Annotated in this window: 53 protein-coding genes and 1 tRNA gene (1 of these 54 cut by a window edge); 41 read left to right on the top strand and 13 right to left on the bottom strand. The window is 67.1% G+C overall.

The window, feature by feature from the left end:
• From pilV to AC3WRR_RS24310, 14 genes are all read left to right on the top strand, one after another.
• A protein-coding gene (gene pilV / locus AC3WRR_RS24375) for a type IV pilus modification protein PilV (RefSeq protein ID WP_011615852.1) crosses the window boundary here: on the top strand, positions 1–436 show its 3' portion. Its footprint begins 194 nt before the window's first position; the window shows 436 of its 630 coding nt (coding positions 195–630); its start codon lies off the left edge, out of view; the stop codon is at positions 434–436.
• A 16-nt stretch (positions 437–452) separates the two neighbouring features.
• Positions 453–1,472: a PilW family protein gene (locus AC3WRR_RS24370; RefSeq protein ID WP_010813745.1), complete on the top strand. Its 1,020-nt coding sequence runs from the start codon at positions 453–455 to the stop codon at positions 1,470–1,472.
• On the top strand, positions 1,469–2,077 hold the full coding sequence (locus AC3WRR_RS24365; RefSeq protein WP_010813746.1) for a pilus assembly PilX family protein: 609 nt from the start codon (positions 1,469–1,471) through the stop codon (positions 2,075–2,077). The genes AC3WRR_RS24370 and AC3WRR_RS24365 overlap by 4 nt, the downstream gene beginning before the upstream one ends.
• 35 nt (positions 2,078–2,112) lie before the next feature.
• Positions 2,113–5,955, top strand: coding sequence for a pilus assembly protein (locus AC3WRR_RS24360; RefSeq protein WP_492298348.1), 3,843 nt, complete (start codon positions 2,113–2,115; stop codon positions 5,953–5,955).
• A complete protein-coding gene (locus AC3WRR_RS24355; RefSeq protein ID WP_011615855.1) occupies positions 5,952–6,407 on the top strand; it encodes a type IV pilin protein in 456 nt (151 codons plus the stop codon). Before AC3WRR_RS24360 ends, AC3WRR_RS24355 begins: the two co-directional genes overlap by 4 nt.
• On the top strand, positions 6,407–6,940 hold the full coding sequence (locus AC3WRR_RS24350; protein WP_492292836.1) for a GspH/FimT family pseudopilin: 534 nt from the start codon (positions 6,407–6,409) through the stop codon (positions 6,938–6,940). The genes AC3WRR_RS24355 and AC3WRR_RS24350 overlap by 1 nt, the downstream gene beginning before the upstream one ends.
• Positions 6,941–7,197: 257 nt before the next feature.
• On the top strand, positions 7,198–7,461 hold the full coding sequence (locus AC3WRR_RS24345; protein WP_492298346.1) for a hypothetical protein: 264 nt from the start codon (positions 7,198–7,200) through the stop codon (positions 7,459–7,461).
• A complete protein-coding gene (locus AC3WRR_RS24340) occupies positions 7,458–8,363 on the top strand; it encodes a PilW family protein (protein WP_010813751.1) in 906 nt (301 codons plus the stop codon). Before AC3WRR_RS24345 ends, AC3WRR_RS24340 begins: the two co-directional genes overlap by 4 nt.
• Positions 8,357–8,962, top strand: coding sequence for a pilus assembly protein (locus tag AC3WRR_RS24335; protein WP_492298344.1), 606 nt, complete (start codon positions 8,357–8,359; stop codon positions 8,960–8,962). The genes AC3WRR_RS24340 and AC3WRR_RS24335 overlap by 7 nt, the downstream gene beginning before the upstream one ends.
• A gap of 323 nt (positions 8,963–9,285) precedes the next feature.
• On the top strand, positions 9,286–10,809 hold the full coding sequence (locus tag AC3WRR_RS24330; RefSeq protein WP_492298342.1) for a pilus assembly protein: 1,524 nt from the start codon (positions 9,286–9,288) through the stop codon (positions 10,807–10,809).
• A complete protein-coding gene (locus AC3WRR_RS24325) occupies positions 10,806–11,264 on the top strand; it encodes a type IV pilin protein (RefSeq protein WP_010813754.1) in 459 nt (152 codons plus the stop codon). The genes AC3WRR_RS24330 and AC3WRR_RS24325 overlap by 4 nt, the downstream gene beginning before the upstream one ends.
• 7 nt (positions 11,265–11,271) lie before the next feature.
• Positions 11,272–11,820: a GspH/FimT family pseudopilin gene (locus tag AC3WRR_RS24320; RefSeq protein WP_010813755.1), complete on the top strand. Its 549-nt coding sequence runs from the start codon at positions 11,272–11,274 to the stop codon at positions 11,818–11,820.
• Positions 11,821–11,872: 52 nt separating this feature from the next.
• The gene (gene ribD, locus AC3WRR_RS24315; RefSeq protein ID WP_010813756.1) at positions 11,873–12,988 is read left to right on the top strand and encodes a bifunctional diaminohydroxyphosphoribosylaminopyrimidine deaminase/5-amino-6-(5-phosphoribosylamino)uracil reductase RibD; all 1,116 of its coding nucleotides are present in this window, start codon (positions 11,873–11,875) and stop codon (positions 12,986–12,988) included.
• A 60-nt stretch (positions 12,989–13,048) separates the two neighbouring features.
• Positions 13,049–13,669 (top strand): riboflavin synthase, encoded by a 621-nt coding sequence (locus AC3WRR_RS24310; protein WP_010813757.1) that lies wholly within the window; start codon positions 13,049–13,051, stop codon positions 13,667–13,669.
• 9 nt (positions 13,670–13,678) lie between these two features.
• On the opposite strand, the gene AC3WRR_RS24305 is transcribed toward AC3WRR_RS24310, so the two are convergent.
• Entirely contained in the window at positions 13,679–13,921 is a 243-nt protein-coding gene (locus tag AC3WRR_RS24305; protein WP_010813758.1) for a hypothetical protein, read from the bottom strand.
• Positions 13,922–14,389: 468 nt separating this feature from the next.
• Between AC3WRR_RS24305 and AC3WRR_RS24300 the strand changes: the two genes are divergently transcribed.
• The 7 genes from AC3WRR_RS24300 (at position 14,390) to AC3WRR_RS24270 (ending at position 19,351) form a co-directional block, all read left to right on the top strand.
• Entirely contained in the window at positions 14,390–14,686 is a 297-nt protein-coding gene (locus AC3WRR_RS24300; protein WP_010813759.1) for a hypothetical protein, read from the top strand.
• 13 nt (positions 14,687–14,699) lie between these two features.
• On the top strand, positions 14,700–15,293 hold the full coding sequence (locus AC3WRR_RS24295) for a hypothetical protein (protein ID WP_010813760.1): 594 nt from the start codon (positions 14,700–14,702) through the stop codon (positions 15,291–15,293).
• Positions 15,290–15,535: a hypothetical protein gene (locus AC3WRR_RS24290; RefSeq protein ID WP_010813761.1), complete on the top strand. Its 246-nt coding sequence runs from the start codon at positions 15,290–15,292 to the stop codon at positions 15,533–15,535. The genes AC3WRR_RS24295 and AC3WRR_RS24290 overlap by 4 nt, the downstream gene beginning before the upstream one ends.
• A 294-nt stretch (positions 15,536–15,829) precedes the next feature.
• Positions 15,830–16,939: a bifunctional 3,4-dihydroxy-2-butanone-4-phosphate synthase/GTP cyclohydrolase II gene (ribBA, locus tag AC3WRR_RS24285; protein WP_010813762.1), complete on the top strand. Its 1,110-nt coding sequence runs from the start codon at positions 15,830–15,832 to the stop codon at positions 16,937–16,939.
• 72 nt (positions 16,940–17,011) lie between these two features.
• Positions 17,012–17,512 carry a 6,7-dimethyl-8-ribityllumazine synthase gene (ribH, locus tag AC3WRR_RS24280; protein ID WP_010813763.1) on the top strand — a complete coding sequence of 167 codons (501 nt, stop codon included), beginning with the start codon at positions 17,012–17,014 and terminating at the stop codon, positions 17,510–17,512.
• The gene (nusB, locus tag AC3WRR_RS24275) at positions 17,505–18,023 is read left to right on the top strand and encodes a transcription antitermination factor NusB (protein ID WP_010813764.1); all 519 of its coding nucleotides are present in this window, start codon (positions 17,505–17,507) and stop codon (positions 18,021–18,023) included. Before ribH ends, nusB begins: the two co-directional genes overlap by 8 nt.
• Positions 18,024–18,169: 146 nt before the next feature.
• A complete protein-coding gene (locus tag AC3WRR_RS24270) occupies positions 18,170–19,351 on the top strand; it encodes a pyridoxal phosphate-dependent aminotransferase (protein WP_010813765.1) in 1,182 nt (393 codons plus the stop codon).
• A gap of 80 nt (positions 19,352–19,431) precedes the next feature.
• On the opposite strand, the gene AC3WRR_RS24265 is transcribed toward AC3WRR_RS24270, so the two are convergent.
• Complete coding sequence (locus AC3WRR_RS24265; RefSeq protein WP_011615864.1) at positions 19,432–20,490, bottom strand: lytic transglycosylase domain-containing protein; 1,059 nt, start codon at positions 20,488–20,490, stop codon at positions 19,432–19,434.
• A gap of 647 nt (positions 20,491–21,137) precedes the next feature.
• On the opposite strand from AC3WRR_RS24265, the gene ubiD reads away from it, so the two are divergent.
• Both ubiD and AC3WRR_RS24255 read left to right on the top strand, forming a co-directional pair.
• The gene (gene ubiD / locus AC3WRR_RS24260; RefSeq protein ID WP_011615865.1) at positions 21,138–22,667 is read left to right on the top strand and encodes a 4-hydroxy-3-polyprenylbenzoate decarboxylase; all 1,530 of its coding nucleotides are present in this window, start codon (positions 21,138–21,140) and stop codon (positions 22,665–22,667) included.
• A gap of 108 nt (positions 22,668–22,775) precedes the next feature.
• Positions 22,776–24,800, top strand: coding sequence for an acetoacetate--CoA ligase (locus AC3WRR_RS24255; RefSeq protein WP_492298338.1), 2,025 nt, complete (start codon positions 22,776–22,778; stop codon positions 24,798–24,800).
• A 21-nt stretch (positions 24,801–24,821) separates the two neighbouring features.
• Here AC3WRR_RS24255 and AC3WRR_RS24250 read toward each other — a convergent pair whose 3' ends face one another.
• Positions 24,822–25,475, bottom strand: coding sequence for a glutathione S-transferase family protein (locus AC3WRR_RS24250; RefSeq protein ID WP_010813769.1), 654 nt, complete (start codon positions 25,473–25,475; stop codon positions 24,822–24,824).
• 250 nt (positions 25,476–25,725) lie between these two features.
• Here AC3WRR_RS24250 and AC3WRR_RS24245 point away from each other — a divergent pair, with 250 nt between their 5' ends.
• Positions 25,726–26,940, top strand: coding sequence for a polyhydroxyalkanoate depolymerase (locus tag AC3WRR_RS24245; RefSeq protein ID WP_010813770.1), 1,215 nt, complete (start codon positions 25,726–25,728; stop codon positions 26,938–26,940).
• Positions 26,941–27,024: 84 nt separating this feature from the next.
• A complete protein-coding gene (locus AC3WRR_RS24240) occupies positions 27,025–27,927 on the top strand; it encodes an aldose epimerase family protein (RefSeq protein WP_492298337.1) in 903 nt (300 codons plus the stop codon).
• A gap of 15 nt (positions 27,928–27,942) precedes the next feature.
• On the opposite strand, the gene AC3WRR_RS24235 is transcribed toward AC3WRR_RS24240, so the two are convergent.
• The 3 genes from AC3WRR_RS24235 to AC3WRR_RS24225 form a co-directional block, all read right to left on the bottom strand.
• The gene (locus AC3WRR_RS24235; protein WP_010813772.1) at positions 27,943–28,320 is read right to left on the bottom strand and encodes a DUF5594 family protein; all 378 of its coding nucleotides are present in this window, start codon (positions 28,318–28,320) and stop codon (positions 27,943–27,945) included.
• Between the two features lie 86 nt (positions 28,321–28,406).
• Positions 28,407–29,519: a CoA transferase gene (locus AC3WRR_RS24230; protein ID WP_439668133.1), complete on the bottom strand. Its 1,113-nt coding sequence runs from the start codon at positions 29,517–29,519 to the stop codon at positions 28,407–28,409.
• Positions 29,520–29,527: 8 nt separating this feature from the next.
• Entirely contained in the window at positions 29,528–30,517 is a 990-nt protein-coding gene (locus AC3WRR_RS24225) for a tripartite tricarboxylate transporter substrate binding protein (protein ID WP_011615869.1), read from the bottom strand.
• A 90-nt stretch (positions 30,518–30,607) separates the two neighbouring features.
• Between AC3WRR_RS24225 and AC3WRR_RS24220 the strand changes: the two genes are divergently transcribed.
• The 4 genes from AC3WRR_RS24220 to trmB all read left to right on the top strand — a co-directional run bounded on the left by AC3WRR_RS24220 (position 30,608) and on the right by trmB (position 33,602).
• A complete protein-coding gene (locus tag AC3WRR_RS24220; RefSeq protein ID WP_492298335.1) occupies positions 30,608–31,606 on the top strand; it encodes a LysR family transcriptional regulator in 999 nt (332 codons plus the stop codon).
• 107 nt (positions 31,607–31,713) lie between these two features.
• A complete protein-coding gene (locus AC3WRR_RS24215) occupies positions 31,714–32,574 on the top strand; it encodes a transglutaminase-like domain-containing protein (protein ID WP_011615870.1) in 861 nt (286 codons plus the stop codon).
• Between the two features lie 98 nt (positions 32,575–32,672).
• Positions 32,673–32,747, top strand: a tRNA-Gly gene (locus tag AC3WRR_RS24210).
• A gap of 66 nt (positions 32,748–32,813) precedes the next feature.
• Entirely contained in the window at positions 32,814–33,602 is a 789-nt protein-coding gene (trmB, locus tag AC3WRR_RS24205) for a tRNA (guanosine(46)-N7)-methyltransferase TrmB (RefSeq protein WP_010813777.1), read from the top strand.
• Between the two features lie 69 nt (positions 33,603–33,671).
• Here trmB and AC3WRR_RS24200 read toward each other — a convergent pair whose 3' ends face one another.
• The 3 genes from AC3WRR_RS24200 to AC3WRR_RS24190 form a co-directional block, all read right to left on the bottom strand.
• Positions 33,672–34,553, bottom strand: a complete 882-nt coding sequence (locus AC3WRR_RS24200; protein WP_010813778.1) for an undecaprenyl-diphosphate phosphatase — start codon at positions 34,551–34,553, stop codon at positions 33,672–33,674.
• Between the two features lie 78 nt (positions 34,554–34,631).
• Positions 34,632–35,192 carry a DUF1439 domain-containing protein gene (locus tag AC3WRR_RS24195; protein WP_439668137.1) on the bottom strand — a complete coding sequence of 187 codons (561 nt, stop codon included), beginning with the start codon at positions 35,190–35,192 and terminating at the stop codon, positions 34,632–34,634.
• Positions 35,193–35,233: 41 nt separating this feature from the next.
• Positions 35,234–35,539 carry a hypothetical protein gene (locus AC3WRR_RS24190; protein WP_037023570.1) on the bottom strand — a complete coding sequence of 102 codons (306 nt, stop codon included), beginning with the start codon at positions 35,537–35,539 and terminating at the stop codon, positions 35,234–35,236.
• Between the two features lie 277 nt (positions 35,540–35,816).
• Between AC3WRR_RS24190 and AC3WRR_RS24185 the strand changes: the two genes are divergently transcribed.
• The 6 genes from AC3WRR_RS24185 to AC3WRR_RS24160 all read left to right on the top strand — a co-directional run bounded on the left by AC3WRR_RS24185 (position 35,817) and on the right by AC3WRR_RS24160 (position 43,701).
• Entirely contained in the window at positions 35,817–36,632 is an 816-nt protein-coding gene (locus tag AC3WRR_RS24185; protein ID WP_492298332.1) for a TetR/AcrR family transcriptional regulator, read from the top strand.
• 2 nt (positions 36,633–36,634) lie between these two features.
• A complete protein-coding gene (locus tag AC3WRR_RS24180; RefSeq protein WP_492298330.1) occupies positions 36,635–37,747 on the top strand; it encodes an efflux RND transporter periplasmic adaptor subunit in 1,113 nt (370 codons plus the stop codon).
• 11 nt (positions 37,748–37,758) lie between these two features.
• Positions 37,759–41,004, top strand: coding sequence for an efflux RND transporter permease subunit (locus AC3WRR_RS24175; protein ID WP_492298328.1), 3,246 nt, complete (start codon positions 37,759–37,761; stop codon positions 41,002–41,004).
• Between the two features lie 113 nt (positions 41,005–41,117).
• Positions 41,118–41,771: a protein-L-isoaspartate O-methyltransferase family protein gene (locus tag AC3WRR_RS24170; protein WP_010813784.1), complete on the top strand. Its 654-nt coding sequence runs from the start codon at positions 41,118–41,120 to the stop codon at positions 41,769–41,771.
• A gap of 13 nt (positions 41,772–41,784) precedes the next feature.
• Positions 41,785–42,108 carry a rhodanese-like domain-containing protein gene (locus tag AC3WRR_RS24165; RefSeq protein WP_011615877.1) on the top strand — a complete coding sequence of 108 codons (324 nt, stop codon included), beginning with the start codon at positions 41,785–41,787 and terminating at the stop codon, positions 42,106–42,108.
• Positions 42,109–42,183: 75 nt separating this feature from the next.
• Positions 42,184–43,701, top strand: coding sequence for a TolC family outer membrane protein (locus AC3WRR_RS24160; protein WP_454751191.1), 1,518 nt, complete (start codon positions 42,184–42,186; stop codon positions 43,699–43,701).
• Positions 43,702–43,768: 67 nt separating this feature from the next.
• Here the strand turns inward: AC3WRR_RS24160 and AC3WRR_RS24155 are convergent, their stop codons facing one another.
• Positions 43,769–44,593 carry an META and DUF4377 domain-containing protein gene (locus tag AC3WRR_RS24155; protein WP_492298326.1) on the bottom strand — a complete coding sequence of 275 codons (825 nt, stop codon included), beginning with the start codon at positions 44,591–44,593 and terminating at the stop codon, positions 43,769–43,771.
• A gap of 357 nt (positions 44,594–44,950) precedes the next feature.
• Here AC3WRR_RS24155 and AC3WRR_RS24150 point away from each other — a divergent pair, with 357 nt between their 5' ends.
• Both AC3WRR_RS24150 and AC3WRR_RS24145 read left to right on the top strand, forming a co-directional pair.
• Positions 44,951–46,240, top strand: a complete 1,290-nt coding sequence (locus AC3WRR_RS24150; protein ID WP_058696702.1) for an O-antigen ligase family protein — start codon at positions 44,951–44,953, stop codon at positions 46,238–46,240.
• Complete coding sequence (locus tag AC3WRR_RS24145; RefSeq protein ID WP_492298324.1) at positions 46,237–47,328, top strand: glycosyltransferase family 4 protein; 1,092 nt, start codon at positions 46,237–46,239, stop codon at positions 47,326–47,328. Before AC3WRR_RS24150 ends, AC3WRR_RS24145 begins: the two co-directional genes overlap by 4 nt.
• A gap of 8 nt (positions 47,329–47,336) precedes the next feature.
• On the opposite strand, the gene waaA is transcribed toward AC3WRR_RS24145, so the two are convergent.
• Genes waaA through AC3WRR_RS24130 form a run of 3 tightly spaced genes read right to left on the bottom strand, consistent with a single transcriptional unit; the run spans position 47,337 to position 51,098 of the window.
• The gene (waaA, locus tag AC3WRR_RS24140; RefSeq protein WP_492298323.1) at positions 47,337–48,626 is read right to left on the bottom strand and encodes a lipid IV(A) 3-deoxy-D-manno-octulosonic acid transferase; all 1,290 of its coding nucleotides are present in this window, start codon (positions 48,624–48,626) and stop codon (positions 47,337–47,339) included.
• Positions 48,626–49,732 carry a lipopolysaccharide heptosyltransferase I gene (waaC, locus tag AC3WRR_RS24135; protein ID WP_492298321.1) on the bottom strand — a complete coding sequence of 369 codons (1,107 nt, stop codon included), beginning with the start codon at positions 49,730–49,732 and terminating at the stop codon, positions 48,626–48,628. Before waaC ends, waaA begins: the two co-directional genes overlap by 1 nt.
• A complete protein-coding gene (locus AC3WRR_RS24130) occupies positions 49,713–51,098 on the bottom strand; it encodes a phosphomannomutase/phosphoglucomutase (protein ID WP_492298319.1) in 1,386 nt (461 codons plus the stop codon). Before AC3WRR_RS24130 ends, waaC begins: the two co-directional genes overlap by 20 nt.
• Before the next feature lie 274 nt (positions 51,099–51,372).
• Here AC3WRR_RS24130 and AC3WRR_RS24125 point away from each other — a divergent pair, with 274 nt between their 5' ends.
• Genes AC3WRR_RS24125 through AC3WRR_RS24110 form a run of 4 tightly spaced genes read left to right on the top strand, consistent with a single transcriptional unit; the run spans position 51,373 to position 56,253 of the window.
• On the top strand, positions 51,373–52,548 hold the full coding sequence (locus tag AC3WRR_RS24125) for a glycosyltransferase family 4 protein (RefSeq protein ID WP_492298317.1): 1,176 nt from the start codon (positions 51,373–51,375) through the stop codon (positions 52,546–52,548).
• Positions 52,545–53,870 carry a sugar transferase gene (locus AC3WRR_RS24120; RefSeq protein ID WP_058696738.1) on the top strand — a complete coding sequence of 442 codons (1,326 nt, stop codon included), beginning with the start codon at positions 52,545–52,547 and terminating at the stop codon, positions 53,868–53,870. The genes AC3WRR_RS24125 and AC3WRR_RS24120 overlap by 4 nt, the downstream gene beginning before the upstream one ends.
• Positions 53,870–55,003 (top strand): glycosyltransferase, encoded by a 1,134-nt coding sequence (locus AC3WRR_RS24115; protein WP_492298315.1) that lies wholly within the window; start codon positions 53,870–53,872, stop codon positions 55,001–55,003. The genes AC3WRR_RS24120 and AC3WRR_RS24115 overlap by 1 nt, the downstream gene beginning before the upstream one ends.
• A complete protein-coding gene (locus AC3WRR_RS24110; RefSeq protein ID WP_492298314.1) occupies positions 55,003–56,253 on the top strand; it encodes an oligosaccharide flippase family protein in 1,251 nt (416 codons plus the stop codon). The genes AC3WRR_RS24115 and AC3WRR_RS24110 overlap by 1 nt, the downstream gene beginning before the upstream one ends.
• Positions 56,254–56,350 lie beyond the last annotated feature (97 nt).

The raw sequence follows: 56,350 nt of genomic DNA, 5'->3' as shown, positions 1-56,350 counted from the left end.
GGCCGTCTCGCAAACCGGCGCGGCGGCGGAAGCCATCATCCCGAACCGCTACTTCATCGACACTGCCACCGGGCAGCCGCCCGCGCTCACGGCAGCAAACAGCCCGTACGCGATCGCCTGCCCGGGCACGGCGGCCGGGTGCGCGCAGCAACTGGCGGATTTCGATGTCGCCGAGTTCTGGGAGCGTGTCAGCACAGGCCTGCCTGGCGGACGCGCCGTGATTTGCCGGGACATGGTCGCCTACGACCAGGCCACCGGCTTCTCATGGGGATGCACGCCATCGGCCACTGGCCGCGCGGACGACGCACCGATTGTCATCAAGATCGGCTGGATCTCCCGGCTTGCCGCCAGAACCGTCGCGGCACGGGTCGACATGTCCGACATGGGCACGCGCCCCCAGGTGGTCATCGTGGCCACGCAGGGCACGGTTAACTGACATGCGGAACGCCAGGATGTATCTCAACGCCGGCCGGCATCGTCAACTGGGGCTGTCGCTGGTGGAGCTGATGGTGGCGATGACGCTGAGCCTGCTCCTGATCATGGCTGCCGCGGCGCTCTACCTGACCGGACGAGCCAACTACAACAGCATCGATGACACCACTGCGCTGGATGAGAAAGGCCGTTTTGCGGTGGATACCGTGGTTCGGATCGTGCGCCAGGCCGCGTGGAGCAACTATGCGGGCAACAGCGCCGCGGCCTCTCCCGGCGCCAGCGGGCCTCCCGCGCCCAGCCCCGGAGGCGTCATGCTCACCACCACGAGCCTGTCGCCGACCATCAGCGGCCTCGACAGCTGCGGCGCCCCCGCGCAAGATCTCGGCAATCCGGCGCAAAACCTCGCGTGTCCGGCCCAAGCGGGTGCCGTGAACAAGAGCGATGTGCTGCAGGTCCGCTTCTTCGGCTCCGGCACGCAGCAGGACCGCACCGTCCCGGACAACAGCATGATCGACTGCTCCGGCAATGGCGTCGCCGAGCCGCAGGCCTGGGAAGACGCAGACCTAGCGCGCGGCATGGCGGTCTTCTATGTCAGCAACGATGCCGGCGGCATGCCTCAGCTGATGTGCGGCTATCGTCCACGGGACGCCGCCAACAAGGAAATCCTCACGGCCGGCACGGCGTACCAGGCTGTTTCGCTGATCTCAGGCGTTGAAGTCTTCCAGGTGCTTTACGGCATGGATACGAATTTCGACCAGACCCCGGACCGCTTCCTGTCGGCCACCGAGGTGCTGGCCCTGCCCACCACCTGGCAGAACGTCGTCGCCATCAAGATTGCCATGGTGCTGATGGGCGATACCGCCAGCGCATCGCCTCAGGATCCGCCAACCTTGCGCCTGTTCGGGCGCCTGTTCCCGGGCTCGCCGGGCAACGACACATCCTTCACGCCGGCCACGCAACTGCAGCGCATGCGACGCCTGTACACCGTCACCGTACAGCTCCGGAACATGGCCACCTGCACCACGTGCTCGCCGACATGAACGCCCGCACCGCGCACCCCAACCCGCGTGGCATCGCGCTGATCACCGCCCTGGTGATGCTGCTGATCATCAGCGTCATCGCCATCGCCGGTGCCCGGCTGGCCATTGGCAGCAAGCGCATGGCATCGAACCAGCGCGACCGGGACCTGGCTCAGCAAGCGGCCGAGGCAGCCTTGCTGGATGCGGAAATCGACATCCAGGGTGTTTCCGCCCCAACCAGCCGGTCGGCCATCTTCTCCGGCACCACGATGAATGTGCTGCCGTTCGTGGCGGGTTGCAATACGGGCGTGACAGGCGCCTCACCCTTCCAGGGATTGTGCGACCCAGTGCTCGACGGCACGCCGAACTGGCTTGCCGTTGACTTCAGCCAGACGGGCGCCAACGCACGCACCACCGCCTACGGCACCTTCACCGGCCGCAGGTTCCCGACCGCGACAGGCGGGCTGCTGCCTGCCGCCCTGCCGCGCTACATCATCGAGCCGATCAGCGACATGTCGCCAGGCGCGAGCGAGGGCGCATACATCTTCCGCGTCACGGCCGTCGGCTTTGGCGCTAACCCGGCGACCCGGGTCATGTTGCAGTCGTACTACCGGAAGGGGGAATGAATGGCAACGTCCATGCCTGTCGCGGAGCACGGCAAATGAGCCGGATCCGGAAATTCATTTTCGCGGCAATGGCTGCGCTTCTCAGCCTGCCCGCCGGCCCGCTGCTTGCCGCAACGGAACAGAGCAGCCTCGCGACCGTCAAGCTCGCGCAGGCGCCGCTGTACGGCCGCAACCAGAATATCCATCCCAACCTGCTGCTGACGCTCTCGGTGGAGTTCCCCACGGTGGGGGCAGCCTATCGCTCCGGCACGTATTCGCCGACCACGGAATACATTGGCTACTTCAATCCGCGCAAGTGCTACAACTACAGCGGAAGCGCCAGCAATGGCTATTTTGTCATTGCCGGCGACGCCAACACGGCCGATCACACATGCACGGGCCAGTTCAGCGGCAACTTCATGAACTGGGCCACGGCCTCGGCCATCGATATGCTGCGCTACGCGCTGACCGGGGGCGACCGCGTCGTCGACTCCGCCACACAGACCATCCTGCAACGTGCCGTGCTGCAGGAGAGTTTTTTCAACAGCAACTCCTACTTCCCCCGCAAGACCTACGACAAGGCGTCCTCGGTCACGCCTTTCAGCAGCAGGACCTTGTACATCACCTCATGTGGCAACAAGGTGTTCTTTGGGGACAGCACCGAGTCCGGCGCCAGCTGCTCGAGCCCCGGCAAGTACAGGAACCAGGGCACCTACCTGGTACGGGTGCAAGTCTGCGATGCAAGCGAAGCCAGGTCCCGCACCGATCTCTGCAAGCTGTATCGCACCGGGTACAAGCCGGTTGGCGAAATGCAGCGCAATGCAGACAAGGTCCGCTTTGGCGCGTTTGGCTACCTGAACGACAGCGCCAATACCCGTTATGGCGGTGTCTTGCGGGCGCCCCTGAAGTATGTGGGGCCGAACACCGTCGACAGCAATTTCAACCAAGCCAGCAACCTGCGCCGGGAATGGGATGACGACGGCGTATTCATCCAGAACCCCGAGAGCGCGTCAGAGAACATCAGCGGCGTCATCAATTACCTGAATCAGTTCGGGCGTTCCGGCGCCTACAAGTCATTGGATCCGGTCGGCGAACTCTACTACGAGAGCATCCGCTACCTGCAAGGCCGGCAACCAACGCCCGAAGCCATCGACAACGCCAGCGCCTACAAGGATGGATTTCCGGTCTACACACAATGGACAGACCCCATCCTTGCCAGTTGCCAGAAGAACTACGTCCTTGCCATTGCCGATATCAATACGCACTGGGACCGCTACATTCCCGGCAACACCAGGACGACTTACCTCTCCGGTGGCAAGCCGGTCTCTGCCAACGACTCGGCCCGGCCGGCGGACGCGATATCGAAATACAGCAAGTACAGCTTCGATGTCACGACCTGGACGCAGGCGGTGGCCGATCTCGAGAGTTCGGGAACATCCGGCAACAGCCGCCCCGACACCTCGCTCGCCAACCTGGCTGGCGCCGACACCGGCTCCAGCGGCCACGGCACCTACTATATGGCCGGCGTCGCGTATTGGGCCCATACCTACGGCTTCCGCCCCGATATGCCGGAATTGCGCGTCACCACGTTCAGCATCGACGTCAATGAGAACGGGAACGGCAGCGTCGGCGACGAACAGCGCCGCAGCCAGATGTACCTGGCGGCAAAATACGGCGGCTTTGACGACCAGAATGGTGATGGCAATCCGTTCCGCACCAAGGGGGCCAGCGGCGCCAACGTCACCAGCAATGCCGAATGGGAATCGTCGGGCGGATCCGACGTCCCCGCCAACTGGTTCCTGGCCGGGCAGCCGGCCGCCATGATCGCTTCCATCAAGAAGGTCTTCGCGCAAATCGTCAACGCGGCCGGCACATTGTCTGGCGTGGCACTGACCTCTTCCCAGGTGGCGAGCGACACCCTCTTGTTCACTCCCGGATTCGACCAGCGATGGAACGGGCGCCTTTCGGCACTGGCGGTGACCAATGATCCCGACACCGGCGTTCAGATCTCCAGTACCGAAACCTGGGAGGCCGGCAAGGTGCTGACTGCCCGCACCGCTGCCCGCAATCTGCTGACCTGGGTCCCGTCGGGCACGGCCGACAATGCAGGAACCGGCGCGGGTGCGGGCGCCACCTTCGAATGGAAATCCCTCAACGCCGCGCAGAAGGCCGCACTGAAGCTCGCGCCGACAGAGACTGACACCGTGGCCCAGAGCCGGCTCAGCTATCTGCGTGGCGAGCGCAGCCAGGAGCAATCCACCGGCAGCACGGGGACCATGCGCTTGCGCGACTCACTGCTGGGCGACATCGTCAACTCGGGCCCCGTCTACATGGCGGCCCCGTCCAGCACCATCGCCGAAAGCGACTACACCGCCTTCTACAAGGCCCACAGCCAGCGTACCGCCGCAGTTTACATCGGCGCCAACGATGGCATGCTCCACGCCTTCAATGCGGCCAATGGCTCTGAACTGTTTGCCTACGTGCCAAACGCAGTGTTCGCCAACCTGGCCCAGCTGACCTCGCCGAGCTATATCCATCGGCCGTACGTGGACACCACGCCTGCCGTGGCGGAAGCCCGGGTCGGCAACGCCTGGCAGACCGTGCTGGTCTCTGGCATGGGTGGCGGCGCGCAAGGCCTCTTTGCGCTGAATGTCAGCGATCCCGCCAGCGTCGGATCCGGCAATGTCTTGTGGGAGTTCACGGACAAGGATGATGCCGACATGGGCAACGTCATGTCGCCGCCCCAGATCGTCAAGCTGTTTGCCGGCAAGGACTCCGACAACAAGCCTGTGTACAGGTGGTTTGCCATGACGGGCAACGGCCTGAATGCCAACGATGCGGATGGCGCGAGCAATCCGGCCGCGCCTTCGGTGCTGTTCATCGTGGCACTGGACAAGCCGGCCGGGACGCCGTGGCAACTGGGCGTCAATTACTGGAAGATCTCGATGGCGGCGGACGTCACCGCCGGCATTGCCAACGGGCTGAGCTCGCCGGCGCTGGTGCGGCTTACCGACGGGCAGACCGTCGCCGCCTACGCCGGCGACCTCCAGGGCCGCCTCTGGAAGTTCATCCTGAATGGCGGCCCATCCACCTGGAACGCTGCCGGGGCCCTGCCCTACTACGGCGGCGGCAACTACGGCCGGCCGCTGTTCCAGGCCCGCGATGCCAGCGGAAAGCCGCAACCGATCACGGTCCAGCCCAAATGGGTCTACGCGCCCGGCGGCTACATGGTGGTGTTTGGCACCGGGAAGTACCTGGAGCCTGCCGACACCATCACCACCGGCACGCTGACCCGGAACGCCATGTACGGCATCTACGATGCGGGAGGCTCCCAGTCGATCGCAGACCGCAGCATGCTGAACCCGGTCACCCTGACCCGTAACAGCAAGGGCGCTTACGAATATTCGTCACGCAGCTATAGCCTCGGCTCAAAGACTGGGCAGAAGGCGGGGTGGTACTTTGATTTCCCGGGCAACGGAGAACGCCAGGTCACCGCACTCGTGCCAGCCTACGGAAAGATCTGGTTCAACTCGCTGATGACCGGCGATGATCTTTGCGGCGCCTCCAGCAACAGCGGCCGCTATCAGATCAATGCGCTGACCGGCATGCCCGCCACGGGGACATCGACCGGCGATCTCTCCACCTTCGGCATCCTGGGTGCGCCAGTGCTGATCCAGACCAAGACCACGGTCGATCCACAACGCAATGCCGTCGGCCAGATCACTACGCTGAAGTTCATCGACGTGTTCTCGTTCGGCGCATCGGGGGGCGGCCGCAGCGCAAGCGCGTCGTTGTCCAGCAGGCCGCTTGTGTCCGGCAACACAGCCACCGACGGGGGGCACCCCACCACCGGGCGCCTTGGCTGGCGCGAGATTCGCAATTTCGGAGCCGCAAAATGAAGCGCTGCCACCGTGACTGGCGTCGCCACGCCAGCGGCTTCACGCTGATGGAGATGCTGATTGCCATCGCCATCCTTGGCATCCTCGCTGGCATTGCGTATCCCAACTACGCCGAACATGTTGCCCGCGGGCGCCGCACCGAAGCCAAGGCTGCATTGATGACGGCCATGCAAGCGCTGGAGCGTCGTTACGCACAGGCCAACTCCTACGTCGACCCCGCCGACAGCACGCGCGCCTGGCGCGGCTTCCCGCAAGCCTCGGAAAGCGGCAACTACGCGATTGCATCCGGCGCGTGCGCAGGGCTGGCATTCAACGAATGCGTGCAGGTCAGCGCCACGCCCACGATCGCCGACAACCGCTGTGGCACGCTGCTGCTGCGCAGCACCGGCGAGCGCGGCGTGCTGATCAACCATGTCGCCGCCTTCGCGAACCTGCCCCAGGGATGCTGGTGATGCGCGCTCAAGCCCCCCGACCCCAGACCGGATTCACGCTGATCGAACTGCTGGTCACGCTGGTCGTGCTGGTCATCCTCGCCGGCATGGCAGCACCCGCCTACACCTCTTTCATTCAGCGCAACACGCTTGCCACTGAAGCAGACGCGCTGGCTTCGTCGCTTTCCCTGGCACGGGCCAGTGCGCTATCGCGCAATAGCTGGGTCACCGTGGCGCCCGTCAGCAATGACTGGCGCAACGGCTGGACTGTCTGCCTGAACCCAAATCGAAACGCGGACTGCACGGGCCAAGCCGTGCTGGTTCAGCATGTCCCCTCCGCCCAGGGATTGACCGTAGCATTCTCCAGCACGCCGCAGTCGGGGGTCCTCTCCTACTCGCCCGTAGGCTATACCCGCACGCTGGCAGATGCGATGCAGTCTGCCCAGGTGCTGATGGGACTGGGCACCGGCAACCAGAAGCTCATCGATATCAGCCAGTTGGGCAGGGTCCGCGTATGCGCGCCCGTGCCGACACAAGCCACGGTGTGTCAGTAGGCGAGGCTGCCTGGTCGCTGTTCCCGGGAAGACCGAAACAACATTCCGCAAATCCTCCACGCTTAGGCACGTATTCGCCTGCTCGCGACAGCTAGTCTGACGGTCCCTGCCAGTCTCGGTGACCGCCCATGCCGGATCTTCGCAAGCCAGCACATCCACCTGCCCGCCCGCGCCGCAGACCGCGTTGCGCCGGCCGCCCCGCGGGATTCGCGCTGCATGAAACGCTGTGCGCGCTGATCGTGCTTGGTGCCGGGCTGATGCCAATGATGGGGCTGGCGCCGAAGGCGCTGGCCCAGCTGCGCGAACTCGACGCGCTGGCCCGGTCCGCCCGCCTTGCCGTGGAGATGGCTGAGCTGGATACAGCGCAGCCGGCACTGCAAAGCGGGCGACCAGACCTCTGGTCGAGCCGGTGCGGGAACAACCCGGCGTTTCCGTGCCCGGAAGATTCGCCACTGATCATGGCAGGACGGCTTGGCGGGCAGGCCGGCATACCCGCGATCGCCTTGTGGATGCAGCCATGAGGCGGGACGCATCCAGGGCATTCTCGCTGGTCGAGCTGCTGGTCGGACTGATACTCGGCCTGATCGTCACCGCGGCAGCCGTTGCGGCATTCCATGCCACTCGTACCGCCTACCTCACCGCCACCGACCGCATCCTGCTCGAAGAGCGCGGCCAGCGCGCCCTGACGATCATCGCCGCGCTGCTGCGCCAGTCCGGCTGGCCCGGCGAGCCCCTTCCCGCCACCTCCTACCCTGCGCCGCCGGCCGTCAGCGGCGCCGACGACTGCGGTCAGCCTGCCATCGGTGCGGTGCCGTCCTGCGGCAGGGCTGGCGTCGGCCGCAGCGATGCGCTGCTGGTCCGCTTCAGCGGCAGCGGCCTGCCGGCTGCGCCGTCGCAGCCGGATGAAACCATGACCGACTGCAGCGGCTACGCCGTCGCCGCGCGCGTGGCCGGTGCTGACGCGCACAGTGGCTACGTCGCAGCCAACCTGATCTATGTCGCGGCGGGCAGCGATGGCGTGCCGCAACTGCTGTGCCGCTACCCGGCACGCCGCGGTGGCGTGATCGACGGCACTGGCTGGACCTCCGGCGCGCTGGTCCGCGGCGTTGAATCACTGCAAGTGCGCTACGGCCTGGATACGGACGGCGACGGCCGGGCCGACCGCTTCGAGACGGCATCCGCGATCCACTCGCTGGATGAATCCGCCTGGCATCGCGTGGTGGCCGTGCAGATTGCCATTGCCGTGCGCGGCGAGCGCCCGGGTTCGGCAGCGGCAAGCCCGGGCAAAGACGCCGACCCACCCGGCACCGCCGCCGGCGATCTGGCGCCGGTGCCGCCGTCGCAGGCCGGCACCGCCCGCCGTGTCTTCGCCACCACGGTGCGGCTGCGCAATGCGCCACGCTGCCAGGAAACGCTGTGCTAGCCCGCCGCCTTCCATGTCGCCACAAGGCAGGCGCCGTCACGCTGCTGCTCTGCGCCACGATGCTGCTGCTGGTAGTGCTGACCGCTGCCGGCACGCTGCACATGCTGCTGTCCGCGCGGCAACTTGCCGTCATGCAGCTCGAACGCGAAATCGCATTCCGGGCCGCCGAGGTCGCGTTGCTTGATGCCGAGTCGGACCTGCTTGCGGCCGCCATATCGCAAGACATGATGGGCCGGCTCGGCATCTGGCCGGCACCGGGACACTGCGGCAGCGGCCAGCAGGCTGGCGTGTGCCGGCCAGCGGTGACGGGCCCACCCGTGTGGCAGCCCTGGCTGCTGGCCGACACCAGTGCGGACGCCGTCGGCGTGCCATTCGGCCGCTTCTCGGGTGCGACGCTGCCGGTGCTGCCCGCGGGTGCCGCCGGCACGCGCGAACTGCCGCGGTATGTCGCCGAGATCCTGGACGAAGCACCGTCCGGCTACAGCACTCCGGATGCCCCTTCCGCCACCACACCGGCACCACGGATCCGGATCACGGCCATCGGCTTCGGCCGCAGCCGTGCCATACGTGCCGTGCTACAGAGCGTGATCCAGCCGTGAATCGCCTCGTTGCCGTTGCCTTCGCCTGCCTGGCCATCGCCATTGCACCAGCGTCAGCCGCCACCGGATCCGAAGCAGGTCGGCTGCCCCTGGCTTACCGGACCACGGCGGGCGCATATCCATGGACCGGGCGCTTGTTCGCTGTCGGCTGGCAAGGACCGGCGCCAGTGCTGTCGCCTTATCTATGGGAAGCCGGCACGAGCCTCGACCATCGGCCGGTTGGATCGCGTCGCATATTCACGTCGTCAGCGCCGCCGCAGCGCGTCATCGCGCTGCAATGGGCTGCCATCGATGCCGCCTTCCGGAATACGGATAGCGCCGACATGCTTGGCCGCCTTGACCGCGCTCACCTCGAATGGCTGCGCGGCGACCGCACCGAGGCCGGCCTGCGCCAGCGCGACACGCGACTCGGCAATGCCGCAGGCGCGCGCGTGCGGGTGGTTGCGCCTCCGGCCTGGGCGCCTGGCAAACCCGGGCATGCCGGCTTTCGCGCGCGCTACGGCCTGCGCCCGCACGTCGTCTGGCTGGGCACCAACGACGGTCTGCTGCATGCGTTCAATGCCGTGACCGGCGAGGAGCGCGCCGCCTATCTGCCCGGCGTGCTGTTGCCCTATGCCGCCGCCACGCCGGCGAACGACGCGCCGCTGGCGCCCGCGCCCTGCCCTCGCCCCGAAGCGCAGGATGTGACGATCCATGGCGAGTGGCGCACGGTCGTGCTGTGTGGCATCCCTGGCAGCGCCAGGACCGGCAACCCCGCAGCGGCATTCGCGCTCGACGTCTCGGATCCCGACGGTCCGATGCCCTTTGCATTGCTGTGGGAGATCGCCGCCACGGACACATTGCCACTATCCGCACGCGGCCCGGTGCGTGCCGCCGGCATTCCTGGCCAGGACGGATTGCGCTGGTACGCAGTCGTGACGCTGGCTGCCGCGACCCATGACAAGTCGGAGGCAGCGCGCTCCGGCCTTGCGCTGCTGCCATTGGACAAGCCCGCCGGGGCGGCATGGGCCGGGCAGTACGCCGTCCGCACCTTGCCATTGCCGGAACGCGACTGCCTGGGCCGGCCGGCAACCGGCAACCTGGTGGCGGCCAGCGTGCTGTCCGACATGACAGGCACGGCACGCGCTGCCTATGCGACAGACGATGCCGGCCAGCTATGGCGCTTCCCGCTCGCGGAAGCGCCTCAGCCGGGCGGTGCGCCCGCCGTGTCATGCCTCCACCGGATGCAGACGTCGGCGCAGCCGCTCATGCCCGAAGCGCCCGTGCTGCTCGGAGCGCCGACTGCGCCGGTCGTGGTCTATGGCACGGGCAACGAACTTGCAGCGGTGCCCGACCTGTCGTCCTCGCGCGGCGCCACTGCAGTCCCATTGGTGCAAGTTGTGGCGCAGGCCGTAGATGGCGGGCACATCCTGCGCGCGCAGCCAGCCGGCGCCGGCGATGCCGGCTGGCATCTGACCCTGCCCCATGCCGGCGAACAGGTGGTGGAGGTCCAGCCGGTCTTCCCCGGCCATCTGCTGTTCGTGACGCGCACGCCCGATGGCGCGCAACGCAGCTACCTGGTGCTGGCGGCGACCGGGGAATCGGTCAGCCAGAGCGGAACCGGCGAACGCCTGCACATGGCCACCGGCCAGTTGCTGGCTCCAGGCGCCAGCGTGTTCGTGACCGTTGCCGAATTGCCCGCCGCACCGGCGCAGCCGGGACGCACCGCGCGCCAGGCTTACGAGCTGTCGCTATGGGCTGTCGATGGCAACACGGTCACGCGGGTGTCGCAAACCATGGCCAGCCGGCGCACCGGGCGCCTGCGCTGGCGCGAGATCGCCGGACCGGTACGGGAGGATTTGCCATGACTACCGCGGCGCCTGCCTCCCGGCCCCGGGCCGGGTTCAGCCTGGTCGAGCTTGCGGTTGCGCTGGCCGTCCTCGCGATCCTCGCGGCCATCGCCGTGCCCGCATGGCACGGCCACCTGATGCGGGGATGGCGGGCGCAGGCGCGTACCGCGCTGACCGAGGGAATGCTGCAACTGGAGCGCCACGCCGTCGGCGCCATGACGTTTGCCACCGAACCCGGTGCCGAAGTGGCCGCCGGGGAATGGCCACTACCCGTACCGGCCACCGGCACCGTGCGTCATGTCGTGACAGCCGCGGCATGCCCGCAGGCCGGCCTGGATACCTGTGTTGAATTGCGAGCCGTCCCGCAGCGGCCCGACCCGGAGTGCGGCGTGCTGATCCTGCGCAGCACCGGACAGTGGCTGACGCTACCCGAAGGTGAAGCCGTGCCGCGGCCGCTTCCGTCCCATTGCTGAAGGCGCGATGAACAGCCACGCTCCCCGCCGCCACCATGGCCTGACTCTGGCCGAGCTGCTCGCCGGCCTGGCCATCCTGGCACTGCTGGCGGCGGCATCCTATCCGGTGTTCGGCGGCCTGCTCGCCCGGCAACAGGTCACACTGGCGGCCGACCGGCTGGCGGCATCGCTGGCGCTGGCGCGGGCCACCGCACTGGCGCGCCGCCTCGAGGTGACGCTGCAGCCGCTGCCGGGCGAGGCGACGCTGGGCCCTGGCTGGCAACTGGTCGCGGCAGACGGCGACCCGGATCGCCGCGCGGTGCTGGCCGTGGTCGAACCGGGCATGCCCTGCCTGTGGGTGACGCTGCGCCAGACCGCCCGCGGCACGAATGTGCTGAAATTCCTGCCTGTGGGATACTCTCGTTCTGAGCAGGGCGGTTTCCAGGCCGCCACTTTCACGCTCGGCTGCCGTGGCGAGCAGCGGCAAGTCAGACTGGGCGCGCAGGGACGTATCCGACTCTGCACCCCCGGCCGCGACGCTGACTGCGATGCGACGGAGTCCTCCGGACCACCATAACCCGGCAGCCCTGTATTCCAGATCGCTGCGCCAAGGCAAACGCAACCGCCGAATGTTTTCCGATACCGACCACGCCGCCATGCAACAGGCCCTCGCGCTCGCCGCGCGGGGCATGTTCATCACCACGCCCAACCCGCGCGTCGGCTGCGTGCTCGTCAAGGATGGCCAGGTCATCGGCCAGGGGTTCACCCAGCCGGCCGGACAGGACCATGCCGAGATCCAGGCGATGAAGGACGCGCTGGCGCGCGGGCTGGACCCGGCCGGCTCCACCGCCTATGTCACGCTGGAGCCGTGCAGCCATTTCGGACGCACGCCGCCGTGCGCCGATGCGCTGGTGCGCGCGGGCGTAGCGCGCGTGGTAGCGGCCATGGAGGATCCCAACCCGTCGGTATCCGGGCGCGGCCTGCAGCGGTTGCGCGAGGCCGGCGTGGACGTGCGCTGCGGCCTGCTGGAGAAGGAAGCGCGCGACCTGAATATCGGCTTCGTCTCGCGCATGACGCGCGGGCTGCCGTGGGTGCGCATCAAGGTGGCGGCATCGATGGATGGTGGCACCGCGCTGCATGACGGCACCAGCCAGTGGATCACCGGCCAGGCCGCGCGCGACGACGGCCATGCCTGGCGCGCACGTGCGTGCGCGATCCTCACCGGCATCGGCACCGTGCGCGACGACAACCCCGCGCTGACGGTGCGGGCCATCGCCACGCCGCGCCAGCCCCAGCGGGTGCTGGTCGATTCGCGGCTGGAGGTCCCGCTGGACGCGCAGATCCTGACGCCGGACACCGGCCAGTTCGCCAAGCCGGTGCTGGTGTTCTGCGCGGTGGAGGACCGCGAACGCCAGCGCGCACTGGAAGGCCGCGGCGCCGAAGTCGTGGTCCTGCCCAACCCGCACGGCAAGGTCGAGTTGCGCCGCATGCTGGAAGAACTCGGCCGGCGCGGCATCAATGAGCTGCACGTGGAAGCCGGCTTCAAGCTCAACGGTTCGCTGGTGCGCGAGCATTGCGCCGACGAGCTGCTGATCTACCTCGCACCCAAGCTGCTGGGCGATGCCCAGGGCATGTTCAACCTGCCGCCGCTGGCGCGGCTGCAGGACGCCGCACAGTTCCGCTGGCATGAGATCCGGCAGATCGGCGACGACCTGCGCCTGATTGCCCGGCGCAACGACGCGTAGCGCGCCACCCATCGGCACCGCGTATCCAGATTCCAAATACCCAAAGCAGAAGACACCACCATGTTTACAGGCATTGTCGCGGCAGTCGGCCGCATTGATTCCGTAACCCCGCTGGGCGCCGCCGATGCCGGCGTGCGCTTGCATATCGCCGCGGGCGGGCTGGACCTGTCGGACGTCATCATCGGCGACAGCATTGCCATCCAGGGCGCCTGCATGACCGTGATCGCCATGGCGCCCGACAGTTTCGACGTCGAGGTCTCGCGCGAGTCGCTGGACAAGACCGTGGGGCTGGAGAGCACCGGCCGCGTCAACCTGGAAAAGGCACTGCGCCTGGCCGACCGCCTGGGCGGCCACCTGGTGTCCGGGCACGTCGACGGCCTGGGCGAAGTCGTGCACTTCGCGCCGGTGGGCGAATCGCATGAACTGCGCATCCGCGCCCCGCGCGAGCTGGCACGCTACCTGGCCTACAAGGGCTCGGTCGTGGTCAACGGGGTGTCGCTGACCGTCAACCGCGTCAATGACGAAGCCGACGGCTGCGTGTTCTCCATCAACCTGATCCCCCACACCGTGGAAGTCACCACGCTGCAGGAACTCAAGCCGGGCGCGCGCGTGAACCTGGAGATCGACCTGATCGCCCGCTATGTGGAGCGGATGCTGTCGACCGCGCAGGCCCCCGCGTAATCCCGCGGGCTACCTGCCCTCGTCAGGCACGTTATAGGTCTCGCGCAGCTTGTCGGTGAAGGGACGCAGCGCTTCCACGCAGGCGCTGCTGTTGCCGCCCTCCATCGTGGACAGGCTCCAGTTGCAGCCGCCGGCGTCCGGCGCGTGCCAGACCACATCGCCAAAGCAGGCGCCTTCGCAGGCGGCGAACTTCGACTGCTCGGCGCGTACCAGGGCACGCAGTTCGGCCTTGTTCTTGATCTGCCTCGACATGGTTGTCTCCCTTTGTTGTACAAAGTCCGCGGGCGCGATCAGGCTGCCGCCCTGATTTGAAGTCCGAGCCGCCGCTTGCCAGCGCGGCGGCATTCAGGGCGGGGCGTGCCCTTTTGTCGCGAGCATACGCTGACAAACCCCTCCTGTGGCAATTTGCTTGCACCGCCGCCCCCCCTGGGAGGCGCGCCGCGCGGGGCCTGGCAGCTTTGTTGTAAGTCAGCTGGTGCCTGCAGCGCCCGAGGCCTAGAATGGTTAAGCAGCGCTTGCAGTCCATGTATGCCCACAGGCGCTCGCCACTCGTTCCCGGGCCTCCCCCCTCGACAACGTCTAGCACCGGTGACTGCTGAAGTCACTCACGGGGACCACCTGGACCTTCATGCTCCCCTGCCCGCCGCGCCGCGCGCTCGTCCGCGAGCTGGCGCTCCCGCCGTTTCTTTCAACTGCCGGCCGGATTGTTGCCCGGCACCCATGAAGGAACTCACTGTGCCCGACCCCACCGCCAGAATCCTGTATCAGCGACTTCCGGCCACGCGCCTGCTGCGTGACCGGCATCCCACTGCGCCGATGCGCGCGCGCCTGGGCTTTGTGCGCCTGGCCGCGACCCACCTGCACCGTGCCGCCACGCTACTGATCGACTGGGACCAGGCCGTGGGCAACGGATGGCCGCGGCTGCAGCCGCCGTCCTCCCCCCTGGCGAAGACATTCCGGCGCCCAGGCGCCCGGCGTTTCGCAGGCTTTCCGTGGTCCAGCGGCAAATGGACCTGACACCAAGCGAGGCATGACCATGCTCACCCTGTTGTATTTCCGGCTGAACGACATTGCCGCGGCAAGGCGCGCGCACGCGCAGCTTGGCGAGCTGGCCGCGACTCCCGCACGCATCGACGGGCCATGGTTCTTCCAGCGCGACGACCAGCCGGCCGAAGGCCTGCCCTCGCCCCACGCGGCACAGGTCACCTATCGCAATGAAGTCGCGGCAGCCGGCATGGCCGCCGGCGCAGTGCTGGTGGCCTGGCTCGTGTTCCGCTACGGCACGCCGGTCAACGCGGCCACGGGCTTCATGGCCTACCTCGGCGGCATGGCGCTGGGCGCCGTGATCGGCCGGTGGCTGGGCAGCGTGGTCGGCGCCGGGATCATGCGCGCCGGCCTGAGGCGGCAGAAGCGGCAAATGACCGCAGGCCAGCTGATGATGATCTGCGCGTGCGACCCGCACGCAAAGGGGCGGCTCTGCGAGATCGCCCAGGATGCCGGCGCCGCCGCCATCGACCCACAGGGTGGCCGGCTGCCCCTGCGCGGCTGGCTGACAGACCGCCACTGGCCCGCATGGCTTGCAGGCCATGGCCAGCGCGCTGTCCCACACAGGAAACAAGCATGAGCGAGAGTTTTTTCTATCAGCATTGCCACGTTGTCGTGACACTGGCCGAGGTCACCTTCGGCAAGTGGGAATGGACCTATGCGCTGGATGCGCATGCCAGGTTCACAAAACCCAACGCCGGCTTCCTCACGCGCGAGCTCGCGCTGGCTGACGCGACCCGCGCGGCCAGGGCGCGCATCGCCAGGACCTCGCGGCTGCGCGCCGCAGGCCACGACCGCACCGCGCTGGCCGCCGCCGCATAGCCCCGGCCGAGCCAGGCGCCGGCACCCTGCCGGCAACGGGGCGGCCCATGCAGCACCGCGCTCCCCACCCGCTTCAGGCAGGCGCCGCACTTTCCCGCGCCGTCGCCTCACGCCTTGCCTGCCTTGGCGTACAATACCCGGCTTGACTGGGCAACCTGCCGGGCGTATATGGCCTGGCCGGCCCGGCCCGACGCCCCGCCTCAGTCCGGCCGCTTTCAACCGCGGCCATGTTTCCTGCCCCAGCTATTCGCCGGTTTTTCGCTCGATTCGCCCCAATTTGCCGTTCAGCACGCCATGAAAATCGCCCGTACCGAAGACATCATTGCCGACATCCGCGCCGGCCGCATGGTCATCCTCGTCGATGAGGAAGACCGCGAGAATGAAGGCGATCTGGTGCTGGCTGCCGATTTCGTCACACCGGAAGCGATCAACTTCATGGCCAAGCACGGCCGCGGGCTGATCTGCCTGACCCTGACCGCCGAGCGCTGCCGCCAGCTGGACCTGCACCCGATGGTCAGCCGCAACGGCACCCAGCACGGCACCAACTTCACCGTGTCGATCGAGGCTGCCGAGGGCGTGACCACCGGCATTTCCGCCGCCGACCGCGCCCGCACCGTGCAGGCCGCAGTCGCCCGCGACGCCAGGCCGGCGGACCTGGTCCAGCCCGGCCATATCTTCCCGCTGACGGCCCAGCCCGGCGGCGTGCTGATCCGCGCCGGCCATACCGAGGCCGGCTGCGACCTGGGCGCGCTGGCAGGCCTGACGCCGGCGGCCGTGATCTGCGAGATCATGAAGGACGACGGCACCATGGCGCGCCTGCCGGACCTGATCGAGTTCGCGCAGGAACATGACCTGAAGATCGGCACCATTGCCGACCTGATCCACTACCGCAGCCGCACCGAGAGCATTATCGAGCGTGTGGGCGAGCGCGCCATGCAGACGCCCTACGGCACCTTCCACAGCATCGCCTACCGCGACAAGCCCACCGGCCAGGCGCACCTGGCGCTGGTCAAGGGTTCGCCCGCGCCGGACCAGGAAACGCTGGTGCGCGTGCACGAGCCCTTCTCGGTGCTGGACCTGCTGGAAGTGAAGTGCACCACGCATTCCTGGAGCATTCCGGCGGCAATGAAAGCCATCGCCGAGGCCGACAGCGGCGTGATCGTGCTGCTTAACTGCGGCGACTCGGCCGACCAGCTGTTCACGCAGTTCAGCGCGCTGGACGCGCCGCAGTCGCGCCCGCGCCGCAAGCCGGACCTGCGCACCTACGGCATGGGCGCGCAGATCCTGAAGGATGTTGGCGTGGGCAGGATGCGCGTGCTGGCGTCGCCGCAGCGCATGCCCAGCATGACCGGCTTCGACCTCGAGGTCACCGGCTACCAACCCATGAACGGCCAGGCCGACTGAGCCTGCGCCACCCGGACACCCCGGCAGCGCGCACCAGCGCCGCTGCCGCCCCGAAAACTGGAGAACTGAACAATGGATCACGGCTTCTACCCCAGCAACCTCGACGGTGAAGGCCTGCGTATCGGCATCGTGCAGGCCCGCTTCAACGAGCCGGTCTGCGCCGAACTGCTCGAAGCCTGCGTGGCCGAGCTGGAAAAGCTCGGCGTCGAGGGCGAAGACACCCTGGTGGTGACCGTCCCCGGCGCGCTGGAAATCCCGCTGGCGCTGCAGAAGATGTGCGAGAGCGGCCAGTTCGACGCCCTGGTCGCCCTGGGCGCCGTGGTGCGCGGCGAGACCTACCACTTCGAGCTGGTCTCGAACGAGTCGGGCGCCGGCATCACCCGCGTCGGCCTGGACTTCAATGTGCCGATCGCCAATGGCATCCTGACCGTGGATACTGACGAGCAGGCCCACGCCCGCACGCGCGAGAAGGGCCGCGACTGCGCCCGCGCCGCGGTGGAGATGGCCAACCTGGTCGCCGCGCTCGATTCGCTGCGCGGCCAGGAAGATGAAGACGAGGACGACGATGAGTGATACGTCGAACACCCCCGACAACGACGGCGGCAAGACAGCCGGCGGCAAGCCCGCCGCGGCCCGCACCGAGGCCAAGGCACCGCCCAAGAGCGCGCGCCGCCGCTCGCGCGAGCTGGCTCTGCAAGGGCTGTATCAGTGGCTGCTGAACCGTAATGACATCGGGGCGATCCAGGCTCACCTGCATGATGCGCAAGGTTTCAACAAGGCCGACCGCGAGCACTTCGACGCGCTCCTCAACGGCGCCGTACGCGAGGAAGCCCGCCTGACCGCCGCCTTCGAGCCGTTCCTGGACCGCAAGGTCGAAGAACTGTCGCCGGTCGAGCGCGCCGCCCTGCTGGTCGGCAGCTATGAGCTGGTGCACTGCCTCGACATCCCGTACAAGGTCGTGATCAACGAAGCCGTCGAGCTGACCAAGACCTTTGGCGGCGTCGAGGGCTACAAGTACGTCAACGGCGTACTGGACAAGCTTGCCGCCCAGGTGCGCGCGGCCGAGGTCGCGGCGCGCCGCTGAGTTGCCAGCTGAGCCGCCCGCGGGCCGGCCCACGCCATCACGGCTGGCTTGCGCCGGCAGTGATGAAGACGACACCCGCCCCGGCGGGTGTTTTCATTCCTACCTATCCTCTTGCTGAACGGGCCCCGGGCCCGTCCCGGACCACCATGGACATGCAGCACCTGGCCACCGCCTCCCGCCTCGCCAATATCGAAGCCTTCCACGTGATGGAACTGGCCAAGCAGGCCGCCGCGCTGGAACGCGCCGGCCGCCATATCGTGCACATGGGTATCGGCGAGCCGGACTTTACCGCCGCCGAGCCGGTGGTGCGCGCGGCCGAAGCCGCCATGCGCCGCGGCGTGACCCAGTACACCGGTGCGCTCGGCATCCATCCGCTGCGCGAGGCCATCGCGGGCTATTACAAGACGGCCTACGGGCTGGATATCCCGGCCCGGCGCGTGATCGTCACGGCCGGCGCCTCGGGCGCGCTGCTGCTGGCGTGCGCGGTGCTGGTCGAGATCGGCGCCGAGGTGCTGATGCCCGACCCCAGCTACCCCTGCAACCGGCACTTCGTCGCCGCCTTCGACGGCGCCGCGCGCATGATCCCGAGCGGCCCGGCCGAGCGCTTCCAGCTGACCGCCGCGCAGGTCGAGGCCAACTGGGGCGAGCAGACCCGCGGCGTGCTGCTGGCATCGCCTTCCAACCCCACCGGCACCTCGATCCTGCCCGACGAGCTCGCCCGCATCCTGCAGGCCGTGCGCGCGCGCAACGGCTTTGCCATCCTCGACGAGATCTACCAGGGCCTGTCCTATGACGCGCCGCCGGTCTCGGCACTGAGCCTGGACGAGAACGTGGTCACGGTGAACAGCTTCTCCAAGTACTTCAACATGACGGGCTGGCGCCTGGGCTGGCTGGTGGTGCCGGAGGCGCTGGTGGAAGCCTTCGAGAAGGTCGCGCAGAACCTGTTCATCTGCGCGTCGGCCGTGGCGCAGTACGCCGCGCTGGCCTGCTTCACCCCCGAGGCCCTGGCGATCTACGACGAACGCAAGGCCGAGTTCCGCCGCCGCCGCGACCTGATCGTGCCGGCACTGGAGTCCCTTGGCCTGCGCGTGCCGGTGCGCCCCGACGGCGCCTTCTATGTCTACGCCGACTGCCGCGGCGTCAACCACCCCGCCGCCGGCGATGCCGACCGGCTGACGCAGGCGATGCTGCACGATGCGGGCGTGGTCATGGTGCCGGGGCAGGATTTCGGCCCGCATACGGCGAAGGACTACATCCGGATCTCGTACGCGACCTCGCGCGAGAATATCGAGGAGGCGATGGCGCGCCTCGGCAAGCTGTTCCGCTGACCGTCCTCTGCCGCGGCTGAAGCAGGCAAAAGAAAAGCACCCCGCGGGGTGCTTTTCTGATTGGCGGTACCGTTGCGCGCTCAGGCGTTGTGCGGACCGTTGTTCGCTTCCAGTTTCTCGGTCGGGGCCAGCTGCTCGGCCGGGGCCTTGACCTCGACCGGCTTGTCGGCGTTGGCGGGCGCGTTGCGCACGCCCAGCAGCTGGCGCAGGCGGGCACGCTCGGCCAGCACCTTGGCGCCGTAGCCGCCATCGGTAGCCGTGGTGGCACCGACGTAGTACTTCAGGCCGCCTTCGATCGAGCCGGCGCGGGCGATGCAGTCCTTGAGCACCAGCGCGCCGATCTTGATATTGGCATACGGGTTCAGTGCCGCGGCAACGCCGCCGACGGCCTCGTACTTGTCCTGGTGGACCTTGGTCATGACCTGCATCAGGCCCTGCGCGCCCACGCCGCTTTCGGCGTACGGGTTGAAGCTGGACTCGATCGCGATCACGCCCAGGATCAGCAGCGGGTCGATGCCGACCTCGCGGCCGGTCAGGTAGGCCGCCTTCACCAGCTGCGCGGTGGCCTGCGCCGCCACGCGGTACTTGCGGGCGATATAGTCGGCGACGGCCGCCTGCTCGCGCGCGCTGCCCAGCGTGGCGGTGCTGCGGGCGTCTTGCGCCACGCGCGTGACCGGGATCCGCGCGGCGAGGTGCGCGACCGACGGCACCTTGGCGGATGCCGCCAGGGTCCATTCGTCCACGCCCGACACCGTCGGCAGGCCGGCCTTGCCAAAGGCAAGCTTGGCCGCGGCGACGTCCGCCGAATGCGGCGGCACGGCAGTGCTGGCCACGGCAGGCGCGGCCGGCATGGCGGCGCCAACCAGCACCGCGGGTGCCTCGTCACCCGCCAGCAGCGCGGCCAGCGTGGTGCGCCATTCCTGGCTCAGCGACAGCGACACGGCCGAAACGACCGCGACCACGCCCAGGCTGTTCAGCGCGTACTTCAGCGTTGTGCGGCCACCGCGCAACGCGCGGCCCGCGACCGGATGCGCAAGACGGACCTGCAATGCCCGACTCACTCCGGGTACCGGCTGTCGGAGACGGACCTGCAAGGCCCGCCCGATGCCGGGAAGATGAAGGGTTTTCCAACCGCTCATGCTTACCTCCATCCGTTGCCCGCTTCGCGCGCCCGACTGCGGCACGCGCCCGATCTCAACGTACTCAAGTAAGGATGCCGCGCCGTCCAGCAGTGACGACCAAGCATCTGTTGGCAGGCGCTCCCCGTGCGCCCAACTGGAAACAGGCTACGCTCTGGGGGAGCGCACCCTGCCACGACTAAACTCACTACGCTCCGGCAAGTCGCCGGAGGCGACCGGTCGGCCCGCCTTGCTTCGGGTCCATACATCGGTCCTTGCTGGAGGGACTTTCTGGCACATTTTCTTTATGTGCACCCCTTGACACAGGGGGAAAATCCATGTTGCGACGCAACACTCCAGGAGCAAGACCGGATTGTAGGAACGGTGTTATATCCCGTCAAGAATAATAACTTCGGTTTCTACTACTTACAGTTATTTGTAACAATGATTGCCATGTCGCCACCGGATCACCCGATTGCCCGCAAACGCAGGCCTGGCCTTGGCTGGTCGCTCGGAAAAGTACGCTGTCAGCGACAAAAAACTTACAATTTGCGCGGCTTGGCTTTGATGATTTTTTTGCCGCGGCGCCGGTGAATGTGTATCGTCACCGACTTCGACGCCGCCTTGCAGAGGCTTTCCCCCAGCCCCGCACCACAACAGAATTCACTATGCAATACAAAGACTTGCGCGATTTCATCGGCCAACTCGAAGGCATGGGCGAGCTGCGGCGCATCGCCCGGCCGGTTGCGCCCAACCTGGAAATGACCGAAGTCTGCGACCGGCTGCTGCGCGCTGGAGGCCCCGCGGTCCTTTTTGAGAAACCTTCCGGAGCCAGCACCGATGGAGGTATCTATAGCGTCCCCGTACTGGCCAATCTGTTCGGCACGACACACAGAGTCGCACTTGGCATGGGCGCCGAATCGATGGAGGACCTGCGCGACATCGGCCGGGTCTTGTCAGCATTGAAGGAACCGGAACCGCCGCGCGGCCTGCGCGAGGCCGGCAAGCTGTTCACGCTGGCCAAATCTGTGTGGGATATGGCACCAAAGCGCGTCAGCAGCCCGGCCTGCCAGGAGGTGGTGTGGGAAGGCAACGACGTCGACCTGGCGCGCCTGCCGATCCAGACCTGCTGGCCCGGCGACGCCGCGCCGCTGATCACCTGGGGCCTGGTGGTGACCAAGGGCCCGCACAAGAAGCGCCAGAACCTGGGCATCTACCGCCAGCAGGTGATCGGCCGCAACCAGGTCATCATGCGCTGGCTGGCGCACCGCGGCGGCGCGCTGGATTTCCGCGAGCATGCGCTGGCCAATCCCGGCAAGCCCTTCCCGATCGCGGTGGCGCTGGGCGCGGACCCCGCCACCATCCTGGGCGCGGTGACGCCGGTGCCCGATACGCTGTCCGAGTACCAGTTCGCCGGCCTGCTGCGCGGCAGCCGCACCGCGCTGGCCGGCTGCCTCACGCCGACGCTGTCCGAGCTGAGCGTGCCCGCGTCGGCCGAGATCGTGCTCGAAGGCCATATCCAGCCCGACCCGAACCACCCGTCCGGCTACCAGCATGCGCTGGAAGGCCCGTTCGGCGACCACACCGGCTATTACAACGAGCAGGACTGGTTCCCGGTGTTCACCATCGACCGCATCACCATGCGGCGCGACCCGATCTACCACTCCACCTACACCGGCAAGCCGCCCGATGAGCCGGCGGTGCTGGGCGTGGCGCTGAACGAGGTGTTCGTGCCGCTGCTGCAGAAGCAGTTCCCGGAGATCACCGACTTCTACCTGCCGCCCGAGGGCTGCAGCTACCGCATGGCGCTGGTGCGCATGAAGAAGCAGTACGCCGGCCATGCCAAGCGCGTGATGTTCGGCGTGTGGAGCTTCCTGCGGCAGTTCATGTATACGAAGTTCATCGTGGTGGTCGATGACGATGTCGACGTGCGCGACTGGAAGGAAGTGATCTGGGCCATCACCACACGGGTCGACCCCAGCCGCGACACGGTGCTGGTCGACAACACGCCGATCGATTACCTGGACTTCGCCTCGCCGGTGTCGGGCCTGGGCTCCAAGATGGGCATCGACGCGACCGACAAGTGGCCGGGCGAGACCACGCGCGAATGGGGCACGCCGATCTCCATGGATGCCGCGGTCAAGGCGAAGGTCGACACCATGTGGGAAAGCCTGTTCGAGCGTCCGGCCGGCAACTGAATCTAAGGGCCGTTATCATTGCAGGCTGATGCCGGCTGCCGCCACACGAGCCCGGCATACCCATCGCCACCATCCGATGCCCGCGACAGACGGGCCCGAGGTGGAGACATGAGCACCCCCGCCCCTCTGACCGAAGGGAATCTGATGTGGACGCCGTCCGCGGCGTTCCGCGACAGCAGCCAGATCGCCGCCTTCATGCGCTGGCTGCGCGCCGAGCGCAGCCTGTCCTTTGACGACTACGACAGCCTGTGGCAGTGGTCGGTCACCGAGCTGGAAGCCTTCTGGGATGCAGTGCGCGCGTATTTCGACGTGCATTTCGACACGCCCGCCACGCAGGTGCTGGACCGCCACACCATGCCGGGCGCACGCTGGTTCGAAGGCGCGACGCTGAACTACGTGCAGCAGGTATTCCGCCATGCCGGCATTGGCAGCGCCCGCCAGCGCGCCGCGATCCGTTACGCCGGCGAAGCGCAGCCGCTGGCCGAAGTGAGCTGGGACACCCTCGAAGCCCAGGTCGCGTCGCTGGCGCATGCGCTGCGCCAGATGGGTGTGCAGCGCGGCGACCGTGTCGCCGGCTACCTGCCCAATATCCCCGCCACCATCGTCGCCTTCCTCGCCACCGCCAGCCTCGGCGCGGTGTGGTCGGGCTGCGCGCCCGACATGGGCCAGGTGGCAGTGATCGACCGCTTCCGCCAGATCGAGCCCAAGGTGCTGATAGCAGTCGATGGCTACCGCTATGGCGGCAAGGTCTACGACCGCGCCCCGGTGGTGGCAGACCTGGTCGCCACCCTGCCCTCGCTGACCGATCTCGTGCTCGTGCCACAGGTCGGCAGCAATGCGGCGCCGCCCGCCGGCGTGCGCACCCATGCCTGGCAGGAGGTGCTGGCGCACGACGTGCCGCTGGCGATCGAGCCGGTGCCGTTCGACCACCCGCTGTGGATCGTCTATTCGTCCGGCACCACCGGCATGCCCAAGCCGATCGTGCATGGCCATGGCGGCATCGTCATCGAGCAGCTCAAGCTGATGGCCTTCCATAACAACCTGGGCCCGGACGATGTCTTCCACTGGTACAGCAGCAGCGGCTGGATCATGTGGAACGCGCAGGTGGCCGGGCTGCTGCTGGGCACCACCATCGCACTGTATGACGGCAACCCGGCTTTTCCGGATGCCGGCGTGCTGTGGCGCTTCGTCGACGATGCCGGCGTGACCATGTTCGGCGCCGGCGCGGCCTTCTTCACCAACTGCATGAAGGCGGGCATCGAGCCGGCGCGCATCGCCGACGTGTCGCGCCTGCGCGGGCTCGGCTCGACCGGCTCGCCGCTGCCGGTCGAGGCCTACGACTGGATCTACCGCCATGTGCGCGAAGACATCTGGCTGGTGCCGATGTCGGGCGGCACCGACTTTGCCGGCTCGTTCGTCGCCGGCTGCCCGCTGCTGCCGGTCTATTCCGGCGAGATGCAGTGCCGCTGCCTGGGCGCCAGGGTGGAGGCCTTCGACGACCACGGCCAGCCGCTGCTCGACGCGGTGGGCGAACTGGTCTGCACCGAGCCGATGCCGTCGATGCCGCTCTACCTGTGGGGCGACACCGACGGCAAGCGCTATCGCGACAGCTATTTCGACACCTATCCCGGCGTCTGGCGGCATGGCGACTGGATCAAGATCACAAGGCGCGGCGGCGCTGTGATCTACGGGCGCTCGGACGCCACCATCAACCGCCACGGCATCCGCATGGGCACCAGCGAGCTGTACCGCGTGGTGGAAGACCTGCCGGAGGTGCTCGACAGCATGGTGGTCGACCTGGAATACCTGGGCCGCGAATCCTATATGCCGCTGTTCGTGGTGCTGCGCGAAGGCCTGGTGCTGGATGATGCGCTGCGCGACACCCTGCGCGCGCGCATCCGCGACGCGCTGTCCTCGCGCCACGTGCCCAACGAGATCGTGCAGGTGCCCGGCGTGCCGCGCACGCTGTCGGGCAAGAAGATGGAGGTGCCGATCAAGAAGCTGCTGCTCGGCCATGCGCCGCAGGGCATCGCCAACCGCGATGCGATGGCCAACCCGGACACGCTCGACTGGTACTTCGACTACGCCGCACGCTTCCTGGCTGCGCGGCAAGCCGAATCGGCCACGGCGTAGCGTCAGCGCCGGCGGCGGCCGCTAGAATTCCACATCCAGCTCGCTGATTTCGTCGGGTTCCTCGCGCGCCGCCGCGATCCACTCCTGCAGTTCCGGCATCGACAGGATCTGCTTGCAGTAGGCAACCGGCACGGGATCGAGCATCACGCCATAGGTGACAAAGCGCGTCACCACCGGCGCGTACATGGCGTCGGCCATGGTGCGCGTGCCGAACAGGTATGGCCCGCCGTAGCGCGTCAGGCATTCGGTCCAGATCGCCGTGACGCGATCGATGTCCGCCTGCGCACGCGACCACACCTTCATCCCGGGGAAATGCCCCTTCAGGTTCATCGGCAGCGCCGAACGCATCGCGGCGAACCCGGAATGCATCTCGCCGCAGATGGCACGGCAGTGGGCACGCGCGGCGCGGTCTTCCGGCAGCAGGCCAGCCTTGGGGTGGATTTCATTCAGGTATTCGGCGATTGCCAGCGTGTCCCACACCGTCACGCCGTGGTGGCGCAGGCACGGCACCAGGATCGACGGGGACAGCAGCAGGATTTCCGCACGCGCCGCGGCGTCGTCCGGCGGCACCAGCACTTCTTCGAATTCCAGGCCGGCAAAGCGCGCCAGCAGCCAGCCGCGCAGCGACCATGAGGAATAGGTCTTGCTGCTGATGGTGAGTGTGGTCTTGGACATCGCGCCTCCTTTACTGCTTGTTGCCGCTAATGGCCGCGCACCTATGCAGTGCATCCGGCAGGCACCAGTCTGAAGCCGCTGCGCGCAACGCGCCGCGAAGCGGCGCCATGCCCATGCGCCAGGCGCATGCCTCGCTACTTGCGCGGCATTGTCCGCCCGCTCACAGCACAATGCGCAAGGCGCGTGCCAGGCATAAACTGATGGCATGCATATTGCGGCTCGCAAGAACCAGAATAGCGGGGACCGAGCCATGCTGTACCACGCCTACCAGATCTACGCGGACATGATACTGCCGGCCTGCACGCTGGCGGAGCTGGCTGCCGCGACGCTGGCGGCAAATCCCAGGTCCGGTGGTTTCGACGCGGTGCCCCGCCTGCGTGCCGCCTGCGAGCTCATCGCACTGGTGCGGCTCACGCACCACCGGCCGGCCTTCGGCATCGACCACGCAACCGTCGGCGGCCAGCCGGTGCCGGTCACCGAGGAAGTCGTCGCGCGCACGCCGTTCTGCTCGCTGCTGCACTTCCGCCGCCACGGCATCGTCGGCCAGCCGCGCGTGCTGCTGGTGGCGCCGATGTCCGGCCACTTCGCCACGCTGCTGCGCGGCACGGTCCAGACCATGCTGGCCGACCACGACGTCTATCTCACCGACTGGCACAACCCCCGCGACATTCCGTTGCTGGCCGGGCGCTTCGGCTTCGATGAATTCGTGCAGCACCTGATCGGCTTCCTGCAGACGCTGGGCGGCGGCACGCATCTGGTGGCGATTTGCCAGCCTGCCGTGGCAGCGCTGGCGGCAGCGGCACTCATGGCCGAGGACGGGGATCCCGCCCAGCCGCCCAGCCTGACGCTGATGGCCGGCCCCATCGACGCGCGCGTCAATCCGACCAAGGTCAACGCGCTGGCCATGAGCCAACCCCTCGAATGGTTCGAGCGCACCTTGATCGGCATGGTGCCGCTGCGCTTTGCCGGCGCGATGCGGCGCGTCTACCCGGGCCACGTGCAGCTGCTGGCCTTCATGAGCATGAACCCGGAGCGGCACGAACAGGCGCTGCGCGAGCTCTACGCCCTGCGCGAGCGCGGCGAGCACGACAAGGCCGATGCCATCCGCGACTTCTACATCGAGTACTTCGCCACCATGGACCTGACCGCGGAGTTCTACCTGGAAACCGTCAGCCTGGTATTCCAGCGCTTCCTGCTGGCCCAGGGCCTGCTTGACGTGAGCGGACGCCGTGTCCGCACGCGCGCCATCCACCGCACCGCCCTGCTCACCGTGGAGGGTGAACGCGACGATATCTGCGCCATCGGCCAGACCGTGGCGGCGCAGGACCTGTGCTCCAGCCTGCGCCCCTACATGCGCATGCATCATGTGCAGACCGGGGTCGGGCACTATGGCGTGTTCAACGGCAGGCGGTGGGAGACGCAGGTGTACCCGCTGGTGCGCAACACCATCTACACCAGCAGCTAACCCGGCAGCCGCCAGCGCGCTGGCCTCGCTTATCATGGCAGCTGCGCCGGGCGGCACGCGAACGGCGCGGCACCAACGATCAACATGCCATTGCTACCGACACAAGACTTCCAGGGCCAGCCGCTGGTCCGGATCGGCGATGCCGACACGTTCCTGCTGCTCGCCCCGCAACACGGCGGGCGGCTGGTCCGCTGGGTGCACCGCGGACAGGACATCCTCTACTGGCCGGACGCTGCCGACTGGTCCCGCCCGGCCACGGTCCGCGGCGGCAACCCGCTGCTGTTTCCGTTTATCGGCCGGCATTTTGCCAATGGCAATCCGGGCCAGTGGCGCGACGGACAAGGGACCATGCACACGCTGGCGCAGCACGGCTTTGCACGCGACCTGCCCTTCGTCGTCAGCGCCATCGACGCGCAAGCCGCGATCACGATGACGCTGCGCGACAGCGATGCAACGCGCGCCGGCTACCCCTTTGCCTTTGTCTTCGACGCCATCTACCGCTTGCTGCCCGACGGCCTCGAAGTCACGCTGCGCACCATCAATACCGGCGCGCAACGCCTGCCCTGCTATCCCGGCCACCATTTCTATTTCGCGCTGCCGCACGCGCAACGTGGCGCCGCGTCGCTGGCATTGCCGGGCACGGACCGCATGCGCCAGCTACCCGATGGCAGCCCCGGGCCCGCAGAGCGGGGCGAGACGACTTACTGGCTGGACGACGCACGCCTGCAGGACACGTTCCACGTCTTTCGCGACAGCCCGTCCGCCGCGCTGGCGATGCCGGACCGCCGCGTCACGTTCGAACTCGACCTTGCCGGCAGCGCGCCATGGCATGCCGTGACGACCTGGTCCGAAAACGAAACCTCCGACTTCTATTGCGTGGAACCGTGGGCAGGCCTGCCCGACGCGATCCACCACGGCCAGGGGCTGCGCTGGATCGAGCCGGGGCAAACTGAAAGCGCGATCTGCCGGCTGCGGGTGGCTGGCTGAGTCAGTGCACCCGGCTCAGCGCTCGAAATCCAGCCCGCCGATCAGGATCGCCGGGTCAGCCTGCGACAGCGAGCGGAAGTCGATCCCGCGCGGCTCCTGCCAGGCGCGCAGCTTGGCCGGCAACGCCGCCAGGTAACCGGCAAAGCGCACCTCGCCACCGGCCGCGAACAAGCGCTGCACCTCCAGTCCATCCCACGCCAGCGTGATATCCAGCGCATAAGGGTGGCGCCGCAGGTCCGGCGGACCATCCCCGGTCATGCGCAGGCGCGGTGGCCGGCCGGGGGCTTCGGCGGGCAGGGTGTGGAGTTGCACGCGCCGGTCATGCTGGCCAATCGCGGCGGCGATGCGCGGCAGGCATTCCGCTTCAAAGCGGGCGAAGAAATCGGTGGTCAAGGTGGCGGCGTCCTGACGTTGCGAGTTGGAGCGATGGCGGCACACAGCCGTGCGCCATCGTGCCAGCAACTATACGCCGCCGGGTGTCATACCGGGCGGTAGACCTGGAAGCCCAGCCCCGGCGACAGCACCTCGGTCTCCCCTTCCTGCAGCGCCACCGGCCGCAGGCTGCCATTGGCCATCGACTCCCCCGCAAACTCAGCGATATTGCGCAGGCGGGCCGCCGGGATCCCCAGCGCGCTGAGGCGCAATTCCAGATCCTCCGCGGTGCCCGCCGCCACTGCGCCCGCAATCGCCCGCTTGAGCGCGGCCGGATCGAGCGAGCGCACGAAGGCAGGCAAGGCGCCCGCATCCAGCGGCGTCTCGAACAAGGCCGGATCTTGCGCAAGCCCGCCCAGCCCGAGTGCGTCAAGCAGCGCCAGCAACTGCTTCGGCGTATTCGCGCCGATCGCCAGCCAGCCATCCTGCGTGCGGAAGAAATCGGCCGACGGGCTGCCCGAATAGCCCTGGTTGCCCTGCCGCGCCGGCACGCCGCCGGTGGTCATGGCATCGCACGTCATCGGATACATCAGTTGCAGGCCGGCGGTGGCCATCGAGACATCGAGCAGCATGCCCCGCCCCGTGCGTTCGCTCTCGCGCACGCCGGCCAGGATGGCAAAGGCGGCCAGCATGCCGGTGGCCGAGTCGATCACCGGGAAGCCGGTCTTCATCGGCGGATCGCCCTCGGTGCCGCCCATCCAGGCCATGCCGGTGGCGGCCTGCACCACGTGGTCGTAGGCAGGCCGGCCATGCCACTGCGCCGCGCCGCGGCCAAAGCCCGAGATGCTGCAATAGACCACGCGCGGATTGCGCGCGCGCACGGCTTCATAGCCCAGCCCGAAGCGCTCGAGCACGCCCGGCCGCAGGTTGTCGACGAAGACATCGCAGCGGCCGGCCAGTTCCAGCGCGTGTTCGCGCCCTGCCTCATCCGACAGGTCGAGCGCCAGCGACGACTTGCCCGCATTGAGCGCGACAAAGGCGGCATGACCCTTGCCCGCGCGGCGCATCACGTCGCCACCGCCGGCGCTCTCGACCTTGGTGACCCGCGCCCCCAACTGCGCCAGCAGGAAGGTGGCAAACGGCCCGGCGATCACGTGCGAGAAATCCAGCACGGTGATGCCGGCCAGCGGGGCAAAGTCCGGTTGTGGAGTGAGGGTCATGGGATAGCCTATTCGATGGTGATGCGGTTCTTGTCGATAACCTGGCGGATGCGGGTGGTCTCATCGGCCACCAGCCGCGAGAAGGCTTCAGGCGTGGGCGTCGGCGCAAGCACCGCGCCCATCTCGGCATAGCGCCGGCGCAGGCCGGGATCGCCCAGCGCCTGCAGCACCGCGGCATGCAGCCGCGCCACGATCGGCGCGGGCAGATGCGGCGGCGCCCAGATGCCGCTCCATGCGTCGAGATCGAGATCCTTGCGGCCCAGCGCCTCATTCAGCGTGGGCACCTGCGGCAGCACCGCGGCGCGGCTGGCCGAGGTCACCGCCAGGGCCCGCACCTTGCCGCTGGCGATCTGCGGAATCGCCGTCGCCGCCACCGGGAAGCCGAACTGCGTGTCGCCCTTTATCAGCGATGGCACGATCTCGACCGAGCCCTTGTACGGCACATGCACCACGTCGATGCCGGTGGCCGACGCAAACGCCGCGCCCGACACATGCGCGGCCGAGCCGATCCCGCCCGAGGCGTAGTTCAGCGTGCCCGGCGCGCGCCGCGCCGCGGCGACCAGGTCGGCCACGTTCCGGTACGGCGAGCCGGCGCTGACCACCAGCACCGCCGGACTGACGCCGACGCGGATGATGTGGGTGAACGCCATCGGGTCGAACTTCGCGCCGGGCTGCAGCAGCTTCTGCGTGACATGGGTCGAGGCACCCAGCATCAGCGTGTAGCCATCCGCCGGCTGCTGCGCGACAAACTCCGCGGCCAGGATGCCGCCTGCACCGACCTTGTTCTCGACCACCACCGGCTGGCCAAGCTCTCGCGCCAGCAACTCAGCCAGCTTGCGGGTCTGGATATCCGGACCGCCGCCGGCGGCGTAGGGCACCACCAGCCGGATCGGGCGGTTGGGATAGGGACTGGCCGCACCGGCCCTGCCCAGCGCGGCAGCGGCCGGCAGCGCCAGCAGGGACTTCAGCAGCAGGCGGCGCCCGACGTTGGCATGCATCGCATGTCTCCTCCATGGTTTGCCCCGATTGTCCGGCGCCGGGCCATTCGAAACAATTATCCAGTCTTGATGGAACCATCACGTTTTGTTATGAGTCCCGCCTCCCCTACGCGCGCCAGCGCCGCCACGCCGTCTCCCAACCGGATTGACCGGCTGCGCATCCGGCACCTGCGCCTGCTCGACCTGGTGGCGCGCAGCGGCTCGCTGACCGCGGCCGGCGAAGCGCTGCATATCAGCCAGCCCGCCGTCACCAAGATGCTGCAGGAACTGGAGTACGCCTTCGGCTGCAGGCTGATCGAACGCACCACGCGCGGCGGACGGCTGAGTGCCGCGGGCGAACGCGCGCTGGAGCGGCTGCGCGTGGTGCTGGGCGTGATCGACGCCGCCGGCGAGGCGCTGCAGGCGCGCCCGGAAGTGCCGCTGGTCCGGCTGGGCATGCTGCCGCTGGTGGGCGTGGACGTGCTGCCGCAGGCGGTCGCGCTGCTGCGGGCCCAGGACGCGCTGCCGCGGCTGGCAGTGCGCGAACATAGCGTCGGCGGCCTGACCGCAATGCTCTGCGAAGGCGAACTCGACTGCATCGTGGGCCGGCTGCAGAAAGACGACACCGACCAGCTCAAGGCCAGGGTCCACATCACCCCGCTGCGCGATGAATACCTGGCCGTGGTCTGCGCCCCCGCCCACGCGCTGGCGCGGCGCCGCGAGGTCACGCTGGCGGACCTGCATGAAGGTCCCTGGATCCTGCCGCCGCGCGGCACCCACACGCGCGACGTGTTCGAGCAGCCATTCCTCGACGCCGGCCAGCTGCCGCCCGTTCCGCATATCGAATCGGCCTCGTTCCACAGCAACCTGGCCATGACCGCCGCGGGCGGCTTCCTGACGGTGGCGCCGGCCACGGCGCTGGCCCACTACCAGGCCATGTCGATGGTGCGGGAAGTGCGGCTGCGCACCCCGTTTGCATCGGGCCGGCTGGTCTTCATCACCCCGGCGCAGATCGAGGCGCCGCCCGCCGTGATCCGGTTGCGCGAAGCCCTCGAAGCGGTGACAAGGCAGGACACCGGCGCACCGCCGGCACGCGCGCGGCGCCGCTGACAGGTCACGGTCTGGCTGCCGCACTACACTGGCAATGGATGCACCGCCATTTCCGGCCCCAGGGAACCGGCCGCCTTTCCACGGCCCCAGCCAGTGCTGACCACCCGATGAACCGCCTCAGGTACGCAGTAAGCCTGTCCTATGAGGTCATGGATCCCATGGCGGACTTCCTGCTCAATATCGAAGCCGCCCGCACGCCCCGGCAGTCCGTCGTCTCGGAGCAGCTGACGCTGCCGCCCGGCCTCGAGACCGCCCGCTACACCGATCCCGTGCTGGCCAACCGGCTGCTCAGACTGCGCGCACCCCAGGGCCCCCTCGGCATCCGCTATGAGGCGATCATCGACATCGATCACTACCTGGAAGACGGCGACAGGTTGTCAGAAGTGCCCGTTGCCGAGCTGCCCTTCGATGTCCTGCCCTACCTGGCACCAAGCCGCTACTGCGAATCCGACCGCCTGATGGAATTCGCCAGCCGCGAGTTCGGCGGCATGCTGCGGGGCTATGTGCGCGTCTACGCCATCCGCGAGTGGGTGCGCAATCATGTGCGCTTCCTGTCGCGGTCTACCAACGAACGCACCTCGGCTGCCGACACAATCGTGGAACGCACCGGCGTCTGCAGGGATTTCGCCCACCTGATGATCGCCCTGTGCCGCGCGCTGAGCATCCCGGCACGCATGTCCAGCAGCCTCGACTACGGCGCGGACGCAGACATGGGCGGGCCGGATTTCCACGCGGTGGTGGAGGTCTACCTGTCGCACCGCTGGTACCTGCTGGATCCTTCGGGCATCTCGATCCCCACCGGCCTGCTTCGCATCGGCACCGGCCGGGATGCCGCGGACATACCGTTTGCGGCCATCTTCGGCCAGGTAAGGTCGGAGCGGCCCGCGGTGGAAATCGAGCCGTTGACGGATGCGGCGGCTGGTATCGGGATGCCGGTGTTTACGCCGCAGGCGATTTCTACGTGGTAGCGGATCAGGACGTTAGTGCTGGCACAGGCACTTATTTGGCCGGCACCGCAGCTGGCAGCTTGCGTCCTCGCCAGAAATCCGCATAAAATCGCGGGTTCGCGGGCGTCGTATAATGGCTATTACCTTAGCTTCCCAAGCTAAAGACGTGGGTTCGATTCCCATCGCCCGCTCCACTTCCAGTCGAGACAAGCCGCCTTTGCCACCATTACGGTGATCTGCCCGGCGGCTTTTTTGTTGCCATGCTTCCCCAAGACCCCAGCACCGAACCGACGCCGGCTGACGACGCCGCGCCGGTAGACAGCGCCGGACAAGCGTCCGCCCCCTCTCCTGCCGATCCTGAAGGCGTTGCGCATCCGCGCCGGATCCGTTCGTTCGTGCGCCGCGCGGGGCGGACCTCGACCGGACAGCAGCGTGCCATCGACGAAGTCGGCCCGCGCATGATGGTGCCGTACGCACCGCAGCCACTGGACTGGGAGGCAACATTTGGCCGCAAGGCGCCGTCGATCCTTGAGATCGGCTTCGGCATGGGCGAGACCACCGCGCATATCGCCGGCCTGCGGCCGCAAGACAACTTCCTGGGCTGCGAGGTGCATGAGCCCGGCGTGGGCGCGCTGCTCAAGCTGATCGACGAGCGCGGCCTGGGCAATGTGCGGATCCTCCAGCACGATGCGGTGGAGGTGATCGCGCATATGCTGACCGATGACTGCCTGGACGGCGTGCATATCTACTTCCCGGACCCCTGGCACAAGAAGCGCCACAACAAGCGCCGGCTGGTGCAGCCGCCGCTGGTGAAGGTGCTGGCCGCGCGGCTGAAGCCGGGCGGCTATATCCATTGCGCGACCGACTGGGAAGAGTATGCGCACCAGATGCTGGAAGTGCTGTCGGGCGAGCCGTTGCTGGAGAACACCTCGACCGCTGCGGACGGATTTGCCGAGCGGCCCGATTACCGGCCCGTGACCAAGTTCGAGCGGCGTGGCGTGCGCCTCGGGCATGGCGTGTGGGACGTGGTCTTCCGCAAGCGCGCCTGAGCGCTGGCGACGGAGAAACAAAAAAGCGTGGCACCTGCCACGCTTTTTTGTTGCCTGCTGCAATCCCGCTCAGGCGTGCCAGGACACCAGGCCGGAGTACGCGGTCAACAGCACCACGATGCCGAAGGCGATACGGTACCAGGCAAACGGCTTGAAATCATGCGTGGCGACGAAACGCAGCAGCCAGCGCACGCACAGGAAGGCGGACAGGAAGGCAAAGACGAAGCCCACCGCGAAGATGCCGAGGTCGTCCCCGTTCAGCAGCGCGCGCGCCTTGTACAGCTCGTAGACGGTGGCGCCGAAGATCACCGGGATCGCCAGGAAGAACGAGAACTCGGTGGCCACCTGCCGTGACAGCCCGAACAGCATGCCGCCGATGATGGTGGCACCGGAGCGCGAGGTGCCCGGCACCAGCGCGAAACACTGCGCCAGGCCGACCTTGAGGGCATCGCGCCAGTTCAGGTCATCGACCGATTCAATCCGCGGCGCGCCGGCCTTGGCGGCCTCCAGCAGCGCATTGCCCTGCGGATGCGAGACCGTGCCGCGGCGCGCGTCGCGCCATTCGGCCAGCAGGATCACCACGCCGCCGACGATAAAGGCCAGCGCCACCGAGATCGGGTTGAACAGGTGGGCCTTGATCCATTTGCCGAAGATAAAGGCCAGCACGATGGCCGGCACCGAGGCGATCACCACGTTGGCGGCAAAGCGTTGCGCGAGCGGCTCGGCGCGCAGGCCGCGCACCACGTTGCCGATGCGCGCGCGGAATTCCCAGCATACCGCCAGGATCGCGCCGAACTGGATCACGATTTCGAAGATCTTGCCCTTCTCGTCGTTGAAGTCGAGCAGCTGGCCGGCCAGGATCAGGTGGCCGGTGCTGGAGATGGGGAGAAACTCGGTCAGTCCTTCGACGATGCCGAGTATCACGGCTTTCAGGGCAAGTGCGATTTCCATGCGGAACGGAGAAACGTGGTCATGGGCGTTGCCCGGCATGCGCGCCGGACCGCCTGGATTGTTGTATGAGCGCCCCGGTCACGGGCGGTTGATCTTGACGTTGATGCCGTCTGGCAAAACGGTGATTGTACCGGGTGCCACATTCCTGCCGGCAACCCGCAGCTGGTCTTCGCGGAAGGTATAGAGCGGATAGTCCTGCAGCAGCTGCTCGGCCAGGATGCCGCCCAGCGCGTTGAGCTGGCGCGAAAACTGCGCGGGCATGCCCTGCACGTCGAAGCGCTGCACCTCGGGGTCCTGCAGCACCACCGAGCGCGTGGGCTCGTCATAGCGCAGGCCGCTGTCCAGGGCAAAACGCCCTGACAGGGCCCGGCTGAAGAACAGCTTGTTGTCGATCATGGCGTCAAACTGCACGTTGACGCGGTTGCGCGCCGGGTCCAGCGTCAACTGCGGGTTGGTCAGCTGGATGTCGAACAACTCCATATAGCGCTTGTTGAACGGAAACTTGCGCTCCAGCGCCGCCTGCAGCTGGCTTTGCGAGAAGGTGTATTCGTTGCGGAAGGCGCCGCAGGCGGCCAGGCCCACGGCCAGCGTGGCCGCGGCTGCCGCGGCAAGCCAGCGCCGTCGGGAAGTCCGGATCATATTGCCTCCGATTGCGGGATAGTCAGGTAGCGTACCAGGCGTCATGCGAGCGGACCGGGCCGCCCGGGCCCGGCCTGCGGCGCGGTCAGGATTTCCAGCCGGGTCAGCCAGTGCAGCGCGGCCTCGCGCGAATCGCCGCACATCTCGGCCGACGGCTTCAGGCCGCCGCAGAACGCAGGCCGGTCCGGGCTGCCGAATACCGCGCAGCGCATATCCGGCAGCAGCTGCGCGCACGGCTCGCCCGCCGGCTTGCCGGCGGGCATGCCGGGTAGCGGCGAGGCAATCGACGGGGCGATGCAGCAGGCGCCGCAGCCCGCGCGGCAGGAAAGGTCTGACCGGCAGCTCATGACGATGGTTCAGGATGTGCAATGGACAGCCGCAAAGCGGCCGGCACAAAACGGACATTGTGCCCGAAGGGCCGCTGTCGTCCTGTAAGAAAAGGAAAACACCGTAAGCCGCGCCCGGGCGCCGCCGGAAAAAGCGGACAACAAGCCACACGCGGCAAATCAGCCTCAGTGCCGCCTCGGTGTGTTCCCGAGGGTCGCCGGCCTGCGCTTGACCCCCTCATGGCGCTCATCTACATTACTGACCCACAAGTTATTAACTTTCTGACCCGCCCCCCACGTGCCCCGCAGTAGCCGCAAGACATCCGTGAAAACGCCCGCCGATCCGCACAAGGAAGCCGACACCCCGCGCTGGAGCCGGCGCAAGGCCGCCCGCCCGCAAGAGCTGGTGGCCGCCGCGCTCGACCTCTTCGTTGAGCGCGGGTATGCGGCCACCCGGCTGGAAGACGTGGCCGCGGCGGCCGGCGTGTCCAAGGGCACGGTCTATCTTTACTTTGCCAACAAGGAAGAGCTGTTCAAGTCGGTGGTGCGCGAGAACCTGGTGCCGGCACTGGCGCGCGGCTCGGACCTGGTCGACGCCTACGACGGCAGCACACCCGAGCTGTTGCGCGAGCTGCTGCGCGGCTGGTGGGGCCTGATCGGCGCCACGCCGGTGGCGGGGCTGACCAAGCTGATCATGGCCGAGTCGGCCAACTTCCCGGACATCGCCCGTTTCTATAACCAGGAAGTGATGATGCCGGGCGACGAGTTGTTCGCCAAGGTGCTGGCCCGCGGCGTGGCGCGCGGCGAATTCCGCGCTCTGCCGGCCAACCCCACCACGACGCTGGTCTGTGCGCCGCTGGTGTTCCTGATGCTGTGGCAGCGCGCGCTGCGCGCCACCGCCGAGAAGGACATCGACCCCGAGGCCTTCCTGGACGGCCTGCTGGACACGCTGCTGTTCGGGCTCACCACCGGCGATGCCCGCAATCGCCCGCTGCCGCCGCAGACCGGCCCCTATATCTGGGAACGCATCCGCGACGACATGCTGGCGCAACGCGCCGCCGCCATGGAAGCCGACGCCGAACCCGATCCCCCTGCGCCGCGACCCGGCCCCTGAACATGAAGCGCAAGACCCTGCTGATCACCGCCGCCTGCATCGCCATCGCGCTGACCGCCACGGTCGCCGTGCGCAAGGCCGGCAGCACGCGTCAGCCGCAGGCGCCGGCCCAGGCCGCCGTCAACGTGGTGGAATTCCTGCAGACCGACCTGGTCAGCGTGGCGCGCCAGGACCTGCGGGTGTCGCTGCCGCTGTCGGGCAGCCTGCGTGCGCTGAACCAGGCCTCGGTCAAGGCCAAGGTCTCCGGCGAGGTCAAGGCGGTGCTGGTACGTGAGGGCGAGCCGGTGCGCGCCGGCCAGGTGATCGTGCGCATCGATCCCACCGAGTACGAGGCCAAGGTAGCGCAGGCGCGCGGCCAGATGCTGGCCACGCGCGGGCAGTTCGAGAACTCGCGCCAGACCTGGGAGCGCAACCGCGAGCTGGTCGGCAAGGGCTTTATCTCCAGGACCGCGTTCGACAAGTACCAGGCCGACCTGGACGTTGCCCGCGCCAACCTTGACGCGGCCCAGGGCGGCCTGGCGGTGGCGCAGAAGGCGCTGGCCGACACCGTGGTCAAGGCCCCGCTCGACGGCATGGTGGCCGCGCGCACGGTGCAGCCGGGCGAGAAGGTCTCGCCGGATACGCGCCTGGTCGACGTGGTCGACCTGCGCGTGCTGGAACTGGAAGCGCCGATCCCGATGGCGGACGTGGCGCGCGCCGCGGTCGGCCAGCCGGTGGCGCTGGACGTGGAAGGCGCCGGCCGCTTCACCGGCAAGCTGGTGCGCATCAACCCGGCAGTCAGCCAGGGCACGCGCAGCATCATGGTCTATGTCCGCATCGAGAATGCAGACCAGACGCTGCGCGCCGGCATGTTCGCGCGCGGCGCGCTGGTGCTGGGCGAGCGTGCCGGCGTAGTGGCGGTGCCGTCCTCGGCGGTGCGCACCGAAGGCGAGCGCGCCTTTGTCTATGCCATCGACAAGGACACGCTGGCCGAGCGCCCGGTGCAGCTTGGCATCCGCGACGAGGCCAGCGGCATGGTGGAGATCGTCTCGGGGCTGGACGCGGGCACCGAGATCGTCCGCAACAACCTCGGCACGCTGCGCAGCGGCAGCCAGGTCAAGCGCGTCAAGGCATAAGGGCCCGCGCCATGTGGTTCACGCGCCTGTCGATCCGCAACCCGGTGCTGGCCACCATGATGATGATGGCCTTCATCGTGGTGGGGCTGTTCTCTTACCAGCGGCTGCCGGTCGACCAGTTCCCCGACATCACCTTCCCGGTGGTGGTGGTGCAGACGGAATATCCCGGCGCCGCGCCGGAGTCGGTGGAGTCCGACGTCACGCGCAAGGTCGAGGAGATCGTCAACACCATCTCCGGCATCGACGAGATCTTCTCGCATTCGTACCAGGGCACTTCGGTCGTCGTCATCAAGTTCGACCTGAGCGTCGACGTCGGCCAGGCCGCGCAGGACGTACGCGACAAGATCGCGCTGATCCGCCCGCAGTTCCGCGACGAGGTGAAAGAGCCGCGCGTGCTGCGCTATGACCCGTCCGATGCGCCGATCTTCTATCTCTCGGTCTCCAACGCACCGGGCGCCACCCACAGCCAGCGCGAGCTGACCACCATCGCCGACCAGATCGTGCGCAAGCGGCTGGAGACGGTGCGCGGCGTGGGCGCCATCAATATCGTGGGCGGCACCAAGCGCGAGGTCGAGATCCGCATCCGGCCGGCGCAGCTCGAGGCGCTGGGGATTGGCGTGGACCAGGTCATGAACGCCATCCGCAACGAGAACCAGGAACTGCCCGCGGGCGAGCTGCGTTCCTCGGCCACGGAAACGGTGGTGCAGATCAAGGGCCGCGTGCCCACCCCCGACGCGTTCCGCCAGATCATCGTCGCGCGCCGCGCCGGACAGCCGGTCACGCTGGGCGAGATTGCCGATGTGCGCGACGGCCAGGAAGAGCAGGAAAGCCTGGCGCTGCTGGACGGCAAGCGCGCCCTGTTCCTGTCGGTGGTGAAGGCGCAGGGACAGAACACGGTCGATACCGTCGACGGCCTGGTGCGCATGACCGAGGAAGCACGCAAGCTGGTGCCGGCCGGGGTGCAGCTGAACGTGGTCAACGACACCGCGCGCGGCATCCGCAGCAGCGTCAAGGAGGTGCGATCGACGCTGCTGGAAGGCGCCTTCCTGACGGTGGCAATCGTATTCCTGTTCCTGGGCTCCTGGCGCAGCACGGTGATCACCGGCCTGACGCTGCCGATCGCGCTGATCGGCACCTTCGGCGTGATGTATATGTGCGGCTTCACGCTCAACGTGATCACGCTGATGGCGCTGTCGCTGTGCGTGGGCCTGCTGATCGACGATGCCATCGTGGTGCGCGAGAACATCGTGCGCCACAACCTGATGGGCAAGGACCACCGCAGTGCGGCGCTGGACGGCACCAACGAGATTGGGCTGGCGGTGCTGGCCACCACCTTCTCGATCGTGGCGGTGTTCCTGCCGGTGGGCTTCATGGGCGGCATCATCGGGCGCTTCTTCCACCAGTTCGGCATCACCGTGGTGGCGGCGGTGCTGATCTCGATGTTCGTCTCGTTCACGCTGGACCCGATGCTGTCGTCGGTCTGGCGTGACCCGGACCTGCACGGCACCGGCAACAAGAAGAGCTGGTACGGGCGCACGGTGGGGCGGTTGCTGGACTGGTTCTCGGCAAAGATGGACAAGCTTGGCAACGGCTACGCCGGCATGCTGGGCTGGGCGCTGAAGCACCGGCTGGCCACCGCCATCATCGCCGCGGTGACCTTCTTCGGCAGCTTTGCGCTGGTGCCGCTGATCGGCACGGAATTCGTGCCCAATGCCGACCTGGGCGAGACCCAGGTGGGATTCACCACGCCGGTCGGCACCTCGATCGAAGTCACCGAAGCCAAGGTGCGGCAGGTGGAAGCCGCGCTCAAATCGTTCCCCGAAGTGGCCTACACCTACGCCACCATCAACTCGGGCAATGCCTCGGGCCGCAACAATGCGCTGGTGTCGGTGCGCCTGACCGAGCGGCGCTCGCGCCAGCTGTCCACCGCGCAGCTCAACCCGCTGATCCGGCAGCGCCTGGCGGGCATTGCCGGCATCACGCTGACGATGGTGGGCATGCCCGACGGCGCCGGCGGCCAGAAGGCGATCCAGGTATCGATCCAGGGCGATGACCTGGACGAACTGCGGCGCCTGTCCAGGGAAGCCGGCACGCGCATGAAGGCGATCCGCGGCCTGGCCGACCTGGATTCGAGCATGAAGGACGACCGCCCCACCATCGAGGTGCGCATCCGGCGCGAGCTGGCCTCGGACCTGGGCGTGGGCGTGGCGCAGATCGGCAATGCCCTGCGCCCGCTGCTGGCCGGCGACGCCATCAGCTCATGGCGCGCGCCCGATGACGAGAACTACGACGTGCGCGTGCGCCTGCCCAGGGACGCGCGCACCGGCATGGCCGACCTGAGCGCGCTGATGATCGCCAGCAGCCAGACCAACGCCGACGGCTCGCCCAGGATGGTGCCGCTGCGCCAGATCGCCGAGCTGGTGCCGACCACCGGCGCCAACCAGATCAGCCGGCGCGACCTGAACCGCGAGGTCGAGCTGACCGCCAACGTGGCCGGGCGCTCGGCCGGCGAAGTCGCGCGCGACGTCAAGGCCGCGCTGGACGGCATGAACTGGCCGGCCGGCTACAAGTACCGCTTTGGCGGGTCGACCAAGTCGATGAACGAGTCCTTCGGCTACGCCGTGTCGGCGCTGGCGCTGGCGGTGATCTTCATCTACATGATCCTGGCCTCGCAGTTCGCCAGCTTCTTCCAGCCGATCGCCATCATGACCTCGCTGCCGCTGACGCTGGTCGGCGTGTTCGCGGCGCTGCTGCTGTTCCGCTCGACGCTGAACATGTTCTCGATCATCGGCTTCATCATGCTGATGGGGCTGGTGACCAAGAACGCAATCCTGCTGGTGGACTTCGCCAACCAGGCGCGCCAGGGCCATGTGGACCAGGGTGGAGTTGGCGACGGCCGCCAGCCGCTGTCGCGCGAGGCGGCGCTGGTGGAGGCCGCGCGCGTGCGGCTGCGCCCCATCCTGATGACCACGCTGGCGATGATCTTCGGCATGGTGCCGCTGGCCTTCAGCCTGGGCGAAGGCGCCGAGCAGCGCGCGCCGATGGGCCAGACCGTGATCGGCGGGATCATTACCTCGTCGATCCTGACGCTGGTGGTGGTGCCGGTGATCTATACGTATCTTGATGATTTCGGCGCCTGGCTGCGCCGGCTGTGGCAAGGCAAGCCCGCCAGCGAGCCCGCAGCGCACGCGCAGCCCGCGCCCGGCCGGCAAGCGGCACCGGATCGCCCGGCCCCGGCGGAGGCCAGCGCGGAATGAGCCTGGCGGCGTCTGCAAGGTTAAAATAAAGGGTTTGATAAGACTGTCCGGCCGTGGCACCGCGCGGCCGGCGCACAGACCGACAGCGGTTGGCATTGGTAAGGAATGGCAAGATGGATCTCGAAAAAGCCCGATTCAACATGATCGAACAGCAAATCCGCCCGTGGGACGTGCTGGACCAGGAAATCCTGGACCTGCTGGCGGTAGTCAAGCGGGAGCAGTTCGTCCCGGCCGCGTACGCCTCGCTGGCGTTCGTCGACATGGAGATTCCGCTGCCCGCCGGGCAAAACATGCTGGCGCCGCGCGTGGAAGCCCGCATCCTGCAGGACCTGGCCGTGCGCAAGCATGAGAACGTGCTGGAAATCGGCGCCGGCTCCGGCTACATGGCCGCCCTGCTGGCCAACCGCGCGCGCCACGTGCTGACCGTGGACATCGTGCCCGAGCTGGTCGAGCTGGCCCGCACCAACCTGGCCAACGCGGGCGTCACCAACGTCGACGTGGCCGAAGGCAACGCCGCCGACGGCTGGAGCGCCGCCGCGCCCTACGACGTGATCTGCATCTCGGGCTCGCTGCCGGCGATTCCGCAGTCGATCCTGTCGCAGGTCAAGGTGGGCGGCCGCATCGCCGCCTTCATCGGCGAACTGCCGGTAATGGAAGCGCGCCTGGTCACACGCGTGTCCGAGACCGAATACCAGGTCGTCAACCTGTTCGAAACCGCCGTCAAGCCCCTGCAGGGCGCGGCCCGGCCGTCGCAATTCCAGTTCTGAGGACGGATCCACCATGCAGGTCATCAAAGCGACCGAACTGGCCCAGTGGCTGGCCGATGCCAGCCGCGCCAAGCCGGTCCTGCTCGACGTGCGTGAAGGCTGGGAGGTGCAGACCTGCGCCATGCCCGGCATCACCCACATCCCGATGCGGGACATCCCCGCGCGCGCGGCCGAACTCGACGAAGACGCCGACATCGTCTGCATCTGCCACCACGGCGCACGCAGCATGCAGGTGGCGGCCTACCTGGAGCGCCAGGGCTACGGCAAGGTCTACAACCTGACCGGCGGCGTCGACGCCTGGGCCAGCGATGTCGACCCGGCCATGCCGAAGTACTGAAGCGGCAGTCCAGCACAGCAACACCAAGAAGAATCGACTGTAGCCGCGGCCCGCGCCCGGCAACCTGGAGCTTTCATGACGTTTGCGCCCAACGCCCTGCCCGGAGTGATCCGGACACGCCTGGCGATCGCGGTTTCCCTGCTTGCCCCGCTGCTGGCCATGATGCCGGCGGCACCGGCAAGCGCGGCCGACCTGCTGCAGGTCTATCGCGATGCGCAAGCCAATGACGCGCAGTTTGCCAGCGCGCGCTCGCAGCTGCTGGCCACGCGCGAGCGGCTGCCCCAGGGCCGCGCCGGGCTGCTGCCGCAGGTGGTCGGCACCGCGGGCGCCAACCGCACCAAGCTCGACCAGACCGCGTCCCTGCCGATCGGCGGATCGCCCAGCGCCTCCGGCACGCGTTTCTTCAACAACAACAACTGGCAGCTGCAGCTGAGCCAGCCGCTGTTCCGCTGGGACCGCTGGGAAACCTACAAGCAGGGCGAACTGGCGTCGCTGGCCGGTGAAGTCAGCTTCCACCAGGCCGAGCTCGACCTGATCACCCGCAGCGCGCAGGCCTACTTCGACGTGCTGGCGGCACAGGACAACCTCTACCTGGCACGCGCGCAGAAGAAGGCCATCTCCGAGCAGCTGGAGCAGGCCAAGCGCAATTTCGAAGTCGGCACCGCCACCATCACCGACACCAACGACGCCCAGGCCCGCTATGACCTGGCCACCTCGACCGAAATCGCCGCGCAGAGCGACCTTGAGATCAAGCGCGCCACGCTGCAGCAGATCACCGGCAAGCCGGTCGACGAAGTGCTGGGCCTGCGCCCCGAGGCACCCATCCCCGGCCCGCAGCCGCCCGACGTCAACGCCTGGGCCGCGCAGGCAGAGACCAGCAACCTGCAGGTGAACCTGGCCAGCTACAACCTGGAAACCGCCCAGCGCGAGACCAACAAGGCCAAGGCCGGCCACCTGCCCTCGGTCGACCTGGTGGCCTCGTACGGCTTCACCAACCAGACCGGCAGCGCCACGCAGGCGATCTCCACCCATTACAACGCCTCGCAGATCGGCGTGCAGCTGACCATGCCGATCTTCGCCGGCGGCCAGATCCAGTCGCGCGTGCGCGAGACCCTGGCCCTGGCCGACAAGGCCGCCAGCGACCTGGAATTCGCGCGCCGCAGCGCCGCGCAGACGGCCCGCCAGACCTACTCCGGCGTGTCCAACGGCCTGGCCCAGGTCAAGGCCCTGGAAGCCGCCGAACGCTCGGCCACCAGTGCGGTGGAATCCAACCAGCTCGGCTATGAAGTGGGCGTGCGCATCAATATCGACGTGCTCAACGCCGAAGCGCAACTGTTTTCGACCCGGCGCGACCTGGCCAAGGCCCGCTACGACACCATCATGAACGGCCTGAGGCTGAAGGCCTCCACTGGCGTGCTGCAGGAAGCCGATGTGGTGCAGATCAACACCCTGCTGACCTCTTCGCCGGGCGCGCTATACAAGCTGCCCGCGCCCGCCCAGGCCGGCGCCAGGGCCCCGGCAAACCCGCGCGCCTCGGTCGAGCGCCGCGGCACGCGGCGCGAAGCCACGCCCGCCGGCGCACCGCGCTCCTGATCCTCCGCAGCACGCCGCAAAGCAAAACGGGCCGCAACTGCGGCCCGTTTGCGTGAACGGCGTCGCACTACTTCGCCCGCGTACGCGACTCCACCTTCAGCAGCTGCCAGCGGATCGACGACGCATCCGCCGGCGGGTTCGGCACCTGGTACTCGCGCACTCGCAGCGTGTAGGCCACGCCCGGCTCAAAATCCAGCCCCTCGATCGGGCCATACCAGAGCTGCCACGGCGCCTCCGGCGATTCGCGCCAGCGGTAGCACGTCATCTTGCCCACCCCCGAGCACTCCACGCGCTGCGAATCGATATAGACCACCTTCTCCACGCCGGCGGCCTCCACGCTCGCACCGCGCCTGCCCACGCCTTCGCGCTCGACAAACTGCAGCAGGTCGCCGCCGGCAGTCTTCCAGATGATCTGCCGGCCCGTGCTGCCCGCCGACGGCTGCGTGCCGACCGTGGCAAACGGCGTCTGCATCGCCTTGAGCAACGCCGATTCCAGTTCCATGCGCGGCGGCGGGCAAGCCATGCGCGTGCCGGCGATGCGGTCGAAGCGGATGCCGGTATCGGTCTTGCCATAGCTGCCGGTAAAGCGGTTGCAGCCACTGGTACCGCTGACCGTGCCCTGCGCGGCATCGATGCCCTCATTGAACTCAAAAATGATGGGCTGGCCGTTGTCGCCGTGCGGGATATCGCGCTGCGCGCCGTCGGGCTGCTGCCAGCGCACCAGTTCCCAGCGGCTGGGGCCGGAGGGTTGGGTCTGGTTGAGGTTGGTGCCGGCGGAGGGGAGGTCAGGCGCCGGCGCGGTCGTGCAGGCCCCGAGCATGGCTGCCACCAGCAAGGCGGCCGCGCTGCGGGCAGCCAGGGAGAAGGAGAACAGGCTGGTACGGCTGTGCATGAAGGACTCCTGTAACAGGCCGCTCAAGACGGCCGCATGGATGCAATCGACAGATCTGACAAAGGGCATGCCGAAAAGTGCACCCTACTGATACATCAGTTTAGCAAGGCGGTTGCGCCAAAGCGCCGGTGAAGCATCGATTGAATCACATACATTCTGTAACGTCCCAACCGGTTCGGCGGGCTAGGATGCGGAACATCAAGAAAATCCCACCCTGACCATCCGATATAATTGCCTCGCCCGGCGCAGCAATGTGACCGACAGGCTCCGCTGCCCAACAGGCGGCGACAAAATAATAAGAAGGATGGATCGGCCCGCATCCCGAGTGCACAACCCTTCCTCCGGAAACCTCTCTCCATGCTCTTGATGACGAGATTGCAGAGATCCCAATCGTATGGGGTCGACAAAGCTCTGTACCTGGCCGCCTGTGCCGTTCTGGCAGCGTTCCCTGCGCTGATGTTTGTCAAGCCGACGGTTAGCAACCTCTGCTACGGACTCCTGCTCGGCTGGAGCGCCATCACTCTCGTTGCCGGCGGACGCGAGGGCCGGACGGAATGTGGGGGGCTGTTGCGCAGGTACTGGTTCTTCATGCTGGCCATGGCGGCGTTGCCGCTGGCAGTGCTGTTGCAGCAACTGCTGTCGGGGGCGGAGGAGCCGCATGTTTCTTACCTTTACCTGCGCTTTGCTTTGTTCATTCCGTTGGTTTTTGGGATGGTACGGCTTGGCAGGGGTGGGATGCGGAATGTGCAGTGGGGTTTCGTGGTCTGTGCGCTCCTTTCCGCGGCCTGGATTCACGAGGCGACAGCTGCCGGTCGCCCAGCTCACGTAGGGTCCTCCAATATCATTCCCCTTAGCAATCTTTCCATGCTGATGGGAATACTCGCCCTGATTTCAATTGGATGGGATCGTCCCAGGGACTACCTGCAATCGGGCCTGAAGCTGCTGGCAGGCTTTGCCGGCCTGTACGCCTCATACATGAGCGGCACGCGTGGCGGCTGGCTCGCCATCCCCGTGCTGGCACTCATTGCGCTAGCTGCATCACACAGGCTGACGCGGATGCACAAAGCGGCGGCCATGGTTGGGCTGGCTGGCCTCATGAGCCTCGCGTGGCTCGGCAGCGCCCGCGTGCAGCAGCGCATGGCAGACGTTGTATCCGAAGTGTCTCAATTCGCTCAGCATGTAACGCTGGACACCCCAACCGGGATACGGCTACAGCTCTGGCGGGCCTCACTGGAAATGATACAGGCTCACCCCTGGACCGGCGTAGGGCCAGAGAAGTTTGAGTGGACCCTGCAAACACTTGCGGCGCGGCATGTAATCACCCCAATGGCTGCCACCATGCCGCATTCACACAATGAACTCCTGCATGCTACGGCCACGCTCGGCATCCCGGGCCTACTGGCAATCCTTGCCCTGTATCTGGTACCAGCCGCCTTCTTCCTGCGCCATCTTGGCAATGCAGACCGGGGCACGCAGGTTGCCAGCGCCATGGGCCTGGCCCTGTGCTGCGGCTTCATGGTGTTCGGCCTGACCGAGGTCATGTTCGCCACGACCCTGGTCAATGCCTTCTACAGCCTGATCATGGCCGTTTGCTTTGCCTATGTGGTTGCGCGCAAGGACGCATTGCCCGCGCGGGCGGCCAGTTGAGCCAGGACTCACGACGCCACATCTGCTTCCTGACCGGTACCTTGAATGCGATGGCCGGCGCGGAGCGGATGACCGCAACGATCGCCAATGCGCTGGCCGATCTTGGCCATCGTGTCACGATCCTGAGCCTCTGGGATGCTGCCAGCCGGTTCCCTCTGCATCCACGCGTGCGCCATGAAGCGCTGTTCGCGCAACGGCCCTCCTTCAAACGCGCCTATTTCGCCACGGTCGCCGGCATCCGCAGGCACTGCACCGCGCATCGCATCGATGTGCTGGTACAGGTCGACACCATGCTTGAACTCTTCGTGCTGCCTGCCACCCTCGGCCTGGGCCTGCACCATATCGCGTGGGAGCATTGCCATTTCGACGAGGATCTCGGCAAGCCGGCACGCAAGGTGGCACGTCGGCTGGCCGCGCAGTTCTGCCGGCAGGTGGTCGTGCTGACAGAACGGGACCGCCGCCGCTGGCTTGAGGCACTGCGGCCGCGCGGCGAGGTAGTCTGCCTGCCGAATCCGTTGCCATTTCCGATGCCGGCCGAACCCGCGCCACGCATGCAGAAGACCGTGCTGGCCATGGGCCGGCTGGTCCCGGCGAAAGGTTTCGATGTCTTGCTGCGCGCCTGGCAGAAGGTGGTGGAAGCGGAACCGGAATGGCATCTGGTCATCCACGGCGAAGGCGAAGCGCGCCCTGCCCTCACTGCACTGGTCAGCCAGCTGCAACTGCAAGGCCGGGCCAGCCTGCCGGGTATCTGCCAGGATCCGGCGCAGGCCTACGGGCGTGCATCGGTCTTCTGCCTGAGCTCGCGCTATGAGGGATTCGGGCTGGTGCTGATCGAAGCGATGGCTTTTGGCCTGCCGATCATATCGACCGATTGCGAGACCGGACCCCGCGAACTGCTTACCCCGGGGCAGGATGCTCTGGTGGTTGCCGTGGATGATGCCGATGCGCTGGCCAAGGCGCTGCTGACAGTGATCCGCCAGCCGGAACTGGCGAGCCGCCTTGGCGCCGGCGGCCGCGACAAGGCAAGCCAATTCACGCTGGAGCGGCTTGCGCTGCAGTGGGATGCCCTGGTCAAGGCACCAGGGTAGGCACCGGATCAGCCTTCCAGCGCCGGGGCCAGCGCAGCGAGGGTGCGCACGGTGGCGCCCCGATGCAGACCCGCAAAGGTGTGCGCATGCGCGCGCATATCGGCCAGACGGGCCGGATCGGCCAGCACGCTTGCCGCGATGCGCATCAGCGCATCGGCATTGTCGACGCGCAGGCAAGCGCCCGCGGCAATCGCGTCCTCCGTCGCCTGCGCAAAGTTGAAGGTATGCGGGCCAACCAGTACCGGCGTGCCGACCGCGCAGGCCTCGATCAGGTTCTGTCCCCCCAACGGCAACAGGCTGCCACCGATAAAGGCAAGATCCGACGCAGCAAAGTACATCGCCATCTCGCCCATCGAATCGCCCAGCACGATATCGGCAGTCAGCGGCGACTGGATGCCGTCAAGATCCAGTGCACTCCGGCGCTCGACCGAGAACCCCGCACGCGCCGCCATCGCGGCGACTTCATCGAAGCGCTGCGGGTGACGGGGGATCAGCAGCAGAGCGGGACGCGGGACATCGCCCGCCAGTGATTGCCAACGGGAGAACGCGTCGAGCAACATCGGCTCCTCTCCCTCGCGCGTGCTGGCGGCTGCCAGCACCGCACGCGTGCCAATGACCTTGCGCAACTGCTCGCCCAGCGCAACGCCTGCCGGCGCCGGCTGCATATCGAACTTCAGGTTGCCGGTGATCTGCACCGCCGGCACGCCCAACGCCTGAAAGCGCTCGGCATCACCCGCCGTCTGCGCCAGCACGCCCGCAAAATCCCCATACATGACCGCCGCAGCGCGCCCAAACCGCGCCGTGCGCCGGAAGCTGCGCGGCGACAGGCGCGCATTGACCAGGAACAGCGGCACTCCGGCCTTGCGCGCGCCGCGCACCAGGTTGGGCCACACCTCCGTCTCCATCAGCATGCCCGCCTGCGGCCGGAAGTACCGCATGAAACACCCCACCAGCCATGGCAGGTCATACGGCAGGTAGCACTGCAGGATGCGCGGCTCCTTGCCGAACAGCTGCGCACCGGTCTGGCGGCCGGTCGGCGTCATGTGCGTCAGCAGCAGGCGGTGGCGCGGATAGGCGCCGAGCAGCGCCTCGATCAGCGGCTGCGCGGCGCGGGTCTCGCCCACCGACACGGCGTGGACCCATAGCCACGGACCTTTCCGGGGCAGGCTGCCGTATATACCCAGGCGTTCGCCGACATGCTGCAAGTAGCCCGGCTCCTTGCGCGCACGCCAGGCCAGGCGCAGCAGCGCCAGCGGCAGCACCACCACCCATAACATGCTATAGAGCAAACGCAGCATCAGGCAGCCACTCCGCGCACGCGGCAAGCCGCGTCGTAGACCTCATCGACCGACGGCACCACGCCGTCGTCACCGACATTGGCGATGCGCCCGGACCAGTAGCCCTCAGTCTTCCAGCGCCACGTGGCCGTATAGATCTCTACCGTCGGCCGGCACAATGCCGCGGCGATATGGACCAGGCCCGTATCGACCCCGATCACCACCTCGGCCCGGTTGATCAGCCCAAAGCCCTGCATCACCGAGAAACGCGGCAACACCCTCGCCTGCGGCACACCGGCAGCGATCTCTTCGGCAGCCTGGCGTTCCTTGTCATTGCCCCACGGCAGCAACATCACCAGCCCCTCATCCGCCAGCCGCCTGCCCAGCGCATGCCAGTTCTGCACCGCCCATTTCTTGCGCGCGCCAGCGGTCGCATGGAAGCACACGGCATAGTGCGCAGGCAGATCGCCCCACAGCGGATCGTCCACATGCAGCGACTGCGCGGCAGGCCCGAAAAACTGCGGCGGCTCCGCCGGCACAAGCCCGGTCAGCGCAGCGCCCAGCAAGCGCGAGCGCCGCACCGAATGCGTCTGGCGCGGCACCCGCACAGGATCGGTGTATAGCAGCCGCGCCGCCGGCTCATAGCCGGAGCCCTCCGTGGCATTGCCCAGCCCGATAATCGGCGCACCGGGCGCCCGCGCGGCCACGCGCGCAACCACCGCGGTCTTGAGCAAACCCTGGCTCTCGATCACCGCGTCATAGCGCTCCTGGCGCAACGCGTCACGCACCTCGCGCACCTCGCGCCAGGTGCCGCCCTGCAGGACGCGCTTGCGCCAGCGCCGCAGCGCAAACGGGATTACCCGGCGCACCTCCGGCAGCAGCCGGACAAGCTCGACATAGCCCTCTTCCACCACCCAGTCGATCTCGGCACCCGGCCAGCGCGCGCGCAGATCATGCACCAGCGGCATGTTGTGCACCACGTCACCGAGCGACGACACCTTGACCAGCAGGATGCGCGGCCGTTCCGGCAGCGTGAAAGGCACCGCGGCCGGCGTGGGCTGCGCCACACCGGCCGCGTCCGATGATGCCGCCGGCACCGTCGCGCGCTCAGAACGGGAGCTGAGCATCCGGCTTCTCTGCCAGGATCACGCGCTTGAACTCCGCCTGGATACGCGCCAACGCGGCGTCGTTATCCGCCTCGAAACGCATCACCACCACCGGGGTGGTGTTGGACGGGCGTGCCAGGCCGAAGCCATCGGCATACTCCACGCGCACGCCATCGATGGTGATCACCTCACGCGCCCCTTCGAACTTCGCGTTCGCCTTGATCTGGTCCAGCAGCGTGAACGGCTCACCCTCGGCACACTTGAGCTGCAGTTCCGGCGTGTTGTTGGCATTCGGCAGCGCATTCAGCACCGCGCTCGGATCCGCGTGGCGCGACAGGATCTCCAACAGGCGCGCCCCCGTGTACAGGCCATCGTCAAAGCCATACCAGCGGTCCTTGAAGAACACGTGGCCGCTCATCTCGCCCGCGATCGGCGCGCCCGTTTCCTTCAGCTTGGCCTTGACCAGCGAATGGCCGGTCTTCCACATCAGCGGCTCACCGCCATGTTCGCGGATCCAGGGGGCCAGCTTCCCAGTGCACTTCACGTCGTAAATAACCTGGGCACCCGGGTTGCGCGACAGGATCTCTTCAGCGAACAGCATCAGTTGCCTGTCCGGGAAAATCACCTGACCGTCCTTGGTCACCACGCCAAGGCGGTCGCCGTCACCGTCGAAGGCCAGGCCAAGCTCGCAGTCCGTCTCGCGCAGGGCCTTCATCAGATCCTGCAGATTCTCGATATGTGCGGGATCAGGGTGGTGGTTCGGGAAATTGCCGTCCACGTCGCAGAACAGCTCAGTCACCTCGCAGCCCAGGCCACGGAACAGGTCACCCACGAAGGCACCGGCCACGCCGTTGCCGGCATCCAGGGCAACCTTCATCGGACGGGCCAGCTTGACGTCGCTGATGATGCGGTCGAGGTACCTTTGGCGCACATCGACTTGCTTGTAGGTGCCGGCACCGCTGCTGAACTGGCCCGCTTCGATCCGCTGGCGCAGCGCCTGGATCTGCTCGCCATAGATCGCCTTGCCGGCCAGCACCATCTTGAAACCGTTGTAGTCCGGCGGGTTGTGGCTGCCGGTGACCATGATGCCGGAGGTCGGGCGGACGCCGTCGATCTCGATGTTGGTGGCGAAGTAGACCATCGGGGTGGCGACCAGGCCGATGTCGATCACGTCCAGGCCGGCGGCGCGCAGGCCTTCGATCAGGCCGGAGATGAGGTCGGGGCCGGAGAGGCGGCCGTCGCGGCCTACGGCGATGGATTTTTCGCCCAGTTCAGTCGCCGCCGAACCGAACGACAGCCCGATCTGGCGCGCAACGTCGCGCGTGAGAGTCTTACCCACGATTCCGCGGATGTCGTAGGCTTTAAAAATGGTGGGATCGATTTGCATGTGGCTTCCTGTATCGCGTTCCGGCCGCACCGCACTTTCAAAAACAGAAAATGCGACGCACCAAAGGGTGCTATTTTGCCGGATTGCGGCATCCCCGGGCGGTATAATCGCCGCATTATCACGGATGGACACAATTTTCGGAGTCTGTCCTACATCGAGCGGTGCCCTGTCCGCCGCTCCTGGGCCGCTCCCCGTTTGGGGCGCCATGGTTGCCGGCAGCAATCTGCCCGGGCACCCGGCAACCTCCCTCACAGCTTGCATTGCCCTGTGACATATGGCGGCCGCGACCCGGCTACAGACGTACAGAACCTTGAGACCAACTGCCCAGCCTTCGCCACGCCCTCGCATCGCCTATCTGATCACCAATTCGGAGATCGGCGGCGCGCAGTCGCATGTCGCCGACCTGTTGCAGTCGATGGCGGGCAAGGCAGATACCGTCCTGCTGGCGGGCGGCGACGGCCCCCTGTTCGATATCGCAAAACAGGCGGGCGCCCGGGCCATCCGGCTGGAGCGGCTAGACAACGCGCTGTCCCCGTGGCGGGCGATCGCTGCCCTGCGCGAGATGGTCAAGGCGCTGAAACAGGTCGCGCCCGACCTGATCCACGCGCATAGCGCCAAGGCCGGGGCGCTGGGCCGCATCGCCGGATTCCTGCTCGGCATACCTGTCATCTACACAGTCCATGGCTTCGCGTTCAAGCCCGAGGCTCCGGCGCGCCAGCGCATCGCTGCGCGCGTGGCGGAGTGGATGTTGGCGCCGCTGACGGCGCGCGTAATCTGCGTGGCGGAAGCGGAGCGGCGGCTGGCAAAGGCACTGCCCTTGCCGGCTGATCGAATCGCTGTCGTTCCAAATGGGATAGCGGATACCATTCAGCGTGCCACGCTTGAGAAGCCGATGCGCCGGATCGTCATGGTGGCACGCTTTGCGGCGCCGAAACGGCCCGATGCGGTGATCCGGGCGTTTGCGAGATCCAGCCTGCCCGATTGCGAACTCGTTCTGGCAGGGGATGGTCCGGAGCGTGAGGCAATGCAGCAGTTGGCCGAGGCCATCGCGCCCGGCCGGGTCTCATTCCCAGGCAGCGTGACAGATATCGCCGGACTGTTGGCCACTGCCCAGGCATTCACGCTGGCCTCCGACCATGAAGGCTTCCCCCTTTCCGTGCTGGAAGCCATGCGAGCCGGGCTGCCGATCATCGCCTCTGACCTGCCCGGAATCCGGGAACAGCTGGAAGATGGCAAGCATGGCCTGCTGGTCAACCACCATGACGAATCCGCATTGTCCGCAGCCTTCGAGCGCCTTGCCGGCGAACCCGCCCTCCGCGCCAGCCTTGGCCGCGCCGCCCGCCAACGCTGGGAACAACTTTTCGGCCTGAAACGGATGGCCGACGCCACATGGACCATCTACCAGGCCGCGCTCCCGACCCCGCCGAGCGCGACGCGAGTGCCGACATGATGCATTCGACCAAGACCGACGCCCTGCCCCGCCATACGGTCCGCCGGCGCATCGCCGGCTCGGAAACCATTCGCCGCATCAGCCGGATGCTGGCATGGGCGGCGCTGGGACTGGCCTTGTTTGCAGTCAACGCGGCGCTGGCGGAGCTGGCCCATCGGGCCGGGTTCGTGACCCATGTGTTCACGCGCACGCTGCTGTGGTCGATCGTGCCGTATCTGGCCGGTTTCATGCTCCTGCATCGCTCACTGCACCTGCCGGCGATGGAAGGGAACAGCCTTGTCGGGCTGGCCGCCACGCTGCCATTCGTGGCGCTTCTATTCGTCTTCGCTGCATTCCATATCGAATACTCCCGCGGCGCGATGCTGCTCGCCTACATCATCACGCTGGGTTGGACGTGGCTGGGCTACCGCCGTTTCGTGCAGAACTACGTTCCGGTGTTCGGCTATACGGACCCCCATGCGCTAGAGCAACTGGACACCATACTGACCATACCCGGTGCAGCACGAGCTGCGCACATGCGATTCGAACTCATCCGCTCACTGGAGGACGCCGAGCATTGTGACGGGCTGATGCTCGACCGAAGCGCCACGGCAGACCCGGAGCGCACCCGGCAACTCGCCCGGTACAAGATGAGCGACGTGCGGATGTATTCGGTGGAGCGCGTTGGCGAAATGCTGACCGGAAGAGTTGGGCTGTCCCACATCGATGAGAACTTCCTCGATGACTACGCGGCCCATTACCTCTACGGTTATCTCAAGCGAGCCGTCGACATCCTTGGCGTGCTTTGCCTGGCACCATTCGCCCTGCCCGTCGGCCTGGCCGTGGCATTGGCGATCCGGCTGGAAACGCCAGGCAGCGCCATCTTCCGCCAGTCACGCGTGGGCCTGTTCGGCAAACCGTTTGTCATGCTCAAGTTCCGCAGCATGGGCGTCGATAAAAGCGCCCCGGCGCAGTTCGCCGCGCAGCGCGATCCGCGTGTCACGCGTGTGGGCCGCATCATCCGCAAATACCGGCTCGACGAGATTCCACAACTGTGGAACGTCTTGATCGGCCAAATGAGTTTCATTGGACCCCGGCCGGAGCAGGTGCCAATGGTCGAGCAGTTCTCGGAAACGATTGCTTACTACCCCTACCGTCACCTGGTTCGTCCCGGGCTATCCGGCTGGGCGCAGGTACAACAGGGATACGCCGGTAGTCATGAAGAAACCGTGACCAAGCTGAGCTACGACCTGTACTACGTCAAGCACTGCTCGCTGGCACTGGATATGCTGATCGCGGTGAAGACAATGCGTACGCTATTGACAGGCTACGGGGCCCGCTGATGGCGAATGCAGGCAGTCATGATTCGCAACGGCCATTGCGCATCCTGGTGATCACCACTGGGCTCAAGCTAGGTGGGGCCGAGCAGCAAATCGCCGCGCTTGCCGGAAGCTTCATAGCCCTTGGGAACGACGTTGCCATCCTGAACCTGACCGCCGGCACGGAAGTGGATCTGCCGCCAGGCATCCCCGTGACCGAACTTGGCATGCGCAAAATGCCGGCGTCGATGCTCGCTGCGCTGCGCAAGGCACGACACATTATTCGCCAGTGGCAACCGGACGTGATCCACGCCCACATGATCCACGGCAACCTGTTTGCTCGGATGCTCGCACGGACTTGCGCGATGCCGCCAGTCATTTGTTCCGCCCATAGCGCGCGCGAAGGCGGCAGGCTGAGCGCCCTCGCCTATCGCGCGACGGACCGTTGGTGCGACCTCACCACCCATGTCAGCGAAGCGGGCAGGCAGGCCATGATTGCGAGTGGCGCGGTGCCAAGCGGCCGCGTGATCGTGATGCCCAACGGCATCGATACCAATCGCTTCCGGCAGGACGATGCCTCGCGTGAGCGCATGCGCCAGGATCTTGGCCTCAATGCTGAAGAAGTGCTGGTGCTGAATGTTGGCCGGCTGGTGCCAGAGAAGGACCAGGCCATGTTGATCGAGGCATTCCGCGAGGTGTATCGCAGGCTTCCGAGGGCCAGGCTGATGATTGCCGGCGACGGACCGCTGCGCGCCAAACTCGCAAGCCAGATCGCAGATTTTGGATTGAATCAAGCCGTGCTGCTGGCTGGCGCAAGGAACGACATCCCTGAGCTATTGCGCGCAGCCGATGTCTTTGTCCTGTCATCGCGCATCGAGGGCATGCCGCTGGCCGTTGGCGAAGCCTTGGCCAGCGGTTTGCCGGTAGTCTCGACCGCAGCGGCCGGTGTGGCCGAACTGGCAGGCGATGTCGCCACGATCACACCGGTTGGCGACGCTGCAGCGCTGGCCAGGGGCCTCGCGGCCGCCATCGAGGAACTGCCCGGCACCCAAGCTCAACAGCATCGACGCCGACAGCGGGTGATCAACAGCTTCGACATGGCCGCCGTCGCACGGCAATGGCTGGCGCAATACCACCAACTGAAGGAAGCCCGTTGATGCGCCGCAAAGTTGCCGGCAACTTGCTTTGGATGCTCGCTGACCGCGGGCTTCAGGTCGCGGTCGGCATCGCAGTAGTCGGCATGCTGGCGCGCGCGCTTGGTACTGAGGGCTTCGCGCATTTCCAGTATGCGCAATCGCTGGTGTTCATCGCGGCCTCCATTCCATTGATCTGCTCCGCCGAAGTCGTGGTACCAATGCTCGTCGCCCGGCCGGCCCCGGAAGCCACCCACGCGCTGCTCGCCCACGCCTTTGCGATCCGCCTGACCGCAGGCCTTGCCGGCTATGCCCTGATGTGCGCTTACCTGGCATTCACACAACAGCCGGCAGACACGTGGATCCCCGCAGCCATCCTCGGCACGGCCATCATGCTGCGCGAACCCTTCGGCGTGGTCATCGCTTGGATGCAGGCGCGTACGCATAACCGGCCGAACGTAGTCTTCAACCTCATTGCACTGGCTGCGAAGGCTGGGCTGGTCGGCACACTGTTCTTTACCGGCGTCAACCTGGTGCCTGCGTATGCGACAGCATTTGCCATCGAACCGCTGATTGCCGCTGCGCTGCTAGCCTGGTACTACCTGTCGCGCGCGCCGCGTACCGTACCGACCCGCGACACGTCGCTGACCCGAGACCTGGTACGCGATGGGACGCTGTTCTGGGTGAGCTTCATGCTGATGGTGTGCGCGCGACGTGCGGACCAGCTGATTCTCAAGCCGTACGTGCCACTTGCGGAGCTGGGGGCGTATGCAGCGACCATGCAAGTACTGGATAATTTTTCGGCTATCGCTACGATCCTGGCGGCCGGGGTTGCGCCGATGTATGTGTTCGGCCAGCAATCGGTGGGAGCGGCACGACGGAATGTGCTGCGCGTAACTGGCGGCATTGTCGCAATCGGGCTTTGCGGGGCAATCATCCTGGCACTTTGTGCTGAATGGGTGGTTCAGTTGTTGTACGGGCAGGCGTTCGGTGAGACGGTCGTGCTGCTGCGGCTGGCAGCGCTGGCGTCGACGCTGATATTTGCGGATGTTGGATTGGGTTTATTGCCGGTGTATCTGCGCAAGCCACGGTGGGTGGCAGTGAAGTGGGCGCTGGTGCTCGCAACTACTGTCGTTGTCGACCTTATTGCTGTACCGCGGCTAGGTGCACGCGGGGCCGTGCTGGGTTATGCCATGGCTAATGCTGTTGCATTGATCTTTGGGTTGGCGTTGGTGCTTCGCACGCGCCCTGCAACTGCTATTGCCTCCGCATAAGCCAGTCCGGAACCGCTTCTTGAACCGCCCCGGATTTTGAGGAGGCTCCAATCGTTGAGAGAATGGAGCCATGAGGAAGTCAGTGAAGTTTTCCCCC

The sequence above is a fragment of the Cupriavidus sp. FW305-3-2-15-C-LB2 genome, assembly GCF_058787575.1.
Note: the sequence above shows the minus strand (reverse complement) of the source record. Positions and strands in the feature narration are given on the sequence as shown.

Coding starts and splice junctions, on each gene's coding strand:
- AC3WRR_RS24370 (WP_010813745.1), top strand. CDS start 453: ATGTATCTCAACGCCGGCCGGCATCGTCAACTGGGGCTGTCGCTGGTG.
- AC3WRR_RS24365 (WP_010813746.1), top strand. CDS start 1,469: ATGAACGCCCGCACCGCGCACCCCAACCCGCGTGGCATCGCGCTGATC.
- AC3WRR_RS24360 (WP_492298348.1), top strand. CDS start 2,113: ATGAGCCGGATCCGGAAATTCATTTTCGCGGCAATGGCTGCGCTTCTC.
- AC3WRR_RS24355 (WP_011615855.1), top strand. CDS start 5,952: ATGAAGCGCTGCCACCGTGACTGGCGTCGCCACGCCAGCGGCTTCACG.
- AC3WRR_RS24350 (WP_492292836.1), top strand. CDS start 6,407: ATGCGCGCTCAAGCCCCCCGACCCCAGACCGGATTCACGCTGATCGAA.
- AC3WRR_RS24345 (WP_492298346.1), top strand. CDS start 7,198: ATGCCAATGATGGGGCTGGCGCCGAAGGCGCTGGCCCAGCTGCGCGAA.
- AC3WRR_RS24340 (WP_010813751.1), top strand. CDS start 7,458: ATGAGGCGGGACGCATCCAGGGCATTCTCGCTGGTCGAGCTGCTGGTC.
- AC3WRR_RS24330 (WP_492298342.1), top strand. CDS start 9,286: ATGCTTGGCCGCCTTGACCGCGCTCACCTCGAATGGCTGCGCGGCGAC.
- AC3WRR_RS24325 (WP_010813754.1), top strand. CDS start 10,806: ATGACTACCGCGGCGCCTGCCTCCCGGCCCCGGGCCGGGTTCAGCCTG.
- AC3WRR_RS24320 (WP_010813755.1), top strand. CDS start 11,272: ATGAACAGCCACGCTCCCCGCCGCCACCATGGCCTGACTCTGGCCGAG.
- ribD (WP_010813756.1), top strand. CDS start 11,873: ATGTTTTCCGATACCGACCACGCCGCCATGCAACAGGCCCTCGCGCTC.
- AC3WRR_RS24310 (WP_010813757.1), top strand. CDS start 13,049: ATGTTTACAGGCATTGTCGCGGCAGTCGGCCGCATTGATTCCGTAACC.
- AC3WRR_RS24305 (WP_010813758.1), bottom strand. CDS start 13,921: ATGTCGAGGCAGATCAAGAACAAGGCCGAACTGCGTGCCCTGGTACGC.
- AC3WRR_RS24300 (WP_010813759.1), top strand. CDS start 14,390: ATGAAGGAACTCACTGTGCCCGACCCCACCGCCAGAATCCTGTATCAG.
- AC3WRR_RS24295 (WP_010813760.1), top strand. CDS start 14,700: ATGACCATGCTCACCCTGTTGTATTTCCGGCTGAACGACATTGCCGCG.
- AC3WRR_RS24290 (WP_010813761.1), top strand. CDS start 15,290: ATGAGCGAGAGTTTTTTCTATCAGCATTGCCACGTTGTCGTGACACTG.
- ribBA (WP_010813762.1), top strand. CDS start 15,830: ATGAAAATCGCCCGTACCGAAGACATCATTGCCGACATCCGCGCCGGC.
- ribH (WP_010813763.1), top strand. CDS start 17,012: ATGGATCACGGCTTCTACCCCAGCAACCTCGACGGTGAAGGCCTGCGT.
- nusB (WP_010813764.1), top strand. CDS start 17,505: ATGAGTGATACGTCGAACACCCCCGACAACGACGGCGGCAAGACAGCC.
- AC3WRR_RS24270 (WP_010813765.1), top strand. CDS start 18,170: ATGGACATGCAGCACCTGGCCACCGCCTCCCGCCTCGCCAATATCGAA.
- AC3WRR_RS24265 (WP_011615864.1), bottom strand. CDS start 20,490: ATGAGCGGTTGGAAAACCCTTCATCTTCCCGGCATCGGGCGGGCCTTG.
- ubiD (WP_011615865.1), top strand. CDS start 21,138: ATGCAATACAAAGACTTGCGCGATTTCATCGGCCAACTCGAAGGCATG.
- AC3WRR_RS24255 (WP_492298338.1), top strand. CDS start 22,776: ATGAGCACCCCCGCCCCTCTGACCGAAGGGAATCTGATGTGGACGCCG.
- AC3WRR_RS24250 (WP_010813769.1), bottom strand. CDS start 25,475: ATGTCCAAGACCACACTCACCATCAGCAGCAAGACCTATTCCTCATGG.
- AC3WRR_RS24245 (WP_010813770.1), top strand. CDS start 25,726: ATGCTGTACCACGCCTACCAGATCTACGCGGACATGATACTGCCGGCC.
- AC3WRR_RS24240 (WP_492298337.1), top strand. CDS start 27,025: ATGCCATTGCTACCGACACAAGACTTCCAGGGCCAGCCGCTGGTCCGG.
- AC3WRR_RS24230 (WP_439668133.1), bottom strand. CDS start 29,519: ATGACCCTCACTCCACAACCGGACTTTGCCCCGCTGGCCGGCATCACC.
- AC3WRR_RS24225 (WP_011615869.1), bottom strand. CDS start 30,517: ATGCATGCCAACGTCGGGCGCCGCCTGCTGCTGAAGTCCCTGCTGGCG.
- AC3WRR_RS24220 (WP_492298335.1), top strand. CDS start 30,608: ATGAGTCCCGCCTCCCCTACGCGCGCCAGCGCCGCCACGCCGTCTCCC.
- AC3WRR_RS24215 (WP_011615870.1), top strand. CDS start 31,714: ATGAACCGCCTCAGGTACGCAGTAAGCCTGTCCTATGAGGTCATGGAT.
- trmB (WP_010813777.1), top strand. CDS start 32,814: ATGCTTCCCCAAGACCCCAGCACCGAACCGACGCCGGCTGACGACGCC.
- AC3WRR_RS24200 (WP_010813778.1), bottom strand. CDS start 34,553: ATGGAAATCGCACTTGCCCTGAAAGCCGTGATACTCGGCATCGTCGAA.
- AC3WRR_RS24195 (WP_439668137.1), bottom strand. CDS start 35,192: ATGATCCGGACTTCCCGACGGCGCTGGCTTGCCGCGGCAGCCGCGGCC.
- AC3WRR_RS24190 (WP_037023570.1), bottom strand. CDS start 35,539: ATGAGCTGCCGGTCAGACCTTTCCTGCCGCGCGGGCTGCGGCGCCTGC.
- AC3WRR_RS24180 (WP_492298330.1), top strand. CDS start 36,635: ATGAAGCGCAAGACCCTGCTGATCACCGCCGCCTGCATCGCCATCGCG.
- AC3WRR_RS24175 (WP_492298328.1), top strand. CDS start 37,759: ATGTGGTTCACGCGCCTGTCGATCCGCAACCCGGTGCTGGCCACCATG.
- AC3WRR_RS24170 (WP_010813784.1), top strand. CDS start 41,118: ATGGATCTCGAAAAAGCCCGATTCAACATGATCGAACAGCAAATCCGC.
- AC3WRR_RS24165 (WP_011615877.1), top strand. CDS start 41,785: ATGCAGGTCATCAAAGCGACCGAACTGGCCCAGTGGCTGGCCGATGCC.
- AC3WRR_RS24160 (WP_454751191.1), top strand. CDS start 42,184: ATGACGTTTGCGCCCAACGCCCTGCCCGGAGTGATCCGGACACGCCTG.
- AC3WRR_RS24155 (WP_492298326.1), bottom strand. CDS start 44,593: ATGCACAGCCGTACCAGCCTGTTCTCCTTCTCCCTGGCTGCCCGCAGC.
- AC3WRR_RS24150 (WP_058696702.1), top strand. CDS start 44,951: ATGCTCTTGATGACGAGATTGCAGAGATCCCAATCGTATGGGGTCGAC.
- waaA (WP_492298323.1), bottom strand. CDS start 48,626: ATGCTGCGTTTGCTCTATAGCATGTTATGGGTGGTGGTGCTGCCGCTG.
- waaC (WP_492298321.1), bottom strand. CDS start 49,732: ATGCTCAGCTCCCGTTCTGAGCGCGCGACGGTGCCGGCGGCATCATCG.
- AC3WRR_RS24130 (WP_492298319.1), bottom strand. CDS start 51,098: ATGCAAATCGATCCCACCATTTTTAAAGCCTACGACATCCGCGGAATC.
- AC3WRR_RS24125 (WP_492298317.1), top strand. CDS start 51,373: ATGGCGGCCGCGACCCGGCTACAGACGTACAGAACCTTGAGACCAACT.
- AC3WRR_RS24120 (WP_058696738.1), top strand. CDS start 52,545: ATGATGCATTCGACCAAGACCGACGCCCTGCCCCGCCATACGGTCCGC.
- AC3WRR_RS24115 (WP_492298315.1), top strand. CDS start 53,870: ATGGCGAATGCAGGCAGTCATGATTCGCAACGGCCATTGCGCATCCTG.
- AC3WRR_RS24110 (WP_492298314.1), top strand. CDS start 55,003: ATGCGCCGCAAAGTTGCCGGCAACTTGCTTTGGATGCTCGCTGACCGC.